The following is a 57277-nucleotide window of genomic DNA, read 5'->3' as shown; positions in this document are numbered from 1 at the left end:
AGACGTTCCTGGTGCAGGCCTTCGTCATCCCGTCCGGCTCGATGGAACAGACGATCCGCATCCAGGACCGGGTCCTGGTCGACAAGCTCACGCCGTGGTTCGGCTCGAAGCCGCAGCGCGGCGATGTCGTCGTCTTCAAGGACCCGGGCGGCTGGCTGCCGCCGGACGAGAAGCCGAAGGCCGACGACCCGGTCGTGATCAAGCAGGTCAAGCAGGGCCTGACGTTCATCGGGCTGCTGCCCTCGGACGACGAACGCGACCTGATCAAGCGGGTCGTGGCGGTCGGCGGGGACACCGTGAAGTGCTGCGACGCGAACGGCCGCGTCACCGTCAACGGCGTACCGCTGAACGAGCCCTATCTGCACCCCGGAAACGTTCCGTCGACCATGAAGTTCGACGTGAAGGTGCCCGACGGACGGCTGTTCGTGATGGGTGACCACCGCTCCAACTCCGCCGACTCCCGCTTCCACCTCGACGAGGAGGGCCGGGGCACCGTGGGCGAGGACCAGGTCGTCGGACGCGCCGTCGTCATCGCCTGGCCGCTGGACCACTGGCGCAGACTGGAGGAGCCGGAGACCTACGCGTCCGTTCCGAACGCGCGCGCCGGGTCGACCGCGGCACCGCCGCTGTCGAATAGTGTGTCCTCCCAGGACCTGAACGGAATGGTCCTGCTCCCGAGCCCTGCGGAACTCCCGCTCGTTATGGGAGTGGTGGGCCTGCTCCTTGTACGGGGCAGGCGGTTCGCGCGGAGTGAGGAGTGGATGTGGGGGACGTGGCGGTCGGCGCACGGTCCGGACACGACGATCCCGAGGACAGGCAGCCGGGGCGACCCCCCGAGCAGCCCTCGGACGTGACGGACGGGGAAGTGCCGACGACCGGGGACGACGACGCGTCGGACGGCAACGGTACGGGACAGAAGAAGCAGCGATCCTTCTGGAAGGAACTGCCGCTCCTGATCGGTATCGCGCTGCTCCTCGCGCTCCTGATCAAGACCTTCCTGGTGCAGGCGTTCTCCATCCCGTCGGACTCGATGATGAACACCCTGCAGCGCGGTGACCGGGTGCTCGTCGACAAGCTCACGCCGTGGTTCGGGTCGGAGCCCGAGCGCGGCGAGGTCGTCGTGTTCCACGACCCGGGCGGCTGGCTGGAGGGCGAGCCCACGCCGGAGCCGAACGCGCTGCAGGAGGTCCTCAGCTTCATCGGGCTCATGCCGTCCGCCGAGGAGAAGGACCTCATCAAGCGGACGATCGCGGTCGCCGGTGACACCGTGGAGTGCAAGAAGGACGGTCCGCTCAAGGTCAACGGCAAGCCGCTGGACGAGCCGTACATCTACCCGGGCAGCACCCCGTGCGACGAGCAGTCCTCGTTCGGGCCGCTGACCGTGCCGAAGGACCGGATCTGGGTGATGGGCGACAACCGCCAGAACTCGCAGGACTCCCGGTACCACATGGAGGACGTCAACGGCGGCTTCGTCCCCGTCGACAAGGTCGTGGGACGCGCGGTCGTCGTGGCCTGGCCGCTGAACCGCTGGTCCACGCTCCCCGTGCCCGACACCTTCGAGCAGCCGGGAGTGGCCGCCGCCCTTTCCGCCTCGCCCGCGGCCCTGGGTCTGGCCGGTGCGGTGCCGATCGTGCTGTGGCGCAGGAGGAGGCTGACCGGCGGGCGTACCGCCGGGTAGTGTGCGGTCCCGGGCAGCAGATCCCGGGACCGGCGTCCGGGGACAGGATCTCCGAGGCGGGAGTGCTGGGATGAGCGGTGCACGACGTGAGGGCGACGGTCAGGCCCGGCTCGGGGCTGCCCTGTCGGGCATAGCCGTGGCCGTCGGCTGTGTGCTCTTCCTCGGAGGATTCGTCTGGGGCGCGCTCGTCTACCAGCCGTACACGGTCCCGACCGACTCGATGTCGCCGACCGTGCAGGCGGGCGACCGGGTGCTCGCCGAGCGCATATCGGGTAACGATGTCCGGCGCGGTGACGTGGTCGTCTTCCGCGACACGGCATGGGGCGACATGCCGATGGTCAAGCGCGTGGTCGGGGTCGGGGGCGACGAGGTCGCGTGCTGCGACGGCGACGGCCGCCTGACGGTCAACGGCAAGGCCGTCGACGAACCGTATCTGCACAGCTCGGGACCGGCCGCCGAGCAGTTCACGGCGGAGGTGCCCGAGGGGCAGCTGTTCCTGCTCGGTGACGAACGCAGGGGCTCGCTGGACTCCCGGTCCCACCTTCAGGAGGCAGGCCAGGGTTCGGTGCCCCGCTCGGCCGTGGAAGCGCGCGTGGACGCCGTGGCCTGGCCCCTGAGCGGCGGCGCCGTGGAGCGCCCTCAGGGGTTCGCCGCACTGCCTGGCGGGGTGTCCCAGCCGGGCCCTGTGGGGCTCATGGTGGCGGCCGTTGTCGCCGGAGCCGTGCTCATCGTGGCCGGTGCGGCGTACGGGCCGGTGGCCGGCCGGATCGGCCGGGCACGGCGCGGGAAGGCGGTGACCGCGGGTGCTGCATGAGGCATCGGGTGCGCCGACCGGACTGCGGAAGGTCGCCCGGGTCGTGCTGCTCGACCCCGAGGACCGGATCCTGCTGCTGCACGGCTTCGAGCCGGACGATCCCGCGGACGACTGGTGGTTCACCCCCGGCGGCGGGCTGGAGGGTGACGAGAGCCGTGAGCAGGCGGCGCTGCGCGAGCTGGCCGAGGAGACCGGGATCACCGAGGTGGACCTCGGCCCCGTGCTGTGGCAGCGGCACTGCTCGTTCCCGTTCGCCGGGCGGCGCTGGGACCAGGACGAGTGGTACTTCCTGGCGCGTACCACCTGCACGGACGCGGTCCCGCATGCCCTTACGGACCTGGAGCGCCGGAGCGTCGCGGGCCTGAGGTGGTGGACCTCCGCCGAACTGTCGGCGGCCCGTGAGACGGTGTACCCGACCAGGCTCGCCGAGCTGCTGCGTACGCTGCTCGACGAAGGACCTCCGCGTGTGCCGGTGGTGCTGGCCCCGGAAATCGTCTAGGGCCCGGCGCGCTGACGCACAATAGGGGGACGCAAGGCTGAAGGGGAACATGCCATGAGCGCCGAGGACCTCGAGAAGTACGAGACCGAGATGGAGCTGAAGCTCTACCGGGAGTACCGAGATGTCGTCGGGCTGTTCAAATACGTGATCGAGACCGAGCGTCGCTTCTATCTCACCAACGACTACGAGATGCAGGTGCACTCGGTGCAGGGCGAGGTCTTCTTCGAGGTCTCGATGGCGGACGCCTGGGTCTGGGACATGTACCGCCCGGCCCGCTTCGTCAAGCAGGTGCGAGTGCTCACGTTCAAGGACGTGAACATCGAGGAGCTCAACAAGAGCGACCTGGAGCTGCCCGGCAGCTGACGGCTGTCCCGTCGGGCCATGTCGTCGGACGGCTGTCCCGTTCGACCTTTCGTCGGGCCGGTCCCGTCGGAACTTTCCCGTCCGGGTGATGGAGTTTTCCACAATCGGGCGGTTGTCCACGGTTTTCCACCAAGATCCAAAAGTCCGGGGCCGACGTATGAGAGTCGGTGCCGGAGGTGGTGCCGAAATGAACGCGACGGGGGCACTGGGACGGTACGGAGAGGACCTGGCGGCGCGGCTGCTGATCGGGTCCGGAATGCGTCTGCTGGCGAGGAACTGGCGCTGCGGACGCGCCGGTGAGATCGACATCGTCGCCCGCGACGGCGACACGGTGGTCGTCTGCGAGGTCAAGACCCGCAGATCCGGCTGCTACGAGCATCCGATGGCAGCCATCACACCGACCAAGGCCGGACGGCTCCGGCGCCTTGCCGACTGCTGGCTGGAGCGGCACGGCGGCCCCCCGCCGGGCGGGGTGCGCATCGACCTGGTGGGCGTGACACTCCCCCGGCGCGGGGCGGCCGTCGTCGAGCATGCCCGGGGGGTGGCCTAGATGGGCTTCGCCCGTGCGTGTTCCGTCGCGCTCGTGGGGGTCGAGGGCGTGGTCGTCGAGGTCCAGGCGGACCTGGAGCCCGGGGTCGCCGCGTTCACCCTGGTCGGGCTGCCGGACAAGAGCCTGGTGGAGAGCCGGGACCGGGTGCGTGCGGCCGTGGTCAACTCCGGCGGCGAATGGCCGCAGAAGAAGCTCACCGTGGGGCTGAGCCCGGCCTCCGTGCCCAAGGGCGGCAGCGGCTTCGATCTCGCTGTGGCCTGTGCGGTCCTCGGCGCCGCCGAGCGCATCGACCCACGGCAGATCGCCGACCTCGTGCTGATCGGGGAGCTCGGGCTCGACGGGCGGGTACGGCCGGTGCGCGGGGTGCTTCCCGCGGTGCTCGCCGCGGCCGAGGCGGGGTACGAGCACGTGGTCGTCCCGGAGCAGACCGCCGGGGAGGCCGCGCTCGTGCCGGGGATCTCGGTGCTCGGGGTGCGCACCCTGCGCCAGCTCATCGCCGTCCTCGCCGACGAGCCGGTCCCGGACGAGGAGCCCGTGGAGCCGGGCCGCCCCGACGCCATGCTCGCGGGCCTCCTGGTCCCGGGCGCGGGGGTCGGCACCGGACTCGCCGCCGACCGGCCTGGGAGCGACGGCCCGGACCTGGCCGATGTGGCGGGCCAGCACTCGGCGCGTAGGGGGCTGGAGGTCGCGGCAGCGGGCGGGCATCACCTCCTGCTCTCGGGGCCGCCCGGAGCGGGCAAGACGATGCTGGCCGAGCGTCTGCCCGCTGTCCTGCCGCCGCTGACCAGGCGGGAGTCCCTGGAGGTCACGGCGGTCCACTCGGTGGCCGGCATCCTGCCGCCGGGCGAGCCGCTCGTGAGGACCGCGCCGTACTGCGCGCCGCACCACTCGGCGACCATGCAGTCCCTGGTGGGCGGCGGCAACGGGCTGCCGAAGCCGGGCGCGGTCTCGCTGGCGCACCGAGGGGTGCTCTTTCTCGACGAGGCACCCGAGTTCTCGGGAAAGGCCCTGGACGCGCTGCGCCAGCCCCTGGAGTCGGGCCACGTCGTGGTTGCCAGGAGCGGGGGAGTGGTACGGCTGCCCGCCCGCTTCCTCATGGTGCTCGCGGCGAACCCCTGCCCGTGCGGAAGGCACACGCTGCACGGTGCCGGCTGCGAATGCCCCGCGTCCGTGATCAGGCGGTACCAGGCCCGGCTGTCCGGGCCGCTGCTCGACCGCGTCGACCTGCGGATCGAGGTCGAGCCGGTGAGCCGCTCCGACCTGCTGGGCCACGGCGGGCGCGGCGAGTCCACGGCCACGGTCGCCGCCCGTGTCCTGGCGGCCAGACACCGGGCCGCCACCCGTCTCGAGGGCACTCCGTGGACGGTCAACAGCGAAGTCCCCGGCCACGAACTGCGAACCCGGTGGACGGTCGCGCCCGGGGCCCTGGGCGCGGCCGAGCGGGACGTCGAGCGCGGGCTGCTCACGGCCCGCGGCCTCGATCGGGTGCTGCGCGTCGCATGGACGATCGCCGACCTCGCGGGACGTGACCGGCCCGAGGCGCAGGACGTCGCCCTCGCCCTCGAACTGCGCACCGGGATCTCCCGAGGCGTCCCGGCCGTGGCAGGGGCGGCGCGGTGACGGGGGCGGTGCACCGGAGCGGCACCAGGGGCATGACGGGCGACGACTCCTCGTGGAGCGGGCCGGGGCCGGAGGAGGAAGCGGAGCGGGCGGCGCGTTCGGCGCTGACACAGATCCTGGAGCCGGGCGACGAGAAGGGCGGCCGCTGGCTGAGGGAGGTCGGCGCCCGGGGACTGCTGGGGCTGCTGATGTCCGACGCATGCGAGAAGGGGGCGCTCCCGGGGCTGACCGAGCGCCGGGCGGCCGGGCTGCGGGCCCGTGCCGCCGGAGTCCTGCCGGGGCAGCGGCTGGAGGCGATCCGCGCGCTCGGAGGCAGGTTCGTCGTCCCGGGGGACACGGAGTGGCCGACCCAGCTCGACGATCTCGGGGACGCGCGCCCCATCGGCCTGTGGGTGCGGGGCCGGCCCGACCTGCGCGCCTGGGCCCTGCGTTCGGTGGCCGTGGTCGGGGCCCGGGCCTGCACGCCGTACGGGGCGCACATATCGGCCTCGCTCGCCTCCGGGCTGGCGGAGCGGGGGTGGGTCGTGGTGTCCGGAGCGGCCTTCGGCGTGGACGCCGCAGCGCACCGGGGCGCGCTCGCCGCCGGTGGCGCCACGGTTGCCGTCCTGGCCTGCGGGGTCGATGTCGCCTATCCGCCCGCCCATCAGGAGTTGATCAAGCGCATGGTGCAACAGGGGCTCGTCATCGGCGAGTTGCCGCCCGGCGCCCATCCCACGCAGAGCCGGTTCGTCCTGCGGAACAGGGTGATCGCCGCGCTCACCCGCGGGACCGTCGTCGTCGAGGCCGAGTACCGCAGCGGCTCCCTGGTCACCGCCCGCCGGGCCCAGCAGCTCGGACGCTTCACGATGGGCGTGCCCGGCCCCGTGACCAGCGGCCTCTCGGCGGGTGTGCACGAACTTCTGCGGGGCGGTGCGGTGCTCGTCACCGACGCCGCCGAAGTGGTCGAACAGGTGGGTGACATGGGCGAACTCGCGCCCGAGCGCACCGGGCCCGTCCTGCCCAGGGACCTGCTGGGCCCCGGCACCAGACGGGTACTTGAGGCGTTGCCCGCGGGGCGTCCGGTGACCTGCCGCGAGAGCGCGCGGCTCGCCGGCACGACGGACGACGAGGCGCTCGGCAGGCTGTACGAACTGCACTCGCTCGGCTTTGTCGAACGGTGCCCAGAGGGATGGAGGTTGACGCACAGCGCCATCCGCGGTTCGAACGCGCGGCGAGGCGATGCTTGACCTGGAGCATTCGGGTGAAAAGGTGAAGGTGATGACCTTCGGAGTCCCGTGTGTGACGCCTGAGGGGCCGGTGCGCAGGGCATCGGCCCCGAATCGAAGGTGTGGACGAGCGCGAATACCCGGGCAGGTTCCTTCCGCTTCCCTCGCCCACCGCGACGGCGTAGTCACGCTACGCTCACCGGATTCCGGCCTCGGCCGCCCTTCCCCGCCCCCTCACAGCAGAACGGCTCAAGGCAACGCATGCCCCAGCACACGTCCGGGTCTGACCGCGCGGCAGTGCCACCCGCTGCCCGTGGCACCGTGCGGCCCTCGGCTCCCTCGTCGGTCGAGGAGCTGTGGCGGTCGTACAAGGCCACGGGTGACGAGCGGCTGCGGGAGCAGTTGATCCTGCACTACTCGCCGCTGGTCAAGTACGTGGCGGGCCGGGTCAGCGTGGGGCTGCCGTCCAACGTCGAGCAGGCCGATTTCGTCTCCTCCGGCGTCTTCGGACTCATCGACGCGATCGAGAAGTTCGACGTGGACCGGTCGATCAAGTTCGAGACGTACGCGATCACCCGCATCCGGGGCGCGATGATCGACGAACTGCGGGCGCTTGACTGGATCCCGCGCTCGGTGCGGCAGAAGGCCCGTGCCGTCGAACGTGCGTACGCGACGCTCGAGGCCCAGTTGCGGCGCACGCCGTCGGAGGCCGAGGTGGCCGCCGAGATGGGCGTCACCATCGAGGAACTGCACGCGGTTTTCAGTCAGTTGTCCCTGGCCAACGTCGTGGCACTGGAAGAGCTGCTGCACGTGGGCGGCGAGGGCGGCGACCGGCTCAGCCTCATGGACACGCTGGAGGACACGGCCGCGGACAACCCGGTCGAGGTCGCCGAGGACCGGGAACTGCGCCGGCTGCTCGCCCGGGCCATCAACACCCTCCCCGAGCGGGAGAAGACCGTCGTCACGCTCTACTACTACGAAGGGCTCACACTGGCCGAGATCGGCCACGTCCTCGGAGTCACCGAGAGCCGCGTCAGCCAGATCCACACGAAGTCGGTTCTGCAACTGCGGGCGAAGCTGGCCGACGTAGGACGTTGACGCCCAGTCGTCCGCGGCGCATCCGTACAGTGGAGGCGTGCCCAGGATTCGAGCGGCCTCTGTGGCCGAGCACCGGACGATGCAGCGAGGCGCCCTGCTGGACGCCGCGCGCTCCCTCCTGTCCGAAGGCGGTACGGAGGCGCTGACCTTCCCCGCCCTCGCCGAGCGCACGGGTCTCGCGAGGTCCTCCGTATACGAGTACTTCCGCTCGCGTGCCGCGGTCGTCGAAGAGCTCTGCGCTGTGGACTTCCCCGTGTGGGCGGCGGAGGTCGAGGCCGCGATGGACCGCGCGGAAACTCCCGAGGGCAAGGTCGAGGCGTATGTACGCCGGCAGCTCGACTTGGTCGGCGACAGGCGCCACCGGGCCGTGGTCGCCATCTCCGCGAGCGAGCTGGACGCCGGCGCGCGCGAGAAGATCCGCGCCGCCCACGGCGGGCTGATCGCGATGATCGTCGAGGCGCTCGGGGAACTGGGCCAGGAGCAACCCCGGCTCGGGGCGATGCTGCTGCAGGGCGTCGTGGACGCCGCGGTCCGCCGCATCGAGCTCGGCGCGGCCGAGGACCCGGCCACCGTCGCCGACGCGGCGGTCGCGATGGCGCTGCGCGGCGTCCGGGGCTGACGCGGGCGCCGTCCCTGGGGCGGCCCCGCACTAGGGAAGCGGTACGCCGAAGACCGGGAGCAGCCTGGACGGCGGGCGGCGGAGTATCCGCGGCGGCAGCAGGGACAGCGGATTCAGGTACCGCGTCCCCCGCAGCAGGCCCCAGTGCAGGCACCCCGCGGCGCAGTGTGACGGCCCCGTGTCGACCGTTGCCACGACCTGGCCCGCGGTGACCTCCGCGCCCTTGTCCACCAGCGGGCGAACCGGTTCGTACGTGGTCCGCAGTGGCGGGTCACCCGTATCGGTGAGGCTGATGACGAGCACGCCGCGGCCCGCGACCCGGCCGGCGAAGGTGACCCGGCCGGCCGCCGCGGCACGGACGGGGGTGCCGGGCGGGGCGGCGAGGTCGACGCCGCGATGGCCGGGGCCGTAGGGGGAAGCGGGCGGCGCCCAGCCCCTGACGACGAGGGGCCGGGGCGCGCCGACCGGCCAGCTCCGCGCCCCGCCGCGCCCGCCGGGCCTGTCCGCCGGGCCGCCGCCCCCACCAGGCACCCGAGGGACCGCCTCCCCGACGCGGGCCCACCTGAGCCTGCGAGCCTCCGGCACCGTGGAGCCCGGCGCCCCGGACGGCGCTGCCTCCAGTGCCGCCCCCGCTTCCGGCGCCGTAGAGCCCGGCGGCCCCGCAGGCCCGGCCCGGGGCGGCCGCGGGCCTGGACCGACCGGGCCCCACGCGGCCGTCGCCACCGACCGGTGCCCGACCGGGGCCGGTGGAACCCCGGCCGCCCCCGCCCCCGCCCTCGACGCCGCGGATCCGGGCCCCGCCCCGGCCGCTCCCGCACCCGACGTCCCCGCCCAAGCCGCTCCCGCACCCACGGCCCCCGCCTCCCTCGGCATCGCCGGCATCAGCAGTGTCGGCAGTGTCGAGAGCGTCAGCAGTGTCAGCAGCAATGCAGGCAGTGCGCGGCGCAGTCGGCCGGCCGAATGTGTGCAGTTCATGAGGCACACCGTGCCGCCTGCCGCGCCCGCCCCGCTGATCTTGGTCCGGATCTGTGGACAACCGGGTGGTTGTGGACAGCGCCGTCACCCGGCACGTCACCGGTCCCGTACACTTCTTCTGGCGATCCGGGTCACCGGGTCGACTTCGCACGCCCCGCCACCGGACCCTCAGCGGTCGGTGGCCGCGCTCCTCGGTCCCTTGTGGCACGGCGCGTCGGGGCGTCAGGACATAACCGAGAAAAACAAGGAGATACGGCCATGGCCGTCGTCACGATGCGGGAGCTGCTGGAGAGCGGCGTCCACTTCGGTCACCAGACCCGTCGCTGGAACCCGAAGATGAAGCGCTTCATCTTCACCGAGCGCAACGGCATCTACATCATCGACCTGCTCCAGTCGCTGTCGTACATCGACCGCGCCTACGAGTTCGTCAAGGAGACCGTCGCCCACGGCGGCTCCATCATGTTCGTCGGTACGAAGAAGCAGGCCCAGGAGGCCATCGCCGAGCAGGCGACGCGCGTCGGCATGCCGTACGTCAACCAGCGCTGGCTGGGTGGCATGCTCACCAACTTCTCCACCGTCTACAAGCGTCTCCAGCGCCTCAAGGAGCTCGAGCAGATCGACTTCGAGGACGTGGCCGCCTCCGGCCTCACCAAGAAGGAGCTCCTGGTCCTCTCCCGCGAGAAGGCCAAGCTGGAGAAGACCCTTGGTGGTATCCGGGAGATGCAGAAGGTGCCGAGCGCCGTCTGGATCGTCGACACCAAGAAGGAGCACATCGCCGTCGGTGAGGCGCGCAAGCTCCACATCCCGGTCGTCGCGATCCTCGACACCAACTGCGACCCCGACGAGGTCGACTACAAGATCCCGGGCAACGACGACGCGATCCGCTCCGTCACCCTGCTCACCCGCGTGATCGCCGACGCCGTCGCCGAGGGCCTCATCGCCCGCTCCGGCGCCGCGACCGGCGACCAGAAGCCGGGCGACAAGGCCGCCGGCGAGCCGCTGGCCGAGTGGGAGCGCGACCTGCTCGAGGGCGAGAAGAAGGCTGACACCGACGAGGCCGCCAAGGCTGACGAGGCCAAGCCGGCCGAGGCCGCTGCTGAGGCTCCGGCTGCCGCCGAGGCTCCTGTTGAGGCTCCGGCCGCTGCCGAGGCCCCGGCCGCCGAGGCCGAGCAGGCCTGACCTACGGCCTGACCTTCACAGGTTCGGTTGACGACGGCGGGGGCGCGCTTGCCCCCGCCGTCCACCCGTAGATCTTCCCGATCTTCGTAGATCTTTCAGACTTCGAGAGAGAAACTCAGACTCATGGCGAACTACACCGCCGCTGACGTCAAGAAGCTCCGCGAGCTCACCGGCGCCGGCATGATGGACTGCAAGAAGGCGCTGGACGAGTCCGACGGCAACGTCGACAAGGCCGTCGAGGCCCTGCGCATCAAGGGCCAGAAGGGCGTCGCCAAGCGCGAGGGCCGCTCCGCCGAGAACGGTGCCGTCGTCTCCCTGATCGCCGACGACAACACCTCCGGTGTCATCGTCGAGCTGAAGTGCGAGACGGACTTCGTCGCCAAGGGCGACAAGTTCCAGGCCGTGGCGAACGCGCTCGCCGCCCACGTCGCCGCCACCTCCCCGGCGGACATCGAGGCGCTGCTCGCCTCCGAGATCGAGCCGGGCAAGACCGTCCAGGCGTACGTCGACGAGGCCAACGCCAACCTCGGCGAGAAGATCGTCCTGGACCGCTTCGCGCAGTTCTCCGGTGGCTACGTCTCGGCGTACATGCACCGCACCATGCCCGACCTGCCCCCGCAGATCGGTGTTCTCGTCGAGCTCGACAAGGAGAACGCCGAGATCGCCAAGGGCGTCGCGCAGCACATCGCCGCCTTCGCCCCGAAGTACCTCTCCCGCGAGGACGTCCCGGCCGAGGTCGTCGAGGCCGAGCGCCGTGTCGCGGAGGAGACCACGCGTGCCGAGGGCAAGCCCGAGGCCGCTCTCCCGAAGATCGTCGAAGGTCGCGTCAACGGCTTCTTCAAGGAGGCCACCCTCCTCGGCCAGCCGTACGCGCTCGACAACAAGAAGTCGGTCCAGCAGATCCTGGACGAGGCCGGTGTCACCCTGAAGCGCTTCAGCCGCATCAAGGTCGGCATCTGAGTCCGTACGCCACGGACCCCGGACCCCGGTAGGGTCTGAAGCAGTCGTCCTCGTTCGCGCCGGACGACCGCAGATCTGACGAGGAGGCCATTGCCGGCAGGGACAGCACGACCCCAACGGCAATGGCCTTCTTCGTATGTGCACGAGGAGATCTCCATGAATCAGAGCGCCGCACAAGGCGACGACAACCACGGCAAAAAGGCCGGCCGCTTCATGCTGAAGCTGTCGGGAGAGGCTTTCTCCGGCGGCACCGGTCTCGGCGTCGACCCCGACGTCGTCCATGCCATCGCGCGCGAGATCGCAGCGGTCGTCCGTGACGGCGCTGAGATCGCCGTCGTGATCGGCGGCGGAAACTTCTTCCGCGGAGCCGAGCTCCAGCAGCGCGGCATGGACCGGGCACGCTCCGACTACATGGGCATGCTCGGCACCGTGATGAACTGCCTCGCTCTCCAGGACTTCCTGGAGAAGGAGGGCATCGACTCCCGCGTGCAGACCGCCATCACGATGGGACAGGTGGCGGAGCCGTACATCCCGCTGCGCGCCGTACGGCACCTGGAGAAGGGCCGCGTCGTCATCTTCGGCGCCGGTATGGGCATGCCCTACTTCTCCACCGACACCACCGCCGCCCAGCGGGCCCTGGAGATCGACGCCGAAGCACTGCTGATGGGCAAGAACGGTGTCGACGGCGTCTACGACTCCGACCCCAAGTCCAACCCGGACGCGGTGAAGTTCGACGCGCTGGAGTACGGCGAAGTGCTGTCCCGCAACCTCAAGGTCGCCGATGCCACCGCCATCACCCTCTGCCGCGACAACGCCCTTCCGATCCTTGTCTTCGAACTCCTCGCCGAGGGCAATATCGCTCGGGCCGTCAAGGGTGAGAAGATCGGCACGCTCGTGAGCGACCGGGACACCCGGGCCTGACCCGAGGGCCTCGGGGGACGCCCTCGGGGGATGGACAAAGCCCTGCCGGTCGGACACCGTGCAGGGAACACGCGACGCAGGTTCCGCCGGCCCAGTCCGATGCCGGGCCCAACTCAAGACACGCAGGAGCAAGTGGTGATCGAAGAGACCCTCCTCGAGGCCGAGGAGAAGATGGAGAAGGCCGTCCTGGTCGCCAAGGATGACTTCGCCGCGATCCGCACCGGACGTGCGCACCCGGCGATGTTCAACAAGATCGTGGCGGACTACTACGGTGCCCTGACCCCGATCAACCAGCTGGCGTCGTTCTCGGTCCCGGAGCCGCGGATGGCCGTTGTGACGCCGTTCGACAAGACCGCTCTGCGCAACATCGAGCAGGCGATCCGCGACTCGGACCTCGGTGTCAACCCGAGCAACGACGGCAACATCATCCGCGTGGTCTTCCCGGAGCTCACGCAGGACCGCCGCAAGGAGTTCATCAAGGTCGCCAAGTCGAAGGCCGAGGACTCCAAGATCTCGATCCGCTCCGTGCGCCGCAAGGCGAAGGAGACCATCGACAAGTTCATCAAGGACGGCGAGGTCGGCGAGGACGAGGGCCGGCGTGCGGAGAAGGAGCTCGACGACACCACCGCGAAGTACGTCGCGCAGGTGGACGAGCTGCTCAAGCACAAGGAAGCCGAGCTGCTCGAGGTCTGATGAACGACTCTTCCTGGGGGGCCTCGCACGGCGCCGGATACGCCGGTGCATGGCCACCGCCCGACCAGGGGCCCCTCCCGGCGGGTCCTGCCTACGATGGGCACGACGCACGGTATACATCAGAGACGCAGCCCATGCCCATCGTGCCGGACTTTCCCGACGCAGGTAGAGACGCCGAATCCCCTGAGGGGCCCGGCGGCCGGGCAGGCCGCGAGGACCGTGGCCGGGGGGCCGCACCGCTCGGTGGCCCCCTGTTCCGCGACGAGAACACGCAGGAGCCCATGCACAGCCCGCCGCCGGCCGCGCCTCAGCAGCCGCAGCCGCCGCAGAAGAAGCGGGCCGGCCGCGACCTGCGGGCGGCCATAGGGGTCGGCGTGGGTCTCGGCGCGGTGATCGTCGCGTCGCTCTTCATCGTCAAGGCCGTGTTCGTCGGCGTGATCGCGGTCGCCGTCGTCGTCGGCCTGTGGGAGCTGACCGCACGCCTCCAGGAGCGCAAGCAGATCAAGGCGCCGCTGGTACCGCTCGCGGTCGGCGGCGCTGCCATGGTCGCGGCCGGTTACGTACGCGGGGCCGAAGGCGCCTGGGTGGCCATGGCGCTGACGGCGCTCGCGATTCTCGTGTGGCGCATGACCGAGCCGCCCGAGGGCTACCTCAGGGATGTCACGGCCGGTGTCTTCGCGGCCTTCTACGTGCCGTTCCTCGCCACGTTCGTCGCGCTGATGCTCAGCGCGGACGACGGGCCGGAACGGGTGATCACCTTCCTGGTGCTCACGGTCGTCAGCGACACGGGGGCGTACGCGGTCGGCTGGCGCTTCGGGAAGCACAAGCTGGCGCCGCGCATCAGCCCCGGCAAGACCCGTGAGGGGCTGCTGGGTGCGGTCACTTTCGCGATGGGCGCGGGCGCGCTGTGCATGCAGTTCCTCGTCGAGGACGGCACCTGGTGGCAGGGGCTGCTGCTCGGCCTCGCGGTCGCGGCCAGCGCGACGCTGGGCGACCTCGGGGAGTCGATGATCAAGCGGGATCTCGGCATCAAGGACATGGGCACCCTGCTCCCGGGGCACGGCGGCATCATGGACCGTCTGGATTCGCTGCTGCCGACCGCACCGGTGGTGTGGCTGCTGCTGGTGGTGTTCGTCGGCTCCGGCTGACCTGCGGGTTTCCGCGTGAGGGCTCGTTGTCGTCCCCCATGGCCCCCTCGGTGCATGGGGGTACCCCCTGGGCGGCGAGCCCTCCGTCGTATCTCTGCGACACTGGTAGCACCATGCCCAAGCCCGGAGAACTCACTTTCGTCGCGCCCCGCGGAGCCAAGAAGCCCCCGCGGCATCTCGCCGACCTCTCGCCCGCCGAGCGCAAGGACGCCGTCGCCGCGATCGGCGAGAAGCCGTTCCGCGCCAAGCAGCTGTCCCAGCACTACTTCGCGCGGTACGCGCACGACCCCGCGCAGTGGACCGACATCCCCGCGTCCGCGCGGGAGAGGCTCGCCACGGAGCTGCTGCCCGACCTGATGTCGGTCGTGCGGCACATCTCCTGCGACAGCGACACCACCCGCAAGACCCTGTGGCGCCTCCACGACGGCACGCTCGTCGAGTCCGTCCTGATGCGCTACCCGGACCGGGTCACGATGTGCATCTCCTCCCAGGCGGGCTGCGGGATGAACTGCCCGTTCTGCGCCACCGGACAGGCCGGCCTCGACCGCAATCTGTCCACCGCCGAGATCGTGCACCAGATCGTCGACGGCATGCGCGCGCTGCGGGACGGCGAGGTGCCCGGAGGCCCCGCCCGCCTGTCGAACATCGTGTTCATGGGCATGGGGGAGCCGCTCGCCAACTACAAGCGGGTCGTCGGCGCCATCCGCCGGCTGACCGACCCCGAGCCGGACGGCCTCGGTCTCTCGCAGCGCGGCATCACCGTCTCCACGGTCGGTCTGGTCCCCGCGATGCTGCGTTTCGCCGACGAGGGCTTCAAGTGCCGTCTCGCCGTCTCCCTGCACGCGCCGGACGACGAGCTGCGCGACACGCTGGTGCCGGTCAACACCCGCTGGAAGGTCCGCGAGGTCCTCGACGCCGCCTGGGAGTACGCGGAGAAGTCCGGCCGCCGGATCTCCATCGAGTACGCGCTGATCCGCGACATCAACGACCAGGCGTGGCGCGGCGATCTGCTCGGCCGTCTCCTCAAGGGCAAGCGGGTCCATGTGAACCTGATCCCGCTGAACCCGACGCCCGGGTCCAAGTGGACGGCGTCGCGGCCGGAGGACGAGAAGGCCTTCGTGGAGGCCATCGCCGCCCATGGAGTGCCGGTCACCGTCCGGGACACCCGTGGCCAGGAGATCGACGGGGCGTGCGGGCAGCTGGCGGCACAGGAGCGGTGACGGAGAGGTCGCCGGGCTTGGCTGGTACTGTGCCTGTGCATTCGCACAAATGAACAACGAAACATTCCGACAGGGGAGCGCAGCAGAGCGCTGAGAGTGCGGCACGGCCGCAGACCCTCGGACCTGATCCGGGTCATACCGGCGTAGGGAGTCAGCACCATCATGAACAGCCAGCTTCGGCGTGCCACCGGCACCGCGCTCGCCGCCGCCCTCGGCGTCACCGCCCTCGCGGCCTGCGGCGGCGAGTCCAAGGACTCCGGCTCCGGCACCGGCGGCGGGTCCAAGACCGTCACGCTCGTCAGCCACGACTCCTTCGCGGCGTCCGACGCCGTCCTGAAGGAGTTCACCCGGCAGACCGGGTACACCGTCAAGGTCCTCAAGAGCGGTGACGCCGGTGCCGCGCTCAACAAGGAGATCCTCACCAAGGGCTCCCCGCAGGGCGACGTCTTCTTCGGCGTCGACAACACCCTGCTCTCGCGCGCCCTCGACAACGACCTGTTCACGCCGTACGAGGCCAAGGGGCTCGACCAGGTCGCGGACGAGGTGCGGCTGGACGCGGACAAGCACCGCGTCACGCCCGTCGACACCGGCGACATCTGCGTGAACTACGACAAGAAGTTCTTCGCCGACAAGAAGCTCGCGCCTCCGAAGACCTTCGCCGACCTCGCGAAGCCCGCGTACAAGAACCTGCTCGTCGTCGAGAACCCGGCGACGTCCTCGCCCGGCCTCGGCTTCCTGCTCGGCAGCGTCGGCGCGTTCGGCGAGTCCGGCTGGCAGGACTACTGGAAGAAGCTCAAGGCCAACGGCGTCAAGGCCGTCGACGGCTGGGAGCAGGCGTACAACGAGGAGTTCTCCGGCTCGGCGGGCGGCAAGAAGGCGGGGGCCGACCGTCCGCTCGTCGTCTCGTACGCCTCCAGCCCGCCGGTCGAGGTCCTCTACGCCGACCCCCAGCCCGCCGAGGCGCCGACCGGTGTCGCAACCGGCACCTGCTTCCGCCAGATCGAGTTCGCCGGACTCCTCAAGGGCGCGAAGAACGAGGCGGGCGGCAAGGCGCTGCTGGACTTCCTGATCACCAAGAAGTTCCAGGAGGACATGCCGCTGAACATGTTCGTCAACCCCGTGGTCGAGGGCGCGAAGGTGCCCGAGCTGTTCACCGAGCACGGTGTGGTCGTCGACAATCCCGAGACCGTCGCTCCCGGCACGATCGCCGAGAACCGTGAGCAGTGGGTCCGGTCGTGGTCCTCGCTCGTCCTGAAGTAGGGCAGTCCCTGCGGGGGAACGCGGCGCGGCTCGCCCTGATGGCCGGCCCCGTCGCGTTCTTCGCCGTCTTCTTCGCCTACCCGGTCGCCGCCATCGTCGGCCGGGGCCTGCGCGTCGAGGGCACCTGGCAGTTCGGACGGTTCGGCGAGGTCCTCGGACGCCCGGACATCCTGCACGTCCTGTGGTTCACCACGTGGCAGGCGCTCGCCTCCACCGCGCTCACCCTGCTCCTCGCCCTGCCCGGCGCCTACGTGTTCGCCCGGCTCGAATTCCCCGGCAAGCGCCTCCTGCGCGCCGTTGTCACGGTGCCGTTCGTGCTGCCGACAGTCGTCGTCGGGACGGCGTTCCTCGCCCTGCTCGGCCGTGGCGGGCTGCTCGACGACCTGTGGGGCGTACGCCTGGACACCACGGTCTGGGCGATCCTGCTCGCGCACGTCTTCTTCAACTACGCCGTGGTCGTCCGCACCGTCGGCGGCCTGTGGTCGCAGCTCGACCCGCGCCAGGAGGAGGCGGCCCGCGTGCTCGGCGCCGGGCGGCTCACGGCCTGGCGACGGGTGACGCTTCCCGCGCTCGCGCCCTCCGTCGCCGCAGCGGCGCTGATGGTCTTCCTGTTCACCTTCAGCTCGTTCGGTGTCGTGCAGATCCTCGGCGGACCGACGTTTTCCACCCTCGAGGTGGAGATCTACCGGCAGACGGCCGAGATGCTCGACCTGCCGACCGCGGCCGTGCTCACGATGCTGCAGTTCGCGGCCGTCGGTGTCGTCCTCGCCGTGCACGCCCGGACCGTACGCCGCCGGGAGAGCGCGCTGCGGCTCGTCGACCCGGCCCGCACCGCGCGCCGCCCGCGCGGAGCCGCTCAGTGGGCGGTGCTCTGCGGGGTCCTCGTCACCGCCGCCGTGCTCCTGATCGCGCCGCTCGGCGTGCTGGTCGAGCGGTCCTTCGACACCCCCGTGGGCTACGGACTCGACTACTACCGAGCGCTCACCGTCCTCGACGATAGCGGCGGCGCCTTCCTCGTCCCGCCGATCGACGCCGTGGCCAACTCCCTGGAGTACGCGCTCGTCGCCACCGCCGTCTCGGTGCTGGTCGGCGGGCTCGCGGCGGCCGCCCTCACCCGCAGGGCCGGCCGGCTCGTCCGCGGATTCGACGCGCTGCTGATGCTGCCCCTCGGGGTCTCCGCCGTGACCGTCGGCTTCGGTTTCCTGATCACAGTCGACGAGCCGCCGCTCGACCTGCGCGGCTCGTGGATGCTGGTGCCACTCGCCCAGGCCCTGGTCGGCGTGCCCTTCGTCGTGCGGACGATGGTGCCCGTCCTGCGCGCCGTGGACGTCCGGCTGCGCGAGGCGGCGGCCGTGCTCGGCGCGTCGCCGCTGCGCGCCTGGCGCGAGGTCGACCTGCCGCTGGTGAGCCGGGCGCTGCTGGTGGCGGCGGGGTTCGCGTTCGCCGTCTCGCTCGGCGAGTTCGGGGCGACCGTCTTCATCGCCCGGCCCGACCAGCCGACGCTGCCCGTCGCGGTCGCCCGGCTGCTGGGCAGGCCCGGCGAGCTCAACTACGGGCAGGCGATGGCGCTCGGCACCATCCTGATGGTGGTGTGCGCCACCGCGCTGCTCCTCCTCGAACGCATCCGCCCCCGTACCACCTCCGAGGAGTTCTGATGGCCCTGCTGGAACTGGAGGGCGTCACCGTACGGTTCGGGTCGCGGACCGCCCTCGACGCGATGGACCTGGAGGTCGCCGAGCACGAGATCGTGTGCGTGCTGGGGCCGAGCGGCAGCGGGAAGTCCACGCTGCTCAGGGTGGTCGCCGGACTCCAGCGCGCCGACGCGGGCCGGGTCCTGCTCGCGGGCGCCGACCAGGCCGGGGTGCCGGTCCACCGCCGGGGCGTGGGCCTGATGTTCCAGGACCATCAGCTCTTCCCGCAGCGCGACGTGGCGGGCAACGTCGCGTTCGGGCTGCGCATGCGTCCGCGCGACCGCGGCGACGCCCTCGGCGCACGCCGCGATGAACAGGCCCGCCGCGTGGACGAGTTGCTTGAGCTCGTCGGGCTGCCGGGCGCGCAGCGGCGACCCGTGGCCGCGCTGTCGGGCGGTGAGCAGCAGCGGGTGGCGCTGGCCAGGGCGCTGGCGCCGGAGCCCACGCTGCTGATGCTCGACGAGCCGCTCGGCCAGCTGGACCGCGGGCTGCGGGAGCGGCTCGTCGTCGAACTGCGCGGCCTGTTCGGCCGGTTGGGCACCACGGTCCTCGCCGTCACCCACGACCAGGGGGAGGCCTTCGCGCTCGCCGATCGGGTCGTGGTCATGCGGGACGGGCACATCGCCCAGGCGGGTACGCCGCTGGAGGTGTGGCAGCGCCCGGCTTCGGAGTTCGTCGCCCGCTTCCTCGGCTTCGACAACGTCGTGCCCGCCACGGTCAGCGGCGCGGTCGCCGGCACCGTCTGGGGCAAGGTCCCCGTCCCGGACGGCTCGCCGCAGGGCGAACGCACCCTGCTCGTGCGGCCGTCCGGCGTCCACGTCGTGGAGCCGGGCCAGGGCCTGGCCGCCACGGTCGTCTCGCGCACCTTCCGCGGCAGCCATGTCGCCTTGCGCCTGCGGCCCGCCGAAGGGCCCCTGCTGGAAGCCGAGTGCTCGCTGCGGGACGCGCCCGAGGAAGGGGCGGGGGTCGGTGTCGTCTTCGCCGCGGACGACGTGGTGGTCCTGGAGTCCGGCGCCTGACCCGCGTGCTCCGGTGGCCTGCTCGGACGTCTCCGCGTCCCGTGTCGGCCTGCCCGGACGCCGGCGCCTGATCCGCCTGTCCCGCCGGCCTTCCTAGACGCCCGCCCCCAGGCGCAGCAGCGCCTGCGGCGCCTCCTCGACCGAGTCCACCAGGGCGATCCGCGACTCCATGGACCGGCCCCGGGCGAGCGACCGCAGGAGCGGCCAGGTGGGCAGGTGGTCGGTCCAGTGGGTGCGGTCGACCAGCACCATGGGGGTGGGCTCGCCGCGCGACCCGTAGTAGTTGGGGGTCGTGTTGTCGAAGATCTCCTGCACCGTTCCGGCCGCGCCCGGCAGGAAGACCACACCCGCGTCGCAACGGGCCAGCAGGCCGTCCTCGCGTGTGGCGTTGGCGAAATACTTGGCGATGTGACCCGCGAACGCGTTCGGCGGCTCGTGCCCGTAGAACCAGGTGGGGATGCCGACCGAGTCGCCACCGCGCGGCCAGCGGCCACGCACCTCGAAGGCGGCCTGCGCCCAGTCGGTCACCGAGGGCATGAAGGAAGGTGCCTTGGCCAGCAGCTGGAGGGCGTCCGCCAGCATCTCCTCGGAGTGCGGAGCGGCGTACGCGCCGAGGTTGGCGGCCTCCATCGCACCCGGCCCGCCCCCGGTCGCCACCGTGAACCCGGCTCGGGTGAGGGCCCGGCCGAGCCGTGCCGCGCCCGCGTACGCCTCGGTGCCCCGGCCCATCGCGTGTCCGCCCATCACCCCCACCACCCGGGCGCCGGTCAGGAGTTCGTCGAGGGCGTCCGAGATGGCGTCGTCGTGGATCGAACGGAGCATCGAGGCGAAGATGTCGCCGTCGGCCTTGGTGCGCTGGAACCAGTCGTAGGCGAGGGCGTCCGGGGTGGCCGCGTACCCGTCGTCGAGCCCGGCGAAGAGGTCGCCTGCGGTGTAGAGGCGGTTGCGGTACGGGTCGAACGGCAGATCCGGTACGGGCGGGAAGACGAGCGCCCCGTCGGCACGGACCTTCGCCGCGGCCGCGGGCTCCATCGGGCAGCCGAGGAACACCGCCTGGCCGGTGTCCGTGGCGAACAGCACGGACGTGCGCCGCGTGAGATCGACGGACTGGACGCGGAATCCGGCCAGAGAGCCGTGGGAGACCGCCCGGTCGAACTCGTCGAGCGACTCGATCTCGCGGTGCGCCGCCTGCGGCTCGGGGTGCGTCATGGGCCCACGATAGGCCGGGCGGCCCCGTACGACGCCGCGGCGAGGCGCGCAGGGATCGGGAAGAGGGCCTAACCCTTCAGCGGCGCGGCCGCGAGTGTGGCGACCGTCCAGGTCAGCGGCGCGAACAGCACGAGCAGGGCTCCCGCGCGCAGCCATGCGGCCTGGCGCAGCGCCGCCGGGTGCGCGCCCAGCTGCACCAGGGCCTCGGTGGTGGCGGCGCGCGACTGCCGGGCCTCCAGCGCGGCCGTGAGCAGCGTGGCCGTCGTGCAGGCGACGACGAGCGTCGTGCCCAGGCCGGTCATCGGGCCCCAGGGGCGCGCCGCGTCCCCGTGGAGCGCGGTCACCGCGAGCGCCCCGGAGGCCACCGCGCACACCACGCCGAGGGGGCGGCCGATACGGCGGGCCTCCTCCATGAGGACGCGGCCCGCGAGCAGCCGGATCGCGCCGGGACGTACGGCCTGGAGGAGACGCCCGCACACATGCGTGAGGGCAGGACCCGCGAGCCACAGGCCGGCCGCGGCCAGCACCCAGCCCGCGAGCACCCCGGCCGGGTGGCCGGCGAACTGGCCGGAAAGGGCGAGCGTCTGCCCGGCGGGCCGTCCGCTCGCGTACGTCTCGACCGCGAGGCCGCCGGCGATCATGGCGACCCCCCACGGCAGTCCCGCGGGCACCGATGCGGGCGCGCCCTCCTGGGAGGAGGGCCGGGTGCGCAGCGCGATCGCCGTGGCCACCGGGGCGGCCGCCGGGACGATCGCCAGCAGCAGCAGCGTGGCGCCCAGCGGCAACGAGCGGTCGGCCGCGAGCAGGTCGGCGGCCGCCCCGTCGAACGGCAGCCCGCTCAGGTCGCCGCGCAGGTGCAGGAAGAACAGCAGGGCGGCCACGCTCCCGAGCGTCGTCGCCACGGCGGTGGTCGCCGCGGCGACCACCGCGAGCCTGGCCGGCCCGAGGCCGATGGCCGACAGGCCGGGCCGGGCCCGGGTGCCCGGGTCGGTGCGGGCGACGGCGACGGCCAAGTACACGGTCGCCGCGAGCGGGATCAGACACCACAGCAGCCGCTGCGTGGCGGCCCGGGCGTCGGCGGGGTGGGACAGCGCGTACGTCAGGGTGCACAGCATCAGGAAACCGACGCCCGCGGACGCCGCGGCGACCAGGAGCCGCCGCAGCTGTACGAGGGCGTGGCCGCCGCGGGCTAGACGGAGAGCGAGCACGCTGCCCGGCCTTCCGCCTCGGCGGCCTGGGGCGAGCCGGCCCGGCGGCCGTCGGCGAGCATGATCGCGCGGTCGGCGAGGGCGGCGACGTCGGCGTCGTGTGTGGCGAGGACCATGGTGATGCGGTGCGACCTGGCGGCTGCCGCGACCGTACGCAGCAGATGGGCGCGGTCGGCGCTGTGCAGCGTCGCGGTCGGCTCGTCGGCGAAGAGCACGGACGGTGCGGTGATCAGAGCGCGGGCGACGGCGACGCGCTGCTGTTCGGCTCTGACGAGGGCGTACGGCCGCTTGCCCGCCGCGGGCCCGACGTCCAGGCGGTCCATCCACTCCAGGGCGGTCTTCTTGGCCGCGCGGCGGGAGACGCCGCGCAGGAGCAGCGGCAGGGCGGCGTTCTCCCACGCCTTGAGCTCGGGGACGAGGCTCGGTTCGGGGCCGATCCAGCCGAAGCGGTCGCGGCGCAGCCGTTCGCGCTGGAGCGGGGACATGGTGTGCACGGGCGTGCTGTTGAACCACACCTCGCCCTGCTGCGGGACCAGTTGGCCGGAAAGGCACTGCAGGAGTGTGGTCTTTCCACTGCCGCGCGCTCCGTACACGGCGAGGATCTCGCCCTCCCGTACGCCGAGCGACACCCCGACGAGCGCCGGTGAGCCGCGGTGGGAGTGGTGCAGGGAACGTGCCCAGATCACGTCGTTGTCCGGCGGGGCCACCATCGCGTACACCTCGGTTCTGATCAGATTTCCGGCCCCCCGTACGGGGGAACGAAGACAGGGCCGATCGGTCACTGGGCACGCTAAGGAGTCACTGCCGGGCTCCGGGGAAGCACGCGGCCCGGGCACCGCCCATCTCACTCGGATGGGGGTACCCGGGCCGTTCGTACGGGGGCCTGAGGCCCGGGGAGGCTAGAGCTTGGTCCAGGCCTCGGTGAGGACCGAGCGCAGGATCTGCTCGATCTCGTCGAAGGTCTCCTGGGTGGAGACCAGCGGCGGCGCCAGCTGGACGACCGGGTCGCCGCGGTCGTCGGCCCGGCAGTAGAGGCCGGCGTCGAACAGCGCCTTGGAGAGGAAGCCGTACAGGACGCGCTCGGTCTCCTCCTCGTTGAAGGACTCCTTGGTGGCCTTGTCCTTCACCAGCTCGATGCCGTAGAAGAAGCCGTTGCCGCGGACGTCGCCGACGATCGGCAGGTCGTGCAGCTTCTGCAGCGTCGACAGGAAGTTGCCCTCGTTGTCGAGCACGTGCTGGTTGATCTTCTCGTTCTCGAAGATGTCGAGGTTGGCGATTCCCACGGCCGCGGAGACCGGGTGGCCGCCGAAGGTGTAGCCGTGCAGGAAGGTGTTGTCGCCCTTGTAGAACGGCTCGGCGATGCGGTCCGAGACGATGCAGGCACCGATCGGGGAGTAGCCCGAGGTCATGCCCTTGGCGCAGGTGATCATGTCCGGCACGTAGCCGAACTTGTCACAGGCGAACATCGTGCCGAGCCGGCCGAAGGCGCAGATGACCTCGTCGGAGACGAGCAGCACGTCGTACTGGTCGCAGATCTCGCGGACCCGCTGGAAGTACCCGGGCGGCGGCGGGAAGCAGCCGCCCGCGTTCTGCACCGGCTCCAGGAAGACCGCGGCGACGGTCTCGGGGCCCTCGAAGAGGATCTGCTGCTCGATCTGGTCGGCGGCCCAGCGGCCGAAGGCCTCGGGGTCGTCGCCGTGGATCGGGGCGCGGTAGATGTTGGTGTTCGGCACCTTGTGCGCACCGGGGACCAGCGGCTCGAAGGGGGCCTTGAGCGCCGGCAGGCCGGTGATGGACAGGGCGCCCTGCGGGGTGCCGTGGTAGGCGACCGCACGCGAGATGACCTTGTACTTGGTCGGCTTGCCCTGGAGCTTGAAGTACTGCTTGGCGAGCTTCCAGGCGGTCTCGACGGCCTCGCCGCCGCCCGTGGTGAAGAAGACCTTGTTCAGGTCGCCCGGGGCGTGGTGCGCGAGGCGCTCGGCGAGCTCGACGGCCTTCGGGTGGGCGTAGGACCACACCGGGAAGAACGCCAGCTCCTTCGCCTGCTTGGCGGCGGTCTCGGCGAGCTCGTGCCTGCCGTGACCGGCCTGGACCACGAAGAGGCCGGCGAGGCCGTCCAGGTAGCGCTTGCCCTTGTCGTCGAAGATGTAGGTGCCCTCACCACGCACGATGGTGGGCACGGGTGCGTTCTCGTACGACGACATGCGGGTGAAGTGCATCCACAGGTGGTCGTAGGCGGTCTTGGAGAGGTCCTTGCTCACGGCTATCGGGTTCCCCACATATAGGTCTGCTTCTTGAGCTTGAGGTAGACGAAGCTCTCGGTGGAGCGCACGCCGGGGAGCGCACGGATCCGCTTGTTGATCACTTCGAGCAGGTGGTCGTCGTCCTCGCAGACGATCTCCACCATCAGGTCGAAGGAGCCCGCGGTCATCACCACGTACTCGCATTCGGCCATGGCCGTCAGCGCATCCGCCACGGGGTCGAGGTCGCCCTCGACCTTGATGCCGACCATCGCCTGGCGCCTCAGGCCCACGGTGAGCGGGTCCGTGACGGCGACGATCTGCATCACGCCTTGGTCGAGCAGCTTCTGGACGCGCTGTCGCACGGCCGCCTCGGAAAGGCCCACGGCCTTGCCGATCGCGGCGTACGGGCGGCGCCCGTCCTGCTGGAGCTGTTCGATGATCGCGAGGGAGACAGCGTCGATCGTCGGGGACGACGAACCGCTGCCGACCTGGTTCCTGGAGTCTGCGCTACGACTGGCCACGACCTCACTCTGCACCGGTACCCGTCGATCTGGCAAGCCCTGAGTGATGAAATCCGTTGTTTGTGAGATCAAATCTCACTGAATCCGAAGTTGGGGGGCGTCGGGCCTGTTGAAAACGTCGCCGGAGACATTAGGGTGGGTTGTCTCACCCATCGGGACATCTGACAGGAGGGGTGGCAACAGTGACCACCGAGCTGCGTCGTCTGCGCAACTACATCAACGGGGAGTTCAGGGACGCCGCCGACGGCCGGACCATCGACGTCGTCAACCCCGTCACCGGCGAGGTGTACGCCACGTCGCCGCTCTCCGGAGAGGCCGACGTCGACGCCGCCATGGAGGCCGCCGCGGCTGCCTTCCCCGCCTGGCGTGACACCACGCCCGCCGAGCGCCAGAAGGTGCTCCTGAAGATCGCCGACGCCTTCGAGGAGCGGGCCGAGGACCTGATCGCGGCCGAGTCGGAGAACACGGGTAAGCCGCTCGGGCTGACCCGCACCGAAGAGGTCCCGCCGATGGTGGACCAGATCCGCTTCTTCGCGGGCGCGGCGCGCATGCTCGAAGGCCGCTCCGCCGGCGAGTACATGGAGGGCATGACCTCCATCATCCGCCGCGAGCCGGTTGGCGTCTGCGCCCAGGTCGCGCCGTGGAACTACCCGATGATGATGGCCGTATGGAAGTTCGCCCCGGCGCTCGCCGCGGGCAACACGGTCGTGCTCAAGCCGTCCGACACCACCCCGGCGTCGACCGTGCTGATCGCCGAGATCATCGGCTCCATCGTCCCCAAGGGCGTCTTCAACGTCATCTGCGGCGACCGCGAGACCGGCCGCGCGATGGTCGAGCACGCGACGCCCGCGATGGCCTCCATCACCGGCTCCGTGCGCGCCGGCATGCAGGTCGCCGCGTCCGCCGCCAAGGACGTCAAGCGCGTCCACCTCGAGCTCGGCGGCAAGGCGCCGGTCGTGGTCTTCGAGGACACCGACATCGCCAAGGCCGTCGAGGACATCTCGGTCGCGGGCTTCTTCAACGCCGGCCAGGACTGTACGGCGGCCACGCGCGTCCTCGTGCAGGAGTCGATCCACGACGAGTTCGTCGCGGCTCTGGCCAAGGCGGCGGCGGAGACCAAGACGGGCGCGCCGGACGACGACGACGTGCTCTTCGGCCCGCTCAACAACGCCAACCAGCTGGCGCAGGTCTCCGGCTTCATCGACCGCCTGCCGGCGCACGCCAAGGTCGAGGCGGGCGGCCACCGCGTGGGCGACAAGGGTTACTTCTACGCCCCGACCGTCGTCTCCGGTCTCAAGCAGGACGACGAGATCATCCAGAACGAGGTCTTCGGCCCGGTGATCACCGTCCAGTCCTTCTCGGACGAGGCGCAGGCGCTGGAGTGGGCGAACGGCGTGGAGTACGCGCTGGCGTCGTCGGTGTGGACCAAGGACCACGCGCGCGCGATGCGCATGTCCAAGGCGCTGGACTTCGGCTGCGTGTGGATCAACACGCACATCCCGCTGGTGGCGGAGATGCCGCACGGCGGCTTCAAGAAGTCGGGCTACGGCAAGGACCTGTCGGCGTACGGGTTCGACGACTACACGCGGATCAAGCACGTGATGACGTCGCTGGACGGCTGACGTTCGCGAACGCCCGGGGCGGGCGGGGGACTTCCCCCGCCCGCCCCTTCCGTCTGTCCGGACGGACACGGCGCCGACCGGGCGGATTCCGTGTGGGGCAGACTGGCAATCGTGACCGACGACCGCCCGAACCCCCTTGTGGCCTATGGCCTGTTGGCTGCCTGGGCCCTCCATGACGCCGAGGAGCTGGCCACCGGACCGCGCTGGATGCGGGAGAACGTGCCCGTGCTGCGCAAGCGGTTCCCGCAGGTGCCGGACCGCGTGTGGCGCGCCCTGGAGGCCGTCGACGAGCGCGAGTTCGCCGCCGCCGTGGGCGTGATGGCCGCGATCGTCGGCTCCGCCGCCGTCGCCGGTCACCGCTCGGGCGGCCGGTCGGCCTTCTACCAGGGCGCGTTGGGCGGCTTCGGGCTGCACGGTCTGGTCCATCTCGCCCAGGCCGCCGCTGTCCGCGGCTACACGCCCGGCTCGGTGACCTCGCCGCTGGTCGTGGTGCCGTTCACCCTCTGGGCGCGCGGCCGGCTGCGGCGCGCCGGGGTGCTTCGGCCCGCACGCGCGCGGGACGTGGCGCTCGGTCTCGCCCTGGCCGCGGGCGCGACCGCCGTCTCGCACCTGATCGCCAGGAGAGTCACCGCGCAAAACCATTTTTGAACACGTTCACTTCTCGCGTAGGGTGACGCCATGAGTGAGCGGCAAGCCCTCCTGCGGGGGATACGTGTGTGGCTGGTCTTCTTCATCGTGTGCCTGGTGCTCAGCGGCGCGACCGCCTTCCCGCTGGTCACCGAACTCCGCTGGCTGGAGGGGCTGCTGAACTCCGCCGCCTCGCCCGTCCCCGAGCACCTGCCCGGCCTGACGGAGTGGATCGGGCGGGTGCGGGAGGGGCTCGACGCCACCGACGCGGCCTATCCCTTCGTGCTCTACGGCACCGACTGGCTGGCCTTCGCGCACCTGGTGATCGCGGTCGCCTTCTACGGGCCCTACCGCGATCCGGTGCGCAACATCTGGGTGATCGAATTCGGCATGATCGCGTGCGCCGCGATCATCCCGCTCGCGCTGATCTGCGGACCCGTCCGCGGGATCCCCTTCTGGTGGACCGTCATCGACATGTCCTTCGGCGTCTTCGGCGTCATCCCGCTCCACGCCGTGCGCCGCAGGATCAAGCGGCTGGAGGCGCTGGACGCCGCGGGGCCGGCGACCGCACCGGCCCCGGCGGGCGCCTGACGCCCCGCTCGTGCGCGCGTACGGCTCGGGGCGTGCCCTACGGCTTGCGGCCCACCGCGCCGAACTGCGCGACCTCCGCCTCGCCGTCGTCCGCGCCCCAGCGCGCGCACGAGACGATGCCCGGCTCCAGGATCTCCAGGCCGTCCAGGAAGGACGCGAACTCCGCGCGCGTGCGTGCCGTGATCGGCGGGGTGGCGTTCTCGTTCCAGAACGCCATCGCCTCGGCGTTCCCCTCGCCGCCCAGCTCCAGCGTCGGATGCGTCAGGACGAGGTGGCTGCCGGACGGTACGGCGTCCATCAGCGTCCGTACGACCGACCTCGCGCGGTCGGTTCCAGGACGAAGTTGAGAATGCCGAGCATCATCACGGCGACCGGCTGCTTCGGATCCAGGGTCGCCGACACCGCCCGGAGGATCTCCTCGGGCCGGTGCGCGTCCGCGTCGATGTACTCGGTGGCGCCCTGCTGGGACCCGGTGAGCAGCGCGCGGGCGTGTGCCGGCACGACCGGGTCGTTGTCCACGTACACGACGCGCGCGTCCGGCGCGATGCGCTGCGCCACCCCATGGGTGTTGTCCGCCGTCGGCAGGCCCGTGCCGATGTCCAGGAAGTGCCGCATGCCCGCCTCAGGGGCCGGCCACGACACCGCCCGGCGGAGGAACGCCCGGTCAGCGCGGGCGACTTCGCCGATGCTCGGGTACATGCCGGTGACCTGGTCGCCGACCGCGCGGTCCACCGGACAGGCCTAGGGGGTGTCTCGCCGATCTTGCCGGGCTCGCGACGCCTGGCACCGCGCCTCTCCCCCGTAGCCCTTCGGGCACGGGAGGTGCCCCCAGCGTTGTCGTCGGTCGCCGACGCTCCGCGTCGCCTCCCTCCTCCGCCTTGCGATCCACGGCACCAGACCCTCCCCCTACGCCCTGCGGGCGTGGGGGGACCCCCACTCCCTCATCCGGCCTGATCGACAAGACACCCCCTAGTAGTTCCAGACCCGGGCGTTGTGCGCGATGTCGGTGCGAAGTCCTGCCGTCACGTACGGGCTTCCTTCGTCAGGCGCGCCTCGTCCAGTACCGCGCCGAGCGCGTCCACACGGTTGGTGGTGATCGAGTCCACACCGCAGGCGACCAGGCGGCGCATCGTGCGCCGGGTGTCCGCGGTCCATGCCGACACCAGCATGCGCTGCCGGTGGACCCGGTCGGTCAACTCGGGCCCGATCAGCCCGAACCGGTAGTTCAGCCAGCGCGGCGCCACCGCGTCCAGCAGCACGGGGCGCGGCGGGGCGAGCGTCGTCCACGTCATCGCGATCTCGGCCGAGGGGTCGGCGGACCGGACGGCGAGCATGGTCGCCGGGCCCGCGCAGTAGTACACCCGCTCACCGGCGCCGTACTCGCGGACGACACCGACCACGGTGCGCACCGACTCCGCCGTGGCACCCGGCAGGTCGATCATCAGCCGGTGCCGGCCCGCCCCGGCCAGTGCCTGGGCGAGCGTCGGCACACCGCCGCCGGTCAGGGACTCGACCTCGGCGTGCGTCAGCCGCGCGAGCGGCACGTCGTGCCCCCACAGGCGCCGCAGCGAGGCGTCGTGCAGCAGCACGGGCACCCCGTCGCGGGTCAGCCGGACGTCGATCTCGACCGCGTCCGCACCGTGCTCGATCGCCGACCGCAGCGACGGAAGGGTGTTCTCCCGGGCCCGGTAGGGGTCGCCGCGGTGGGCGACGACCGTGACGGGGCGCGGGTCCCCGGCGCCCACCGGTGGCCCCTCGCCGCTCAGGGGGCGAGCCACGCGGCGGTGTACTCGTCGATCTCGGCGGCGATACGGGACTTGCCCGCCGGGTCCAGGAACGACGCCTCGACGGCGTTCTTCGCCAGGTCGGCCACTCCGCGCTCGTCCAGATCGAGCAGGCGGGCCGCGACCGCGTACTCGGTGTTGAGGTCGGTGCCGAACATCGGCGGGTCGTCGCTGTTGATCGTCACCAGCACACCGGCCGCCACCATCTCCTTGATCGGGTGCTCGTCGAGGTCGGCGACCGCCCGGGTGGCGATGTTGGAGGTGGGGCAGACCTCCAGCGGGATGCGCCGCTCGGCGAGGTGGGCCAGCAGCCGCGGGTCCTGGACCGAACTGGTGCCGTGGCCGATCCGCTCGGCCCGCAGGTCGTTCAGCGCGTCCCAGACCGTCTGCGGTCCGGTTGTCTCGCCCGCGTGCGGAACGGAGTGCAGGCCCGCGGCGATCGCGCGGTCGAAGTACGGCTTGAACTGCGGCCGCGGCACACCGATCTCGGGGCCCCCGAGCCCGAACGACACGAGTCCTTCCGGTCGCAGGTCCACCGCGAGCCGCGCGGTCTCCTCGGCCGCCTCCAGGCCCGCCTCGCCGGGAATGTCGAAGCACCAGCGCAGCACGACCCCGAGCTCGCTCTCGGCCGCCTTGCGGGCGTCCTCGATCGCCGCCATGAACGCCTTCTCCTCGATGCCGCGGCGGGTCGAGGAGAACGGCGTGATCGTCAGCTCCGCGTACCGGATGTTCTGCCGGGCCATGTCGCGGGCCACCTCGAACGTGAGCAGCCGTACGTCTTCCGGGGTGCGGATCAGGTCCACGACCGAGAGGTAGACCTCGACGAAGTGCGCGAAGTCGGTGAAGGTGAAGTAGTCGGCCAGCGCCTCGGGATCGGTCGGCACCTTGGAGTCGGGGTGGTTCGCGGCCAGTTCGGCGACGATACGGGGGGAGGCCGATCCGACGTGGTGCACATGCAGTTCGGCCTTGGGCAGCCCCGCGATGAAGGGGTGCAGATCGGTCATCGGGTACCTCCGTGTGCGAAGCGCCGCTCCTGGTCAGGGGATCATCGTAGGCGGCCGGTCGGGGGGCGGTACCGAGGTCGTAGCATGACCGGACCACCTATGGGGGAGATCCATGTCTGACAACCAGGGCAACCAGGGCGGGCCGGCGGGCGCGCCCCAGCCGAACGACCCGTGGGCCCCGCCGGCCGGCGGGACTCCACAGGACAAGGTGCCGCTGGACAAGCCGCAGTCCGCGCCCGTGCAGCCGAGCGTGCACGACCAGCCGACGGTCATCGGCATGCCCGGCGACGTGCCGCCGCCTCCGGTCGCGCCCGGAGGCCCCGCGCCCGCCTACGGCTACCCGGCCGCCCCGAGCCTGCCCCAACCCCCCGCCTCCGGCACCTCGGGCGGCTTCGGCGCCCCCTCGGAGGGCTTCGGCGCGCCCTCCGATCCGTACGGCGCCGCCTACCCGGGCTACGCCCCCTACGCCGGACCGAACCCGGGCTGGACGCAGACCCCGGCGAACGGCATGGGCATCACCGCGATGGTGCTCGGCATCCTGTCCGTCTGCCTGTTCTGCCTGTACGGGATCGTCGGCATCATCCTCGGCGTCCTCGCGCTGATCTTCGGCATCCTCGGGCGCAAGCGTGCCCAGCGGGGTGAGGCCACCAACGGCGGCATGGCGCTGTCCGGCATCATCCTCGGCTCCATCGGCATCGCGCTCGGTCTGATCTTCATCGCTCTCATCGCCTGGGGCATCACCACGGCGATCAACGAGGAGAAGAAGAACGACAACTACGACTACGACTACGACAGCTACTCGAACCACCTGGTCGTCGACGCCACCCGCTGACGTCACCGGCTGACGTCACCCGCCCGTGACGCGGGGGCTGTCCGGTCCCGATCCGCCGGAACGGCCCCCGGCCGCCCGGGGGCCGCCCAGCCCCTACCCCCGGCCCCGCAGCTCCTCGCGCGCCTCCATCAGCGCGAATCCGAGCAGATTGAGCCCGCGCCAGCGCGCCGGGTCCAGGGCCCGCTCGTCGTCCGCGGCCAGCCCGATGCCCCAAATACGGTCGACCGGGCTGGCCTCCACGAGCACCCGGTCGCCGGTGCCCAGCAGGAAGTCGCGCAACGCGGCGTCCTGACCGAACTTGTGCACACTGCCGGCGTGTACGACCGAGAAGCGCTCACGCTTCCATATCGCCTCGTCGAAGCCGCGCACCAGCCGCCCCGCCCTCTTCGCCTGGGCGGGGCTCTTCGCGTCGAGCGCCTTCCGCTCCGCCTCCGCGTCCCCGAAGAGCCTGGCCTTGGCCGCCATCATCCAGTGCTCCGCGGTCGCGTACCGCACGCCGTCGACCTCGAACGGCGCCGGCCACCACTGGCTGAGGCAGCTTGCTCCGATGCGGCCGTCGCGGCGCGGCGCATGCCCCCAGAAGTGCAGGTACTTGATTCGGTGTCCCTTGGCGGCCAGCTTGATCAGTTCGTCCGTCCCCATGCGCGCGAGTCTGTCAGCTGCCACCGACAGTCCGTCTCTGTAGGGGCGCTCCGGCGCGACACATGGTCGACCGATTCCGTCGCGTAATCAAAAGGCAACAACGGAATCCCTTGTTGCGTAGGTCACCCTCTGCCAGGATCGGCACTCAATTCGAGCTGGAGCAACGGAGAGCATCATGGGCAACGGCCACCGGATGCGGGACCGCTTCGCGGCCGGCACGCAATACATCGGCGGACGGCTTCGATCCGGTACCTCGGGCCGTACGCAGGACGTGGTGAACCCGGCGACGGGGGAGACCGTCCACACCTACGAGCTCGCGTCGGCAGCGGACGTCGATGCCGCCGTCGCCGCCGCACGGGACGCACTGCCCGGCTGGGCGGGTGCCACCCCGGGCGAACGGTCGGACGCCCTGCACCGGTTCGCCGGTGTGCTCGCCGAGAGGGCGGAGGACCTGGCGCACACGGAGAGCGTCCAGTGCGGCAAGCCGATCAAGCTCACCACCGAGTTCGACGTCCCCGGAACCGTGGACAACACCGCCTTCTTCGCCGGGGCCGCCCGCCACCTCCAGGGGCAGTCCGCCGGCGAGTACAGCGGCGACCACACCTCCTACGTACGGCGGGAGCCCATCGGCGCGGTCGGCTCGATCGCCCCCTGGAACTACCCGCTCCAGATGGCGGCCTGGAAGATCCTCCCGGCGATCGCGGCGGGGAACACCATCGTCCTCAAGCCCGCCGAGATCACCCCGCTCACCTCGCTGATGTTCGCCGAGGCCGCCGTCGAGGCGGGCGTTCCCGACGGCGTCGTCAACGTCGTGAGCGGCGCGGGCAGGGACGCGGGCGAGCACCTGGTCGGCCACCCGGACATCGCCATGACCTCGTTCACCGGGTCCACCGCGGTCGGCAGGCGCGTGGCGGAGATCGCGACCGCGAGCGTCAAGCGGCTCCACCTCGAACTCGGCGGCAAGGCCCCCTTCGTGGTCTTCGACGACGCCGATGTCGAGGCCGCCGCCCACGGCGCGGTCGCGGGCGCACTCATCAACTCCGGCCAGGACTGCACGGCGGCCACCCGCGCCTATGTCCAGCGGCCGCTGTACGACGCCTTCGTCGCGGCCGTCGCCGACCTGATGGGCACGGTCCGCCTCGGGGACCCCCTCGACCCGGCGACCGACCTCGGCCCGCTCGTCTCGCACCTCCAGCGCGACCGCGTCGCCGGTTTCGTCGACCGGGCGCGCGCCTACGCGACTGTCGTCACCGGCGGTGAAGCACCCCAGGGGGACCTCAAGCGGGGCGCGTACTACCGGCCTACGCTGATCACAGGGGCCGCCCAGGACAGCGAGATCGTCCAGTCCGAGATCTTCGGCCCGGTCCTGGTCGTGCTCCCCTTCGACACCGACGACGAGGGCATCGCCCTCGCCAACGACACCCCGTACGGACTCGCCGCCTCCGCCTGGAGCCGCGACGTCTACCGGGCCGGCCGGGCCACCCGCGAGATCAAGGCGGGCTGCGTCTGGGTCAACGACCACATTCCGATCATCAGCGAGATGCCGCACGGCGGATACAAGGCATCCGGCTTCGGCAAGGACATGTCGGCCTACTCCTTCGAGGAGTACACGCAGGTCAAGCACGTCATGTACGACAACACCGCGGTCGCCAGGAAGGACTGGCACCGCACGATCTTCGGGGACCGTCCGTAACGACATGCGGCTACCGCCGCGTGGTGTCAGGCCGCGCCGACCAGCGGCCGAACCCACCCGAAAGGGCAGAGCGTCATGGAGCAGTACGAGTCCGAGCGCCTCTCGGCGGCGCAGATCGCCGCGATGCGGCGCAGCCTCACCAACGGGCGGGGTGCCCTCTCCCGCCGTTCGCTGCTGCGCGCGTCCGGCATCGGCGCACTCACGGCCGGCGGCGCCGGCCTGCTGAGCGCCTGCGGCATCCCGCCCGCGAAACGCGAGGGCGGGTCCGAGGGGACGACCGACCACTCGGACAAGGAGAAGCGGCTCACCTTCTCCAACTGGACCGAGTACATGGACATCAGCGAGGACGAGAAGCGCCGTCCGACACTGGAGGAGTTCACCCGGCGGACCGGGATCACGGTCAAGTACACCGAGGACATCAACGACAACGTCGAGTTCTTCGGCAAGATCCAGCCGCAGCTCGCGGCCGGGCAGGACACCGGCCGCGACCTGATCAACGTCACCGACTGGCTGGCCGCGCGGATCATCCGGCTCGGCTGGGCGCAGAAGCTCGATCCCTCGCTGCTGCCGAACGCCTACGCCAACCTCTCCCCGCAGTTCCGCAGCCCCGACTGGGACCCGGGCCGCGCCCACAGCTACCCGTGGACCGGCATCCCCACCGTCATCGCCTACAACATCAAGGCCACCGGCGGCCGCAAGGTGGACTCCGTCACCCAGCTGCTGGACGACCCGAAGCTGGGGGGCCGGGTCAGCTTCCTCACCGAGATGCGCGACACGGTCGGCATGACGCTTCTCGACATGGGCAAGGACCCGGTCAAGGTCACCGAGGCCGACTACGACGCCGCCCTCGGCAGGCTCCAGAAGGCCGTCGACAGGAAGCAGATCCGCCGCTTCACCGGCAACGACTACACCTCGGACCTCGACAAGGGCGACATCGCCGCCTGCATCGCCTGGGCCGGCGACCTCATCCAGCTCCAGGTCGACAACCCCGACATCCGCTACGCGATCCCGGCCGCCGGCTACATGACGGCGACCGACAACCTCCTGGTGCCGGCCCAGGCGCGGCACCGGAAGAACGCGACGCGGCTGATCGACTACTACTACGAACTCCCCGTCGCCGCGAAGCTCGCCGCGTACATCAACTACGTGACGCCGGTCGCCGGAGTCGCTCCCGAACTGGCGAAGATCGACCCCGCCCTGGCCAAGAACCCGCTGATCATCCCGGACGAGGCCATGGCGGCCAAGTCCCACTCCTTCCGTTCGCTCAGCAGCGCGGAGGAGACGGCGTACGAAGAGAAGTTCGCCAAGCTCATCGGTGCCTGAGCTGCCATGTCCTGACGACCCGACACATTTGGGACCGCGACACATGACTGAGAAGACAGAGGGCGGCGACGTCCGCCTCTCCGGGATCAGCAAGACCTACGGCTCCTTCACGGCCGTCCACCCGCTCGACCTGACCGTCCCGCAGGGTTCCTTCTTCGCCCTGCTCGGCGCGTCCGGCTGCGGCAAGACCACCACCCTGCGCATGATCGCCGGCCTGGAGGAGCCCTCCACCGGCACCGTCTCGCTCGGGGCGCGCGACGTCACCGGCCTGCCGCCCCACAAGCGTCCGGTCAACACGGTCTTCCAGAGCTATGCGCTCTTCCCGCACCTGAACATCTACGAGAACATCGCCTTCGGACTGCGCCGCCGCGGCGTGAAATCCGTGAAGCAGCAGGTCGGTGACATGCTCGACCTCGTCCAGCTCGGCGACTTCGCCCAGCGCAAACCGCACCAGCTGTCCGGCGGCCAGCAGCAGCGCGTCGCCGTCGCCCGCGCGCTGATCAACCACCCCCAGGTCCTCCTCCTCGACGAGCCGCTCGGCGCGCTCGACCTCAAGCTGCGCCGCCAGATGCAGCTGGAGCTCAAGCGCATCCAGACCGAGGTCGGCATCACGTTCGTCCATGTCACCCACGACCAGGAGGAGGCCATGACCATGGCCGACACGGTCGCGGTCATGAACGCCGGCCGGGTCGAGCAGCTCGGCGCTCCGGCCGAGCTGTACGAGAACCCGCGCACCACCTTCGTCGCCAACTTCCTCGGCACCTCCAACCTCATCGAGGCGGAGGTCGTCGACACACGCGGCGACGAGGTCGTCGTCACCGCGGGCGGCGGCAAGCTGCGGCTGCCGGCCGGGCGCTGTCCCGAGGGGGTGCGCACCGGCGGCAGACTGCTGGTGGGCGTCCGCCCCGAGAAGATCTCGCTCACCGCCACCGACGAGGCCGCATCCGCCGCGGCCGGCCGGAACGCCGTCACCGGCCGGATCGTGGACTCCTCGTTCATCGGTGTCTCCACGCAGTACGTGGTGGAGAGCCCGGCGGGCAAGGCGCTCGAGGTCTACGCACAGAACGTGGAGCACCGCGCGGGCCTCGTGCCGGGCGCCGAGGTCGTCCTGCACTGGAACCCGGAGCACAGCTTCGGGCTCGACGCCGCCCAGGACATCTCCGCGGGTGTCGAGAGGGTGGAGGAGACCCCATGACCGTCACCGAGGCGCCCGCCGCCCCGGCGCCCGCCGGACCACCGGTCCACAAGACGTCCGTGCGCCGGCGGCTCGTCCCGTACTGGCTGCTGCTGCCGGGCATCCTGTGGCTGCTCGTCTTCTTCGCGCTGCCGCTCGTCTACCAGGCGTCGACCTCGGTGCAGACCGGCTCCCTGGAGAAGGGCTTCGAGGTCACCTGGCACTTCGCGACCTACTGGGACGCGCTGACCGAGTACTACCCGCAGTTCCTGCGGTCCCTGCTGTACGCGGGCATCGCCACGGTCCTGTGCCTGCTGCTCGGCTACCCGCTCGCCTACCTGATCGCCTTCCGCGCGGGCCGCTGGCGCAATCTGCTGCTGGTGCTGGTGATCGCGCCGTTCTTCACCAGCTTCCTGATCCGTACGCTCGCCTGGAAGACGATCCTCGCGGACGGCGGACCGGTGGTGGAGGTCCTGAACACCGTCGGGTTCCTCGACGTCACCAGCTGGCTCGGGATGACCGAGGGCAACCGCGTCCTCGCCACCCCGCTCGCCGTCGTCACCGGTCTGACGTACAACTTCCTGCCGTTCATGATCCTGCCGCTGTACACGTCGCTGGAGCGGATCGACCCGCGCCTGCACGAGGCGGCCGGGGACCTGTACGCGACGCCCGCCACGGTCTTCCGCAAGGTGACGTTCCCGCTGTCCATGCCCGGCGTCGTCTCGGGAACGCTGCTCACGTTCATCCCGGCGAGCGGCGACTACGTCAACGCCGAACTGCTGGGCTCGACCGACACGCGCATGATCGGCAACGTCATCCAGTCGCAGTTCCTGCGGGTGCTCGACTACCCGACGGCGGCCGCGCTGTCGTTCATCCTGATGGCGATCGTGCTGATCATGGTCACCGTCTACATCCGCCGGGCCGGAACGGAGGACCTGGTCTGATGCGTTGGATACGGCGCAACCTCGTGGTGGTCGCGGGCCTGCTCACGCTCGTGTACCTGATCGTGCCGAACATCGTCGTGATGGTGTTCTCGTTCAACAAGCCCGCCGGGCGGTTCAACTACTCCTGGCAGGAGTTCTCCACCGACGCCTGGAAGGACCCGTGCGGTGTCGCCGACATGTGCGGCTCCCTCACGCTGTCCCTGCAGATCGCGCTGTGGGCGACCGTCGGGGCGACCGTCCTCGGCGCGATGATCGCGTTCGCGCTCGTGCGCTACCGATTCCGCGCGCGCGGCACGATCAACTCGCTGATCTTCCTGCCGATGGCGATGCCCGAGGTGGTCATGGCCGCCTCGCTGCTCACGCTCTTCCTCAACCTGGGTGCGGAGCTGGGCTTCTGGACCATCCTCATCGCCCACACCATGTTCTGCCTCAGCTTCGTGGTGGTCGCCGTCAAGGCACGCGTGATGTCGATGGACCCGCGTCTGGAGGAGGCGGCCCGCGACCTGTACGCGGGACCCGTGCAGACGTTCCTGCGGGTCACCCTGCCGATCGCCGCCCCCGGAATCGCGGCCGGCGCGATGCTCGCCTTCGCACTGTCCTTCGACGACTTCATCATCACCAACTTCAACTCCGGAAACACCGTCACCTTCCCCATGTTCGTGTGGGGTTCGGCCCAGCGCGGCACGCCGGTGCAGATCAACGTCATCGGTACGGCCATGTTCGCCGTCGCCGTGCTGATCGTGGTCACCGGCCAGGTCGTCGGCAACCGGCGCAGGAAAGCCGCGCTGCCCCAGTAGGGCCCACGGGCCCCCTAAGGAGTGGAAACCATGGCCCCGGCCGCCATGACCTTCGCCTCGTCGCTCGCCGACGCCCAGCCCGTCTCCTTCTGGCTGGACGATCCCGGCAGGCCCGGCGCGCTGCCCGCCCTCACCGGTACCGAACGCTGCGACCTGCTGGTCGTCGGCGGCGGGTACAGCGGCCTGTGGACCGCGCTCCTCGCCAAGGAGCGCGATCCCGGGCGGGACGTCGTCCTGATCGAGGGCCGGGAGGCGGGCTGGGCCGCCTCCGGCCGCAACGGCGGCTTCTGCGCCGCCTCCCTCACCCACGGCCTCGGCAACGGGCTCGCGCGCTGGCCGCAGGAGATGACGAAGCTGGAGGAGCTCGGGGCACGGAACCTGGACGCGATCGAGGACGCCGTCGCCCGCTACGGGATCGACTGCGACTTCGAGCGCACCGGCGAGATCGACGTGGCCACCGAGCCGCACCAGCTCGCCGAACTGCACGAGCTGCACGAGGAGGCGACCCGGCTCGGCTTCGACGGACTCCAGCTGCTCGACCGCGACGCCGTACGCGCCGAGGTCGACTCACCGACCTTCCTCGGAGGTCTGTGGGACCGCGACGGTGTCGCCATGCTGCACCCGGCCAAGCTCGCCTGGGGGCTCAAGCGGGCATGCCTCGACCTCGGCGTCCGCATCTACGAGAACACCCGCGGGCTCGAACTCGCCGCATCGGGGCCGGGCATGGCCGTCCGCACCCCGTACGGCCGTGTCCTCGCCCGGCGCGTCGCGCTCGGCACCAATGTGTTCCCGTCGCTGGTCAAGCGCGTGCGCCCGTACACCGTCCCGGTCTACGACTACGCCCTGATGACCGAGCCGCTCAGCGGCGAGCAGCTCGCGTCCGTGGGCTGGAAGCGCCGGCAGGGCCTCGGTGACAGCGCCAACCAGTTCCACTACTTCCGCATCACGGCCGACCACCGCATCCTGTGGGGCGGTTACGACGCGGTCTATCCGTTCGGCGGCCGGCTCAGCGCCGAGATGGACCACCGGCCCGAGACGTACCTGCGGCTCGCCGGGCACTTCTTCCACTGCTTCCCGCAGCTGGAGGGGCTCCGGTTCAGCCACGCCTGGGGCGGCGCCATCGACACGTGCTCGCGGTTCGCCGCGTTCTTCGGCACCGCGCACGGCGGAAAGGTCGCCTACGCCGCCGGGTTCACCGGGCTCGGTGTCGGCGCGACCCGGTTCGGCGCCGATGTGATGCTCGATCTCCTGGGCGGCGAGCGCACCGAGCGCACCGCGCTGAAGATGGTGCGCAGCAAGCCGCTGCCGTTCCCGCCCGAGCCCGTGGCCTGGGCCGGTATCGGGCTCACCAAGTGGTCGCTGGCCAGGGCGGACGCCAACGGCGGCCGGCGCAATGTCTGGCTGCGGACACTGGACCGGCTCGGGCTCGGGTTCGACAGCTGACATTGCCCGACTTCGCGTTCGTGCGACGAAGTCGCGTAACGGATCCGCCCCTTCGCACTCTCTCCGTGTGGAAGCACCGTCTTCGCACTCGGAATGGACGCCACGATGGGTGGCTCGGGGGACACGACCGCGGTGGAGTGGCCGGCAGCGGTGGCGCCGGACCCGGACGCCTGCCGGTGGGAGTGGGAGCGCAATCCGCGCGGGATCACGCTGCGCATGGGCTTCTTCGTGCCGCCGGGCACGGCCGGGCGCTGGCTCGGCACCGGCATCCGTACCGCGGGGCAGGGCACCTGGATCGTCGTGCCCTGTCCGGGCCGCACGGCGGGCGGGGTGCGCTGGCTGATCGTGGCGGACGGCTCGGGAACCCTCAACGACCCCCCGCTGCTGGAGCTCGCCATGCACGAGGCGTCGGCGGGCATCGCGCGTGCCGACAAGGACCAGGGCGGACGGGGCCGTTGAGGGCAGGGGAGCGCCAGAGGTCTTGACAACCGCATTGGTCTGGACCATGTTGTGCGCGCCGCCCCACTCCGAATCCCCCATGCCCGGAGGCAGTTGTGGACCGCACCGCACTCAAGGCTGCCCTCGTGGCAGTCGCGCTCGCCGCATCAGGACTCCTCGCCACGGTCCACCCCGCTTCGGCCGTCGACGCCGAACTCGCCCGCAACGGCGGCTTCGAGGCCGGTCTGACCGGCTGGAGCTGCACCGCCGCGAGTGGTGCGGCGGTCACCTCGCCCACCCACGGCGGTACGTCCGCGCTCAAGGCCACCCCGGCCGGCAACGACAACGCCAGGTGCTCGCAGACCGTCACCGTCAAGCCGAACTCCGCCTATACGCTCAGCGGTTGGGTGCAGGGCAGCTACGTCTACCTCGGCGCGTCCGGCACCGGCACCACCGACGTCTCCACCTGGACCGGATCGGCGCCGAGCTGGCAGAAGCTGACGACCTCGTTCCGCACCGGTGTCTCGACCACCTCGGTGACGATCTACACCCACGGCTGGTACGGCACCCCCGCCTACCACGCCGACGACATCTCGCTCCTCGGCCCCGGCGGCGATCCCGTCACCGCCCCCGCGGCGCCCACCGGCCTGCGCGCGGGAACGTCCGGCTCGTCGTCCGTGCCGCTGACCTGGACCGCGTCGCCGGGCGCCACCGGCTACCACGTCCACCGCGACGGCACCCGGGTCGCCACCGTCACCGGCACCTCTGCCACGGTCACCGGCCTGACCGCGTCCACCACGTACAGCTTCCAGGTCTCCGCGGTCAACGAGGCCGGTGAGTCGCCGAAGTCGGCCGCCGTCAGCGCCACGACGGCCCCGGGCGGTGGCGGCAACGGCGGCGACCTCCCGGCCCACGCCCTCGTCGGCTACCTCCACGCGAGCTTCGCCAATGGCTCCGGCTACACCCGCATGGCCGACGTGCCCGACTCGTGGGACGTCATCAACCTCGCCTTCGGCGAGCCGACATCCGCCACATCCGGCGACATCCGATTCGGCCTCTGCCCCGTGAGCGAATGCCCGAACGTCGAGTCCGCCGCCGAGTTCAAGGACGCCATCAAGGCCAAGCAGGCCGCGGGCAAGAAGGTCCTCATCTCCATCGGCGGCGCCAACGGCCAGGTCCAGCTGTCCACCACCGCCGCGCGCGACGCCTTCGTCACCTCCGTCTCGAAGATCATCGACGAGTACGGACTCGACGGCCTCGACATCGACTTCGAGGGCCACTCGCTGTCGCTGAACACCGGTGACACCGACTTCCGCAGCCCCACCACGCCGGTCGTCGTCAACCTCATCGCGGCGATCAAGACCCTCAAGGCCAAGTACGGCTCCGACTTCGTCCTGACCATGGCCCCCGAGACCTTCTTCGTCCAGCTCGGCTACCAGTACTACGGCTCCGGCCCCTGGGGCGGCCAGGACCCGCGCGCCGGCGCCTACCTGCCCGTCATCCACGCCCTGCGCGACGACCTCACGCTGCTGCACGTCCAGGACTACAACTCGGGCCCGATCATGGGACTCGACAACCAGTACCACTCCATGGGCGGCGCCGACTTCCACATCGCCATGACCGACATGCTGCTCACCGGCTTCCCGGTCGCGGGCGACCGGACCAGGGTCTTCCCCGCGCTGCGCCCCGATCAGGTCGCGATCGGCCTGCCGGCCTCCACCCAGGCGGGCAACGGCCACACGTCCCCGGCCGAGGTCACCAAGGCGCTGAACTGCCTTACGAGGAAGACCGACTGCGGCTCGTACGCCACCCACGGCACCTGGCCCGCGCTGCGCGGCCTGATGACCTGGTCGATCAACTGGGACCGCTTCAGTCAGTGGGAGTTCATGAGGAGCTTCGACGCCTACCGGTGGAGCTGAGCAGCAGGAGCACCGCGCCGAACAGGCACCAGCTGCCCGCCACGTCCAGTGGCCAGTGGTAGCCGCGCAGGACCAGTCCGATGCCCGTCGCCACCGTGAGCACCACGGCGACGGGCATCGCCCATCGCCGGCGCAGATACGGGGTGATCAGCAGCGCGGCACCGCAGTAGGCGACCATCGCGGTCGCGGTGTGCCCCGACGGATACCAGCCCGTGCCCGGCACCAGTGGTCCCGGCCGGGCGATCCACGCCTTGAGCGGGATCACCAGCGCGGGCACCGCCGCCATGGCGAGCGCGGTGGCCAGCACAGGACGCCACCGCCTGCCGCGCCACAGCGTCCACACGAGCGCGGCGGCGAGCACGGGCGCGGCGACGGCCACGCTGCCGAGATCGGCGAGCGGCTGCGTCAGCGCGTCGGGCACGTCACGGAAGACCGCGCGCCCCAGGCGCTCGTCCGCCCTCCGCAGCGGTCCGTGCGCGGCGACCTGCCAGGTGATCAGCGCAAAGAGTGTGCAGCACAGCGCGAACACGGCGGCCCGGGAACGCCGAGAGGCCGGCCGCATCGGAACAGGGGGGGTGGTTCCGGTGCGGCCGGCCGGACCGGTTTGCCGCGCGCCCCGGGGGGTTTGGGGCGGGCGACCATCCGATCGGTGAGGAGTTGCGGAGCGTGAGGCTCCAGCGGTGTGCGCGGTGGCACGACCAGGTCGGGGCTGGGGAGGCTCCGACCCGGCGTCGCCCGCGGTCTCCCGCGAGCTGGGTGTTTCTCTCATCTGCAGAAACCGTACGGCAGAGACCGGGGGGACCGACAGACGGATTCCCATCCCACCATCGGCCCCCCACAGCTTCTTCACAGAGCGGTTCCGTCGTCCCCGGTCAGACGCCTGCGAACGCCTGCTCGATGATGTCCAGGCCCTCGTTCAGGAGGTCCTCGCCGATCACCAGCGGGGGCAGGAAGCGCAGCACGTTGCCGTACGTGCCACAGGTGAGGACGACCAGGCCCTCGGCGTGGCAGGCCTTGGCGAGCGCGCCGGCGGCCTCAGGGTTCGGCTCCTTGGTGGCCGGGTCCTTCACCAGCTCGATGGCGATCATGGCGCCGCGGCCGCGGATGTCGCCGATGATCTCGTACTTCTCCTGCATCGCCGTGAGGCGGCCCTTCATGACCTCCTCGATGCGCTTCGCCTTGCCGTTGAGGTCGAGCTCCTTCATCGTCTCGATGGAGCCCAGCGCACCGGCGCAGGCCACCGGGTTGCCGCCGTAGGTGCCGCCGAGGCCGCCCGCGTGCGGGGCGTCCATGATCTCGGCGCGGCCGGTGACGGCGGCGAGCGGCAGACCGCCCGCGATGCCCTTGGCGGTGGTGATCAGGTCCGGGACGATGCCCTCGTCCTCGCAGGCGAACCACTGGCCGGTGCGGCAGAAGCCGGACTGGATCTCGTCGGCGACGAAGACGATGCCGTTGTCGTTGGCGAACTTCACGATGGCCGGCAGGAAGCCCTTGGCCGGCTCGATGAAGCCGCCCTCGCCGAGGACCGGCTCGATGATGATCGCGGCGACGTTCTCGGCGCCGACCTGCTTGGTGATCTGGTCGATGGCCTGGGCGGCGGCCTCGGGGCCGCAGTTCTCCTCGCCGGTGGGCCAGCGGTAGCCGTAGGCGACCGGGACGCGGTAGACCTCGGGCGCGAACGGGCCGAAGCCGTGCTTGTACGGCATGTTCTTGGCGGTGAGCGCCATCGTCAGGTTGGTCCGGCCGTGGTAGCCGTGGTCGAAGACGACGACGGCCTGGCGCTTGGTGTACGCACGGGCGATCTTGACCGCGTTCTCGACGGCCTCGGCGCCCGAGTTGAACAGCGCGGACTTCTTGGCGTGGTCGCCCGGGGTCAGCTCGGCGAGAGCCTCGCAGACCTCCACGTAGCCCTCGTAGGGGGTGACCATGAAACAGGTGTGGGTGAAGTCCTGCAGCTGGGCGCTCGCCCGGCGCACGACGGCCTCGGCGGAGGCGCCGACCGAGGTCACGGCGATGCCGGAGCCGAAGTCGATCAGTCGGTTGCCGTCGATGTCCTCGATGATCCCGCCGCCCGCACGGGCCGTGAAGACGGGCAGTACGGACCCCACACCGCCGGCGACCGTGGCCGTACGGCGGGCCTGAAGCTCCTGCGACTTCGGGCCGGGGATGGCGGTGACGACGCGGCGCTCCTGCGGGATTGCGGTCATGAGGGGCTCCTGGGGGTGTATCCGGACGCTTCTTGTTCTTTCTCCGCAGGCTAGGTGCGTGGATGGGCTGCGGGCATGCGCCGTTCGGGAGTGTTGGGGGTGTGTCGTTGTCCTCGGCGGCCATACGCGCGTGAGCGCGCGGCTGATCGCGGCTGGTCAGGGGCCGAGCCGCCGGGGCGGGCCGCCTCCCGGCGGGCGGGGCGGTGGTGCGGCCGCTCGGACCACGGGCGGGCCCGGGGTGTGCGGCCGGGTCCGTGGTGCGGCCCTGCGGGCCCACGGGCGCGAGGCGATGGGGCGGGCCGCCATGCCGGGCCACGGTCACCGCCCCCGGAAGGCTCCCGCGGCCACCACACCGGTGCGAGTCGCTGAACTCCCCGCGCAGGGGCACTAGATTGACCGTGCACAGAGCGGGCCTGGCTGGTCAGGGGGCAGCGGTTCATGGAATCCGAAGGCACATTCGACGCACGCGGCACACGCGCCAATCCCGTGCCCCGTCCGGCCGGACCGCCGTCCGAGGGCCCGGCCACGTCGGACCGGCCCGCCCCCGGCGCCCCGTCGCAGTCCGTCCCGTCGCTGCCGCCGGGGACGCCCGCCCTGCCGGGCCACGCCCCCACCACCCGCCCTGCCGTACTGGAGTGGCTGCGCACCCCGCGGCCCCCGGCGGAGCCCGGGGTCTGGCGGCTCGGGCACCGCCCGCGCCCCGAGGAGGAGCCCGAACTCGTCCCCGCGAGGCGGCTGTTCTCCGGCGCCGTCATCTCGCTGCTCAGCGGCTGGCTGCTGTGGTCCCTGCTGTGGAACGGCTACCTCGGCCGCTACTGGCTGTGGCCCCTCCTCGTGCTCACCCCCGACTCCTGGCGCGCCGACGCCACCACCTGGGCCAACGCCAGCTACGTGTACTACGCCGTGGTCGGCGGCGGCATGCTGGTGTTCTTCGCCCGCATCGGCCATGTGCCCGAGATCTGGCAGCGCTACGTCGTCCGCCGCAAGAGGCCCGTCCGCCCCGCCCCGCCCGCGCCCGGCGCCGACCCCGCCGACTGGCCCGAGCTGCGCGGCGCCGGGCTCCCCGACGCCGCCGCACGCCTCGGCGAGGCCGCACGCTCGGGGACGCTCGGCGACGTCGACTACGCCCGCATCCGGCGCGCCTGGCAGGGCGTCCACGCCCGGCCCGAGCGCCTCGCCGCCTTCGCCGACACGGTGCGCAGGCACGGACCCGCCGCCTGCGCCCACCCCTCGGGCCTGCGCGACCTGCCCGTACGCACCGCCACCCACGACCTGGTCACCGGCCAGGTCAGGATCGGCACCGTCGTCGACGACGCCCGCAACCCCTACGCCCGGCGCACCACCGGCGTGGCCCTGGAGCCCGCGCTGCTGGGGACCTCGCTGCTCGCGGTCGGCCCCTCGGGGTCCGGCAAGAGCGTGCGGCTCGTCCGGCCCGTCGTGGAGTCGCTGTGCCTGCTCGCCCTCGCCAACCGGGCCGCCGTCGTCGCCGTCACCGCCCACGGCACCGCCGTCGCCCCGGACGGCGACTTCGACCTGGTCGTGTCCGTCGGTCGGGCCGGATCCACGCACGACCTCGACCTGTACGGCGGCGCCGAGGACCCCGACGAGGCCGCCCGCATGCTCGCCGAGGCGCTCGTCGGCGACCTCGCAGCCGGTCTGCCCGGCGGCGACAGCCGCCGCGCCGCCACGGCGCTCGCCCAGCTCATCGGCCCCTACCGGTGTGTCCACGGCCACTTCCCGGCCGTCCCCGAGCTGCGCGAACTCCTCGGCGGCGCGCCCGCGGCGCTGGACGGCCTGCGCGCGGCGCTGGAGGCCGCGGGCGAGGCCTCACAGCTGCGCGAACTCGACGCGCGCGCACGGCAGTCGGCGCGCGGCGACGACATCGGCGTCCTGCTGGCCGAGCGGATCGCGTTCCTGGACCGGCCCGCCTTCGCGGACTTCTTCCGCACCGACGGCGACGGCCGGCAGTTCTCGCTGCGCTCCATCGAGCACCCGCTGCGGGTCCGTATCGACCTTCCGGAGCGCGGTCACGCCGAGGCGTCCCGGATCATCGCGCGGCTCGTGCTGGCCCAGTTCACCGAGGCCGCGCTGACCCGCGCCGACCGTTCGCTGTTCGCCTGCCTGGTCCTCGACGACGCCTCGTACACGGTCACGGGCGACTCGGTGCGCGCGGTGCAGCGGCTGCGGAGCGCCAACGCGGGCGTCGTGTTCGCGCTGCGGACGCTGGAGGACGTGCCGGAGCCGCTGCGGGGCCCGCTGCTCGGCGCGGTGGGCTGCCGCATGGCGTTCGCCGGGCTCGCTCCCTGGGACGGCGGGCATTTCGCCGAGACCTGGGGCACCGAGTGGGTCCAGACCCGGGACGTCACCAACCGGCAGATCGTCACGGACGAACCGTTCACCAAGGCGCTGCACATGATGCGCCGTCTGGCCACCGGCAAGGCGGCGACGGCGGAGGCGGTCACCGTGCGCGAGGTCGAACGGGCCCGCTGGTCGGCGTCCGACCTCGCGCACGCGCTGCCCGCCGGGCACGCGGTACTGTCGCTGACCAGCGTCGGGGGAGAGCACGCGCCGCCCCTCCTGGTCGATCTGCGGACCTGAGCCGGTCGGTCTGCGGGGCCGGGGCCTGGTCGGTCCCGGCACCGTGGCCGGTCTGCGGGCCGGGGCCGGTCGATCTGCGGCCTGAGCGGATTCTCGGACTGCTACGCCCTGGCAGAATCGAGGTAGGCCGTTCATACGGGACGGCGAAAACCATGCACCTCTGCTCGAAGGGCCCCAGGTCCCATGCCGCCCACCCTCGCCTCGCTCGTCCAGCACTCGGCGCTCAAGCTCACCGTGCGCGCCGGTGAGGACCGCCTCGAGACGCCCGTGCGCTGGGCCCACGTCAGCGAGCTCGCCGACCCCGTGCCGTACCTGGAGGGCGGCGAGCTGCTGCTCGTCACCGCCATGACCCTGGACGCCGAGGACCACGAGGCGATGCGGCGCTACGTGCGCAGGCTCGTAGCGGCGGGCGTGGTCGGCCTCGGCTTCGCGGTCGGCGTCAACTACGAGGACGTGCCCGACGCGCTGGTCGAAGCGGCGAAGGAGGCGCGGCTGCCGCTGCTCGCCGTGCCGCGCCGCACACCGTTCATCGCCATCTCCAAGGCCGTCTCCGCCGCGATCGCCGCCGACCAGTACCGGGCCGTGACCGCCGGTTTCGAGGCGCAGCGCGAGATGACCCGCGCGGCGCTCGCCGAGGGCCCGGCCGCGGTGGTGGCCCGGCTCGCCGCGCACGTCGACGGCTGGGCCGCCCTGTACGACGCGTCCGGCGCGGTCGTGGCCGCCGCCCCCGAATGGGCGGCCCGCCGCGCCTCCCGCTTCACGGGCGACGTGGAACGGCTGCGGGAGCGGCCCGCGCCCGCGAGCGCGGTCGTCGGCGGCGCGGAGGACGACGACCGGGTCGAGCTGCAGTCCCTCGGCTCCGGCCGCCGGGTGCGCGGCGCGCTCGCCGTCGGCACCGGGGCGCCCCTCGGGACGGCCGAGCGCTACGCGGTCCATTCGGCCGTCGCCCTGCTCACGCTCGCCACGGAACGGTCCCGCCCGCTCCAGGCCGCGGAACAGCGCCTCGGCGCAGCCGTGCTGCGCATGCTGCTGTCCGGTCAGCCGGACCACGCGCGGGCGGTGGCGGGCGATCTGTACGGCGGGCTGTTCGACGCGCCCTTCCGGATCCTGATCGCGGAGCTGTCCGGCGAATCGGACGGCGACACGGGGGGCGACCCGCTCGCCGCGTTCGCCGAATCGCTGGAGTCGGCGGCGGCCAGGGCCGGCGAGGCGGTACTGGTCGTCCCGGAGAGCGACAGCCGCCTGGTGGTGCTGGCCGCGGACGGCGGCGCGGTGGTCGCGTCCTGCACGGCGGCGTACGCGGACAAGCAGGCGGAGGACGCGGAGACCGTCGTCGGACTCTCGGCGCCGACGGGGCCGATAGCGGCCGCGGGGGCGTACAAGCAGGCCGAGCAGGCGCTGTCCGTGGCCCGGCGGCGCGGCCGCGCGCTGGTCGAGCACGAGGAACTGGCGGCGGGCTCGATCCTGCCGCTGCTGGCGGACGACGCCGTGCGCGCCTTCGCCGACGGGATGCTGCGCGCCCTCCACGAACACGACGCCACCGGCCGCGGCGACCTCGTCGCGTCGCTGCGCGCGTGGCTGTCCCGCCACGGCCAGTGGGACGCGGCGGCGGCGGACCTCGGCGTGCACCGCCACACGCTGCGCTACCGGATGCGCCGCGTCGAGGAGATCCTGGGCCGTTCCCTGGACGACCCGGACGTCCGGATGGAGCTGTGGCTCTCCCTGAAGACCACCTCCACACCGCCGGCGACCTGACCGCCGGCCGAACCCCTCACTGCGGAAAACCGTGCCCTCCACCCCTGATTTCCTGCCTTCCTGCCCGATCTCGGGCAAAATCTTTGCAGTTCGGGCGGTGACTTCCTATCTTCCTGGCGTGGGATGACGTGCCCCGGCCAATCGGCCGGGGCCGCGTCCGGAAGAGACGAGGAGTACCGATGACCGCACGCGTGACCGGCAAGGACGTGACCGTCGACGGCGCCGTGCCCGGCGTGTCCCAAGGGCGGCGGATCAGCGGTGCCGTCTGGGCCGCCCTCGGCATCGTGTACGTCGTCTGGGGGTCCACCTACCTCGGCATCCGCGTCGCCGTCGAGACCATGCCGCCCTTCCTGTCGGCCGCCGCCCGGTTCGTCGTCGCCGGCGTCGTCCTCGGTGCGCTCGTCGCCTGGCGGTACGGTCCCTCGGCGCTCAAGGTCACCCGGGCCCAGCTCGGCTCGGCCGCTCTCATCGGCCTGCTGCTCCTCCTCGGCGGAAACGGCCTCGTCGTCCTCGCCGAGACCTCCGTCCCCTCCGGCCTCACCGCCCTGCTGATCGCCGTCGTCCCCGCCTGGGTGGTCGTCCTGCGCAGGTCCTTCGGTGAACGCCCCGGCCCCGGGGCCTACCTCGGCGTCCTGCTGGGTCTCGCCGGACTCGCCGTTCTGACCCTGCCCGGTCTCAGCGGCGACGTGCGGATCGGCGGCGTGCTCACCGTGATCGTGGCGACCGTCCTCTGGGCGGTGGGCTCCTTCTCCTCCTCGCGCGTCCCGATGCCGGCCAACCCGTTCGCGGCCAGCGCGTACGAGATGGTCGCGGGCGGCCTCGGCTGCGCCGCCGTCGCCCTCTCCCGCGGCGAGCAGCACGGGTTCCGCATCGAGGACGTGTCCGCCCGGTCCTGGACCGCCCTCGCCTACCTCGTCGTCTTCGGCTCGCTGCTCGCGTTCACCGCGTACGCCTGGCTGCTGCACTCCGCCCCGCTGTCCCTCGTCGCGACGTACGCCTACGTGAACCCGGTCGTCGCCGTGCTGCTCGGCGCGCTCGTCCTCGACGAGCGGTTGTCCTGGCCGATCGCCGTGGGCGGCGCGGTCGTCGTCGCGGGCGTCTGCCTCATCGTCAGCACAGAAAGGCGCCGCTGACCGGCCCGCCCACCACGCCGTCTCGCCAAAGCGTCGCAGACCGCCCGGCGACCACTACATGCCGGACAAACACATCCGCGGGCGGCCGGTCCTACGGTGGGCACAGACCAACCCCATCTACCTCGGAAGGGCCGGGACCCGCACATGACTTCCACCCACGCCTTCTGGCTCGCCGGCCGCCAGGCCACCGGCGAGGCAGCCTTCGACGTCACCTCCCCGTGGGACGGCCGGGTCGTCGGCCGGGTCTCCGTGCCCACCGAGGCGCAGGTCGAGGAGGCCGTCGCCGCGGCGCACGCCGTGATCGACGAGTTCGCCGCGACCCCGGCCCACGTACGCGCCGCCGCCCTGGACCACGTCTCGAAGCGCCTCGTCGAGCGCACCGAGGAGATCGCCCAGCTGATCTCCGCCGAGAACGGCAAGCCGATCAAGTGGGCGCGCGGCGAGGTCGGCCGTGCCGTCTCCGTCTTCCGCTTCGCCGCCGAGGAGGCCCGCCGGTTCAACGGCGGCGACGCCCAGCGCCTGGACACCGACGCCGGCGGCCAGGGCCGCCTCGCGCTGACCCGCCGCTTCCCCAAGGGCGTCGTCCTCGGCATCGCGCCGTTCAACTTCCCGCTCAACCTGTGCGCGCACAAGATCGCCCCGGCGATCGCGGTCGGCGCCCCGATCATCCTCAAGCCCGCCCCGGCGACGCCGCTGTCCGGGCTGATCCTCGGTGAGCTGCTCGCCGAGACCGACCTGCCCGCCGGCTCCTGGTCCGTGCTGACCGTCCCGAACGAGCAGATGCCCGCCCTCGTGAAGGACGAGCGCCTGCCGGTCATCTCCTTCACGGGCTCCGACAAGGTCGGTTACGCGATCATGGACTCGGTCCCGCGCAAGCACTGCACCCTGGAGCTGGGCGGCAACGGCGCGGCGGTCGTCCTCGCCGACTTCGCGAGCGAGCAGGACCTGGACTGGGCGGCGACGCGCATCGCCACGTTCTCCAACTACCAGGGCGGCCAGTCCTGCATCTCCGTGCAGCGCGTGATCGCCGACGCGTCCGTCTACGACCGGCTGCTGCCGAAGATCGTCGCGGCCGTCGAGGCGCAGGTCACCGGCGACCCGTCCGACTCCGCGACCGACGTCGGCCCGCTCGTCAGCGAGGACGCCGCCCAGCGCGTGGAGTCCTGGGTCGACGAGGCCGTCCAGGGCGGCGCGAAGCTGCTCACCGGCGGCAAGCGCGACGGCGCCACCTACGCGCCCACCGTCCTCACCGACGTCCCCGCCGATGTCACGCTCGCCTGCGAGGAGGTCTTCGGCCCGGTCCTGACCGTGACGAAGGTCGACGGCGAGGACGAGGCGTTCGCGGCCGTCAACGACTCCAAGTACGGCCTCCAGGCAGGCGTGTTCACGCACGACCTGCAGACCGCCTTCCGCGCGCATCGCGCCCTGGAGGTCGGCGGCGTGATCGTCGGCGACGTCCCGTCCTACCGCGCCGACCAGATGCCGTACGGCGGCGCGAAGCAGTCCGGCGTCGGCCGCGAGGGCGTGGCCTTCGCGATGGACGACTACACGTACGAGCGAGTGCTGGTCCTCACGGGCCTGGCCCTCTAGTACGTCACCTGAACCGACGGCCGGAGCCCACTGTGCGGGGGCTCCGGCCGTTGTCCTTTTTTCGCCGATCTGGGCTCGGTTTGCCTCCGGGGTGCTTTCAGCGTGTGTCGACGGTCGATCGTGCTCGACTGCTCTCCCCCAGCTACCGCTGGGAGGTGCCCCCACTCGCAGCCTCCGCGCGTTCTCCCTTTCGACACCCGCGCCCCTTCGGCTCACTCGCCCCGGCGAGGCTCCCCGGACTGCGTACCGGGTTCCAGTACACGCGACAGCCGGGCCCGGGCCGGGTCCCCGCCTGCGGCACCGGCCCGGTGACTCCCTCGCGGGCCGAGCGCGCCGCGGGCCTGTATAAGCGCCAAGGGTGGTCCGCCCGGTGCGCGAGGGCTGGTGAGAGTCGGCCGGATCGGGTAGAGACTCACAAGTAGCACCGACCGGTAGTTCCCCACGGATTCGAATGATTCCACCACGGACTCCACCACACCGCGGCGAGGTGACTCCCTTCATGTCCGCACCGACCAAGCCCAAAGTCTCCGAGCGTGAAGCCCGCCAGGTCGCCGAGGCGGCGCGCGAGCAGGACTGGCGGAAGCCCAGCTTCGCCAAGGAGCTGTTCCTCGGCCGCTTCCGGCTGGACCTCATCCACCCCCATCCCCTGCCGTCCACGGACGACGCGGAGCGCGGCGAGGAATTCCTCGCCAAGCTCCGCGACTTCTGCGAGACGAAGGTCGACGGCGCGCAGATCGAGCGCGACGCGAGGATCCCCGACGCGGTGATCGACGGCCTCAAGGAGCTCGGCGCCCTCGGGATGAAGATCGACACCAAGTACGGCGGCCTCGGACTCACTCAGGTGTACTACAACAAGGCCCTGGCCCTGGCAGGCTCGGCGAACCCGGCGATCGGCGCGCTGCTCTCCGCCCATCAGTCGATCGGCGTACCGCAGCCGCTGAAACTGTTCGGCACCCAGGAGCAGAAGGACACCTTCCTGCCGCGTCTGGCCCGCACCGACATCTCCGCGTTCCTGCTCACCGAGCCGGACGTCGGATCCGACCCGGCGCGCCTGGCCACCACGGCCGTCCCCGACGGGGACGACTACATCCTCGACGGGGTCAAGCTCTGGACGACGAACGGCGTCGTCGCAGACCTCCTCGTCGTCATGGCACGCGTCCCGAAGAGCGAGGGGCACAAGGGCGGCATCACCGCCTTCGTCGTCGAGGCGAGCTCCCCCGGCATCACGGTCGAGAACCGCAACGCCTTCATGGGCCTGCGCGGCCTCGAGAACGGCGTCACCCGCTTCCACCAGGTCCGCGTCCCCGCGGCGAACCGCATCGGCCCCGAGGGCTCCGGCCTCAAGATCGCCCTGACCACCCTCAACACCGGCCGGCTCTCCCTGCCCGCCATGTGCGCGGGCGCCGGCAAGTGGTGCCTGAAGATCGCCCGAGAGTGGTCCTCCGTCCGTGAGCAGTGGGGCAAGCCGGTCGCCCGCCACGAGGCCGTCGGCGCGAAGATCTCCTTCATCGCCGCCACCACCTTCGCCCTCGAAGCCGTCCTCGACCTGTCCAGCCAGATGGCGGACGAGAACCGCAACGACATCCGCATCGAGGCCGCCCTCGCCAAGCTGTACGGCTCCGAGATGGCCTGGCTCATGGCGGACGAGCTGGTCCAGATCCGCGGCGGCCGCGGTTTCGAGACCGCCGACTCCCTCGCCGCCCGCGGCGAACGGGCCGTCCCCGCCGAGCAGTTGCTGCGCGACCTGCGCATCAACCGCATCTTCGAGGGATCGACGGAGATCATGCACCTGCTGATCGCCCGCGAGGCGGTCGACGCCCACCTCGCGGTCGCCGGCGACATCATCGATCCCGAGGCATCGCTCGGGGACAAGGCGAAGGCAGGCGTCCAGGCAGGCGCCTTCTATGCCCGCTGGCTGCCGAAGCTCGTCGCCGGACCGGGCCAGCTGCCGCGTTCGTACAGCGAGTTCCACCCCCGCGGGCACGCGGACCTGTCGGCCCATCTGCGCTATGTCGAACGGGCCGCGCGCAAGCTCGCCCGGTCCACGTTCTACGCCATGTCCCGGTGGCAGGGCCGGATGGAGACCAAGCAGGGCTTCCTCGGCCGCATCGTCGACATCGGCGCCGAACTGTTCGCGATGAGCGCCGCCTGTGTGCGGGCCGAGCTGCTGCGGACCACCGGGGAGCACGGCCGTGAGGCCTACCAGCTCGCCGACGCCTTCTGCCGGCAGTCCCGCATCCGCGTCGAGGAGCTCTTCGGCCGGCTCTGGAACAACACCGACGACCTGGACCGCGCGGTGGTCAAGGGCGTCCTGGCCGGCACGTACACCTGGCTGGAGGAGGGCGTGATCGACCCGAGCGGCGACGGCCCCTGGATCGCCGACGCCACGCCCGGCCCCTCCCAGCGGGAGAACGTGCACCGGCCGATCCGCTGAGCGGCACCGGGGTGCGGCCGGACGTCCCGGCGGCACCCCGGTACCGTCGGCACCGGGCGCGAGGAGGTGGCGCGCGACGGCCCCGGGACCCCACAATCGACCGTCGGTCACGGTCAACAGGGGAACGGGGCAGGGATGTTCGGGGCGGCAGCACACGTCGACAGCGGTAACCGGCACACTCGCAGGCTGCCGCGCGTCCGCGGCCTCGCGCTGGCCGCACTCATGGCCACCACGGCCGCGTGCGGCAGCGGCGGGGGCGACGGCGGTACGGGCAGCGAGGACAAGAACGGTGCCGACCGGTCCGCGTCCCCGTCCGGCTCCGCCCCGGCGTCCGGCACCGGTGCGCTCACCGAGGCCGCCCTGAAGGCCGTCGCCTTCACGGACGGCGAGCGGATCGGCCCCTACACAGCGAACGAGACCGACGGCGCTCCCCTCGGCGAGAACTACACCGCCGAACCGGCCCGCTGTCAGCCCCTGGTCAGCCTCGCCGCGGGTGCGACGGCGCACGACCCGGCCGCCGAGGTCCACCGCGAGGCCGGCATCGCCGACGAGGTGGCCGGCATCGGCGTCCTCGTGCAACTGCGCTCCTACGCGGGGGACGGGGCCGCCGCCGTCATGAAGGACCTCGCCGCGGCGGGCGACGCCTGCGCCGGCGGCTACACGGAGGTGCGGACCATCGCGCGGGCCAAGGTGCTGAAGGTCGAGCCCGCCGAAGCACCCGCCATCGGCGACGAGGCCGTGGCGTTCCGCTTCACCGTCCTCGACGTGAAGGGCGAGCTGAAGCTCTACGAGTACCTGACCGTCGTCCGCTCCGGCACCACCACGCTCTCCTTCCGCGCCGACTTCCTCGGCACGAAGGACATCGGGGCGGTGCCCCGGGAGATCATCGACGCCCAGTGGAAGAAGTTCTCCTCGGCCCGGGGGACCGGCACCTAGGGGCTGTCCGGCGGATCTTGGCCGGGGCCACGACGCTCCCCCAGGGCTTCGCCTGGGGGCACCCCCAGGCGACGGCACCTCGCTGCGTTGCCGAAATGCCCGAATAGCTCCGCTATCAGGGCACTCCGGCGCCTTGCGATGTACCGCACCAGACGCCGCGTCCTATCCGACCCTGATCCGCCGGACAGCCCCTAGCCGCACCGGGTGGGGGACGCACGGGGACACCCTGTCGGGGCGCACCGTCCGAACGGCCACAATGGAGGGATGAGCGACAGCCCATCACCCCTCGCCGACCCGCATCTGACCTTCGACGCCTCCGAAGGACGCCGGGACATCGTCGTCCTCGGCTCGACCGGGTCCATCGGCACGCAGGCCATCGACCTGGTCCTGCGCAACCCCGACCGCTTCCGCGTCACCGCGCTGTCCGCCGCCGGCGGACGGGTCGGCCTGCTCGCCGAGCAGGCGCACCGGCTGCGCGTCGAGACCGTCGCCGTGGCCCGCGAGGACGTCGTTCCCGCGCTGCGCGAGGCGCTGGCGGCCCAGTACGGCACGGAGCCCCTGCCCACGATCCTGGCCGGACCCGACGCGGCCACCGAAGTCGCCGCATCGCCCTGCCACACGGTGCTCAACGGCATCACCGGCTCCATCGGCCTCGCGCCCACCCTCGCCGCGCTGGAGGCCGGCCGCACGCTCGCGCTGGCCAACAAGGAATCGCTCATCGTCGGCGGGCCCCTGGTCAAGGCGGTCGCCAAGCCCGGCCAGATCATCCCGGTCGACTCCGAGCACGCCGCGCTGTTCCAGGCACTGGCCTGCGGCACCCGAGCCGATGTGCGCAAGCTCGTGGTCACGGCGTCCGGCGGCCCCTTCCGGGGCCGTACCAAGGCGGAGCTGGCGGACGTCCGGCCCGAGGACGCCCTCGCGCACCCCACCTGGGCCATGGGCCCGGTGATCACCGTCAACAGCGCGACCCTCGTCAACAAGGGCCTCGAGGTCATCGAGGCGCACCTGCTGTACGACATCCCGTTCGACCGCATCGAGGTCGTCGTCCACCCCCAGTCGTACGTCCACTCGATGGTGGAGTTCACCGACGGCTCGACGCTCGCCCAGGCCACCCCGCCCGACATGCGCGGCCCGATCGCGATCGGCCTCGGCTGGCCCGAGCGGGTCCCGGACGCGGCCCCCGCGTTCGACTGGTCCACGGCGTCGACCTGGGAGTTCTTCCCCCTGGACAACGAGGCGTTCCCGTCCGTGGGACTCGCCCGGCACGTGGGGGAGCTGGGCGGCACGGCCCCGGCGGTGTTCAATGCGGCGAACGAGGAGTGCGTCGAGGCGTTCCTCGCCGGACGGCTGCCGTTCAACGCCATCATGGATACGGTCACCCAAGTGGTCGCCGAGCACGGGACCCCCGACCCGGGAACCTCGCTCACGGTGGCGGACGTCCTCGAAGCGGACGCCTGGGCCCGGGCCAGGGCCCGTGAGACGGCGGCGACCTGCACACACAGCGGCGAAGAACGGCCTGCGGAGGCTCGCGCATGACGATGGTGTTGACGGTTCTCGGCATAGTGCTGTTCGGCGTGGGGCTGCTCTTCTCCATCGCCTGGCACGAGCTGGGCCATCTGTCGACGGCGAAGCTGTTCGGCATCCGGGTGCCGCAGTACATGGTCGGTTTCGGACCGACCCTGTTCTCGCGGCACAAGGGCGAGACGGAGTACGGCATCAAGGCCATCCCGATGGGCGGCTACATCCGCATGATCGGGATGTTCCCGCCCGGCGACGACGGCCGGATCGAGGCCCGCTCGACCTCGCCCTGGCGCGGGATGATCGAGGACGCCCGCTCCGCCGCGTACGAGGAGCTGCAGCCCGGCGACGAGACGCGGCTGTTCTACACGCGCAAGCCGTGGAAGCGCGTCATCGTGATGTTCGCGGGGCCGTTCATGAACCTCGTGCTCGCGGTGGCGATCTTCGTCGGCGTGATGATGACCTTCGGGACGCCGACGCAGACCACCGAGGTGGCGGGGGTCCAGCAGTGCGTCATCGAGCAGAGCGAGAAGCGCGACACGTGCGCCAAGGGCGACCCCGAGTCGCCCGCCGCCCTCGCCGGCCTCAAGGAGGGCGACAAGATCGTCGCCTTCGACGGGGAGCGCATCGACGACTGGCCCACCCTCTCCGAGCGCATCCGCGAGACGATCGGCCCGGCGTCCATCACCGTCGAGCGCGCCGGCAAGGAGCAGGTCCTCCAGGCGACGCTCATCGAGAACATGGTGGTCAAGAAGGACGAGGACGGCGAGGTCGTCTCCGGCTACGAACCGGCCGGCTACCTCGGCTTCGCCGCCAGGACCGAGATCCTGCCCCTGTCGTTCGGCGATTCCGTCGACCGCATGGGCGGCATGATCGAGAACGGCGCCGAGTCGATCATCGCCCTCCCCTCCAAGGTCCCCGACCTGTGGGACGCGGCCTTCGGCGACGGCGAGCGCAAGGACGACTCCCCGGTCGGCGTCGTCGGCGCGGCCCGGCTCAGCGGCGAGGTGCTCAACCTCGACATGCCGACGACCAACATCGTCGCCACGTTCCTGATGCTGCTCGCCGGCTTCAACCTGTCGCTGTTCCTCTTCAACATGCTGCCGCTGCTGCCGCTGGACGGCGGGCACATCGCGGGCGCCCTGTGGGAGTCCGTGCGGCGGGGGATCGCCAAGCTGTTCCGGCGCCCGGACCCGGGCCCGTTCGACGTGGCGAAGCTGATGCCCGTCGCCTATGTGGTGGCCGGGATCTTCATCTGCTTCACCCTGCTCGTGCTGGTCGCGGACATCGTCAACCCGGTGAAGATCAGCTGACTGACGGATCAGGGATCATCCTCGAGGCGGCCGGACACCTTCGTGTCCGGCCGTCCCCTTTGGGTGGACTTCCGGTGGCGGATGTGCCCGGCCGAACGCCAGTGCCGTAATCTCGGGTGCTGGAGCCCGCCGATCTCGGGACCTCGATCCATACCTTGGGGTTGCACAGCAGATGACTGCAATTTCTCTCGGAATTCCGTCCGTTCCGACGAAGCTCGCCGACCGGAGGGTCAGCCGGAAGATCCAGGTGGGCTCCGTCGCGGTCGG

At 71.5% G+C, this 57277-nt stretch carries 49 protein-coding genes, 2 pseudogenes and 1 riboswitch (1 of these 52 cut by a window edge); of the genes and pseudogenes, 39 read left to right on the top strand and 12 right to left on the bottom strand.

What is annotated here, in order from left to right:
• The 10 genes and pseudogenes from lepB (ACF08N_RS30480) to ACF08N_RS30435 form a co-directional block, all read left to right on the top strand.
• A pseudogene (gene lepB, locus ACF08N_RS30480) lies at nt 1–858 on the top strand (signal peptidase I) (its annotated part extends 205 nt beyond the left edge of the window); the annotation flags it as partial.
• A complete protein-coding gene (gene lepB / locus ACF08N_RS30475; protein WP_392327943.1) occupies nt 773–1678 on the top strand; it encodes a signal peptidase I in 906 nt (301 codons plus the stop codon). The pseudogene lepB (ACF08N_RS30480) and the gene lepB (ACF08N_RS30475), both read left to right, overlap by 86 nt.
• 70 nt (nt 1679–1748) lie before the next feature.
• A complete protein-coding gene (gene lepB, locus ACF08N_RS30470; RefSeq protein WP_392327942.1) occupies nt 1749–2492 on the top strand; it encodes a signal peptidase I in 744 nt (247 codons plus the stop codon).
• Entirely contained in the window at nt 2482–2991 is a 510-nt protein-coding gene (locus tag ACF08N_RS30465; RefSeq protein WP_392327941.1) for an NUDIX hydrolase, read from the top strand. Before lepB (ACF08N_RS30470) ends, ACF08N_RS30465 begins: the two co-directional genes overlap by 11 nt.
• Nucleotides 2992–3045: 54 nt before the next feature.
• The gene (locus ACF08N_RS30460; RefSeq protein WP_005311352.1) at nt 3046–3354 is read left to right on the top strand and encodes a DUF2469 domain-containing protein; all 309 of its coding nucleotides are present in this window, start codon (nt 3046–3048) and stop codon (nt 3352–3354) included.
• Between the two features lie 187 nt (nt 3355–3541).
• Nucleotides 3542–3904, top strand: a complete 363-nt coding sequence (locus tag ACF08N_RS30455) for a YraN family protein (RefSeq protein WP_392327940.1) — start codon at nt 3542–3544, stop codon at nt 3902–3904.
• On the top strand, nt 3905–5524 hold the full coding sequence (locus ACF08N_RS30450) for a YifB family Mg chelatase-like AAA ATPase (RefSeq protein WP_392327939.1): 1620 nt from the start codon (nt 3905–3907) through the stop codon (nt 5522–5524).
• 32 nt (nt 5525–5556) lie between these two features.
• The gene (gene dprA / locus ACF08N_RS30445) at nt 5557–6750 is read left to right on the top strand and encodes a DNA-processing protein DprA (RefSeq protein ID WP_392328016.1); all 1194 of its coding nucleotides are present in this window, start codon (nt 5557–5559) and stop codon (nt 6748–6750) included.
• Between the two features lie 240 nt (nt 6751–6990).
• On the top strand, nt 6991–7827 hold the full coding sequence (whiG, locus tag ACF08N_RS30440; protein ID WP_392327938.1) for an RNA polymerase sigma factor WhiG: 837 nt from the start codon (nt 6991–6993) through the stop codon (nt 7825–7827).
• A gap of 61 nt (nt 7828–7888) precedes the next feature.
• Entirely contained in the window at nt 7889–8446 is a 558-nt protein-coding gene (locus ACF08N_RS30435; protein WP_392328015.1) for a TetR/AcrR family transcriptional regulator, read from the top strand.
• A gap of 30 nt (nt 8447–8476) precedes the next feature.
• On the opposite strand, the gene ACF08N_RS30430 is transcribed toward ACF08N_RS30435, so the two are convergent.
• A complete protein-coding gene (locus ACF08N_RS30430; RefSeq protein WP_392327937.1) occupies nt 8477–8977 on the bottom strand; it encodes a murein hydrolase activator EnvC family protein in 501 nt (166 codons plus the stop codon).
• 702 nt (nt 8978–9679) lie between these two features.
• On the opposite strand from ACF08N_RS30430, the gene rpsB reads away from it, so the two are divergent.
• The 9 genes from rpsB to ACF08N_RS30385 all read left to right on the top strand — a co-directional run bounded on the left by rpsB (nt 9680) and on the right by ACF08N_RS30385 (nt 19512).
• Nucleotides 9680–10600 carry a 30S ribosomal protein S2 gene (gene rpsB / locus ACF08N_RS30425; protein WP_392327936.1) on the top strand — a complete coding sequence of 307 codons (921 nt, stop codon included), beginning with the start codon at nt 9680–9682 and terminating at the stop codon, nt 10598–10600.
• A gap of 123 nt (nt 10601–10723) precedes the next feature.
• On the top strand, nt 10724–11560 hold the full coding sequence (gene tsf / locus ACF08N_RS30420) for a translation elongation factor Ts (protein ID WP_392327935.1): 837 nt from the start codon (nt 10724–10726) through the stop codon (nt 11558–11560).
• Nucleotides 11561–11716: 156 nt separating this feature from the next.
• Nucleotides 11717–12481 (top strand): UMP kinase, encoded by a 765-nt coding sequence (gene pyrH, locus ACF08N_RS30415; RefSeq protein ID WP_392327934.1) that lies wholly within the window; start codon nt 11717–11719, stop codon nt 12479–12481.
• Nucleotides 12482–12616: 135 nt separating this feature from the next.
• Nucleotides 12617–13174, top strand: coding sequence for a ribosome recycling factor (gene frr, locus ACF08N_RS30410; RefSeq protein ID WP_177151386.1), 558 nt, complete (start codon nt 12617–12619; stop codon nt 13172–13174).
• Entirely contained in the window at nt 13174–14322 is a 1149-nt protein-coding gene (locus ACF08N_RS30405; RefSeq protein ID WP_392327933.1) for a phosphatidate cytidylyltransferase, read from the top strand. The genes frr and ACF08N_RS30405 overlap by 1 nt, the downstream gene beginning before the upstream one ends.
• 113 nt (nt 14323–14435) lie before the next feature.
• Entirely contained in the window at nt 14436–15542 is a 1107-nt protein-coding gene (gene rlmN, locus ACF08N_RS30400; protein WP_392327932.1) for a 23S rRNA (adenine(2503)-C(2))-methyltransferase RlmN, read from the top strand.
• A 61-nt stretch (nt 15543–15603) separates the two neighbouring features.
• A riboswitch (TPP riboswitch) is annotated at nt 15604–15709 on the top strand.
• Nucleotides 15705–16802 (top strand): thiamine ABC transporter substrate binding subunit, encoded by a 1098-nt coding sequence (locus tag ACF08N_RS30395; protein WP_392327931.1) that lies wholly within the window; start codon nt 15705–15707, stop codon nt 16800–16802. (Overlaps the previous riboswitch by 5 nt.)
• Before the next feature lie 38 nt (nt 16803–16840).
• Nucleotides 16841–18457 (top strand): ABC transporter permease, encoded by a 1617-nt coding sequence (locus tag ACF08N_RS30390; RefSeq protein WP_392328014.1) that lies wholly within the window; start codon nt 16841–16843, stop codon nt 18455–18457.
• Nucleotides 18457–19512 carry an ABC transporter ATP-binding protein gene (locus ACF08N_RS30385; RefSeq protein ID WP_392327930.1) on the top strand — a complete coding sequence of 352 codons (1056 nt, stop codon included), beginning with the start codon at nt 18457–18459 and terminating at the stop codon, nt 19510–19512. Before ACF08N_RS30390 ends, ACF08N_RS30385 begins: the two co-directional genes overlap by 1 nt.
• A 93-nt stretch (nt 19513–19605) precedes the next feature.
• Here ACF08N_RS30385 and ACF08N_RS30380 read toward each other — a convergent pair whose 3' ends face one another.
• The 5 genes from ACF08N_RS30380 to ACF08N_RS30360 all read right to left on the bottom strand — a co-directional run bounded on the left by ACF08N_RS30380 (nt 19606) and on the right by ACF08N_RS30360 (nt 24708).
• Nucleotides 19606–20721 (bottom strand): LOG family protein, encoded by a 1116-nt coding sequence (locus ACF08N_RS30380; RefSeq protein WP_392327929.1) that lies wholly within the window; start codon nt 20719–20721, stop codon nt 19606–19608.
• Nucleotides 20722–20789: 68 nt separating this feature from the next.
• On the bottom strand, nt 20790–21929 hold the full coding sequence (locus tag ACF08N_RS30375; protein ID WP_392327928.1) for a hypothetical protein: 1140 nt from the start codon (nt 21927–21929) through the stop codon (nt 20790–20792).
• Nucleotides 21911–22639 (bottom strand): ABC transporter ATP-binding protein, encoded by a 729-nt coding sequence (locus ACF08N_RS30370; protein ID WP_392327927.1) that lies wholly within the window; start codon nt 22637–22639, stop codon nt 21911–21913. The genes ACF08N_RS30375 and ACF08N_RS30370 overlap by 19 nt, the downstream gene beginning before the upstream one ends.
• Before the next feature lie 189 nt (nt 22640–22828).
• The gene (locus ACF08N_RS30365; protein WP_392327926.1) at nt 22829–24208 is read right to left on the bottom strand and encodes an aspartate aminotransferase family protein; all 1380 of its coding nucleotides are present in this window, start codon (nt 24206–24208) and stop codon (nt 22829–22831) included.
• Nucleotides 24193–24708 carry an Lrp/AsnC family transcriptional regulator gene (locus ACF08N_RS30360; RefSeq protein WP_392328013.1) on the bottom strand — a complete coding sequence of 172 codons (516 nt, stop codon included), beginning with the start codon at nt 24706–24708 and terminating at the stop codon, nt 24193–24195. The genes ACF08N_RS30365 and ACF08N_RS30360 overlap by 16 nt, the downstream gene beginning before the upstream one ends.
• Nucleotides 24709–24875: 167 nt before the next feature.
• On the opposite strand from ACF08N_RS30360, the gene ACF08N_RS30355 reads away from it, so the two are divergent.
• The 3 genes from ACF08N_RS30355 (at nt 24876) to ACF08N_RS30345 (ending at nt 27533) form a co-directional block, all read left to right on the top strand.
• Nucleotides 24876–26315 carry a gamma-aminobutyraldehyde dehydrogenase gene (locus ACF08N_RS30355; protein ID WP_392328012.1) on the top strand — a complete coding sequence of 480 codons (1440 nt, stop codon included), beginning with the start codon at nt 24876–24878 and terminating at the stop codon, nt 26313–26315.
• A gap of 111 nt (nt 26316–26426) precedes the next feature.
• On the top strand, nt 26427–26963 hold the full coding sequence (locus ACF08N_RS30350; RefSeq protein WP_392327925.1) for an HXXEE domain-containing protein: 537 nt from the start codon (nt 26427–26429) through the stop codon (nt 26961–26963).
• Between the two features lie 30 nt (nt 26964–26993).
• A complete protein-coding gene (locus tag ACF08N_RS30345; protein WP_392327924.1) occupies nt 26994–27533 on the top strand; it encodes a hypothetical protein in 540 nt (179 codons plus the stop codon).
• Between the two features lie 37 nt (nt 27534–27570).
• Here the strand turns inward: ACF08N_RS30345 and ACF08N_RS30340 are convergent.
• The 3 genes and pseudogenes from ACF08N_RS30340 to ACF08N_RS30330 all read right to left on the bottom strand — a co-directional run.
• Nucleotides 27571–28268 (bottom strand): annotated as a pseudogene (locus ACF08N_RS30340) (SAM-dependent methyltransferase); the annotation flags it as partial.
• Between the two features lie 287 nt (nt 28269–28555).
• Entirely contained in the window at nt 28556–29311 is a 756-nt protein-coding gene (locus ACF08N_RS30335) for a glycerophosphodiester phosphodiesterase (protein WP_392327923.1), read from the bottom strand.
• The gene (locus ACF08N_RS30330; RefSeq protein WP_392327922.1) at nt 29296–30321 is read right to left on the bottom strand and encodes an adenosine deaminase; all 1026 of its coding nucleotides are present in this window, start codon (nt 30319–30321) and stop codon (nt 29296–29298) included. The genes ACF08N_RS30335 and ACF08N_RS30330 overlap by 16 nt, the downstream gene beginning before the upstream one ends.
• Nucleotides 30322–30433: 112 nt before the next feature.
• Here ACF08N_RS30330 and ACF08N_RS30325 point away from each other — a divergent pair, with 112 nt between their 5' ends.
• Nucleotides 30434–31153 (top strand): DUF4190 domain-containing protein, encoded by a 720-nt coding sequence (locus ACF08N_RS30325; protein ID WP_392327921.1) that lies wholly within the window; start codon nt 30434–30436, stop codon nt 31151–31153.
• A 93-nt stretch (nt 31154–31246) separates the two neighbouring features.
• On the opposite strand, the gene ACF08N_RS30320 is transcribed toward ACF08N_RS30325, so the two are convergent.
• Nucleotides 31247–31795, bottom strand: coding sequence for an NADAR family protein (locus ACF08N_RS30320; protein ID WP_392327920.1), 549 nt, complete (start codon nt 31793–31795; stop codon nt 31247–31249).
• A gap of 175 nt (nt 31796–31970) precedes the next feature.
• Between ACF08N_RS30320 and ACF08N_RS30315 the strand changes: the two genes are divergently transcribed.
• From ACF08N_RS30315 to ACF08N_RS30280, 8 genes are all read left to right on the top strand, one after another.
• The gene (locus ACF08N_RS30315; RefSeq protein WP_392327919.1) at nt 31971–33488 is read left to right on the top strand and encodes a gamma-aminobutyraldehyde dehydrogenase; all 1518 of its coding nucleotides are present in this window, start codon (nt 31971–31973) and stop codon (nt 33486–33488) included.
• A 75-nt stretch (nt 33489–33563) separates the two neighbouring features.
• On the top strand, nt 33564–34811 hold the full coding sequence (locus ACF08N_RS30310; protein ID WP_392327918.1) for a PotD/PotF family extracellular solute-binding protein: 1248 nt from the start codon (nt 33564–33566) through the stop codon (nt 34809–34811).
• 43 nt (nt 34812–34854) lie between these two features.
• On the top strand, nt 34855–36006 hold the full coding sequence (locus ACF08N_RS30305) for an ABC transporter ATP-binding protein (RefSeq protein ID WP_392327917.1): 1152 nt from the start codon (nt 34855–34857) through the stop codon (nt 36004–36006).
• The gene (locus ACF08N_RS30300; RefSeq protein ID WP_392327916.1) at nt 36003–36929 is read left to right on the top strand and encodes an ABC transporter permease; all 927 of its coding nucleotides are present in this window, start codon (nt 36003–36005) and stop codon (nt 36927–36929) included. Before ACF08N_RS30305 ends, ACF08N_RS30300 begins: the two co-directional genes overlap by 4 nt.
• The gene (locus ACF08N_RS30295; RefSeq protein ID WP_392327915.1) at nt 36929–37726 is read left to right on the top strand and encodes an ABC transporter permease; all 798 of its coding nucleotides are present in this window, start codon (nt 36929–36931) and stop codon (nt 37724–37726) included. Before ACF08N_RS30300 ends, ACF08N_RS30295 begins: the two co-directional genes overlap by 1 nt.
• A gap of 30 nt (nt 37727–37756) precedes the next feature.
• Nucleotides 37757–39169, top strand: coding sequence for an NAD(P)/FAD-dependent oxidoreductase (locus tag ACF08N_RS30290; protein WP_392327914.1), 1413 nt, complete (start codon nt 37757–37759; stop codon nt 39167–39169).
• Nucleotides 39170–39262: 93 nt separating this feature from the next.
• Nucleotides 39263–39628 carry a hypothetical protein gene (locus ACF08N_RS30285; RefSeq protein ID WP_392327913.1) on the top strand — a complete coding sequence of 122 codons (366 nt, stop codon included), beginning with the start codon at nt 39263–39265 and terminating at the stop codon, nt 39626–39628.
• A gap of 95 nt (nt 39629–39723) precedes the next feature.
• Nucleotides 39724–41526, top strand: coding sequence for a chitinase (locus ACF08N_RS30280; RefSeq protein WP_392327912.1), 1803 nt, complete (start codon nt 39724–39726; stop codon nt 41524–41526).
• On the opposite strand, the gene ACF08N_RS30275 is transcribed toward ACF08N_RS30280, so the two are convergent.
• Both ACF08N_RS30275 and gabT read right to left on the bottom strand, forming a co-directional pair.
• The gene (locus ACF08N_RS30275) at nt 41492–42295 is read right to left on the bottom strand and encodes a phosphatase PAP2 family protein (RefSeq protein ID WP_392327911.1); all 804 of its coding nucleotides are present in this window, start codon (nt 42293–42295) and stop codon (nt 41492–41494) included. The genes ACF08N_RS30280 and ACF08N_RS30275 overlap by 35 nt on opposite strands.
• A 103-nt stretch (nt 42296–42398) precedes the next feature.
• A complete protein-coding gene (gene gabT / locus ACF08N_RS30270) occupies nt 42399–43733 on the bottom strand; it encodes a 4-aminobutyrate--2-oxoglutarate transaminase (RefSeq protein WP_392327910.1) in 1335 nt (444 codons plus the stop codon).
• A gap of 438 nt (nt 43734–44171) precedes the next feature.
• Here gabT and ACF08N_RS30265 point away from each other — a divergent pair, with 438 nt between their 5' ends.
• From ACF08N_RS30265 to ACF08N_RS30230, 8 genes are all read left to right on the top strand, one after another.
• Nucleotides 44172–46331 carry an ATP-binding protein gene (locus tag ACF08N_RS30265; protein WP_392327909.1) on the top strand — a complete coding sequence of 720 codons (2160 nt, stop codon included), beginning with the start codon at nt 44172–44174 and terminating at the stop codon, nt 46329–46331.
• A gap of 183 nt (nt 46332–46514) precedes the next feature.
• Nucleotides 46515–48086, top strand: coding sequence for a PucR family transcriptional regulator (locus tag ACF08N_RS30260; RefSeq protein WP_392327908.1), 1572 nt, complete (start codon nt 46515–46517; stop codon nt 48084–48086).
• A gap of 179 nt (nt 48087–48265) precedes the next feature.
• Complete coding sequence (locus ACF08N_RS30255; RefSeq protein WP_392327907.1) at nt 48266–49219, top strand: EamA family transporter; 954 nt, start codon at nt 48266–48268, stop codon at nt 49217–49219.
• Between the two features lie 144 nt (nt 49220–49363).
• On the top strand, nt 49364–50809 hold the full coding sequence (locus ACF08N_RS30250; RefSeq protein WP_392327906.1) for an aldehyde dehydrogenase family protein: 1446 nt from the start codon (nt 49364–49366) through the stop codon (nt 50807–50809).
• 499 nt (nt 50810–51308) lie between these two features.
• Nucleotides 51309–53243: an acyl-CoA dehydrogenase family protein gene (locus ACF08N_RS30245; RefSeq protein ID WP_392327905.1), complete on the top strand. Its 1935-nt coding sequence runs from the start codon at nt 51309–51311 to the stop codon at nt 53241–53243.
• Nucleotides 53244–53378: 135 nt separating this feature from the next.
• Entirely contained in the window at nt 53379–54179 is an 801-nt protein-coding gene (locus tag ACF08N_RS30240) for a hypothetical protein (RefSeq protein WP_392327904.1), read from the top strand.
• A 264-nt stretch (nt 54180–54443) separates the two neighbouring features.
• Complete coding sequence (dxr, locus tag ACF08N_RS30235) at nt 54444–55715, top strand: 1-deoxy-D-xylulose-5-phosphate reductoisomerase (RefSeq protein ID WP_392327903.1); 1272 nt, start codon at nt 54444–54446, stop codon at nt 55713–55715.
• The gene (locus ACF08N_RS30230) at nt 55712–57010 is read left to right on the top strand and encodes a M50 family metallopeptidase (RefSeq protein ID WP_392327902.1); all 1299 of its coding nucleotides are present in this window, start codon (nt 55712–55714) and stop codon (nt 57008–57010) included. The genes dxr and ACF08N_RS30230 overlap by 4 nt, the downstream gene beginning before the upstream one ends.
• Nucleotides 57011–57277 lie beyond the last annotated feature (267 nt).

Origin of the sequence: Streptomyces sp. NPDC015127 (genome assembly GCF_043080095.1) — a bacterium.
In the GTDB taxonomy this organism is placed as follows: domain Bacteria; phylum Actinomycetota; class Actinomycetes; order Streptomycetales; family Streptomycetaceae; genus Streptomyces.
This window is presented reverse-complemented; position numbering and strand designations above follow the sequence as displayed.

Bases quoted from the DNA above. Each gene is read 5' to 3' on its own strand.
- tsf (WP_392327935.1), top strand. From the start codon at position 10,724: ATGGCGAACTACACCGCCGCTGACGTCAAGAAGCTCCGCGAGCTCACC.
- ACF08N_RS30450 (WP_392327939.1), top strand. From the start codon at position 3,905: ATGGGCTTCGCCCGTGCGTGTTCCGTCGCGCTCGTGGGGGTCGAGGGC.
- ACF08N_RS30370 (WP_392327927.1), bottom strand. From the start codon at position 22,639: ATGGTGGCCCCGCCGGACAACGACGTGATCTGGGCACGTTCCCTGCAC.
- ACF08N_RS30330 (WP_392327922.1), bottom strand. From the start codon at position 30,321: ATGACCGATCTGCACCCCTTCATCGCGGGGCTGCCCAAGGCCGAACTG.
- ACF08N_RS30380 (WP_392327929.1), bottom strand. From the start codon at position 20,721: ATGACGCACCCCGAGCCGCAGGCGGCGCACCGCGAGATCGAGTCGCTC.
- ACF08N_RS30275 (WP_392327911.1), bottom strand. From the start codon at position 42,295: ATGAGAGAAACACCCAGCTCGCGGGAGACCGCGGGCGACGCCGGGTCG.
- ACF08N_RS30285 (WP_392327913.1), top strand. From the start codon at position 39,263: ATGGACGCCACGATGGGTGGCTCGGGGGACACGACCGCGGTGGAGTGG.
- ACF08N_RS30455 (WP_392327940.1), top strand. From the start codon at position 3,542: ATGAACGCGACGGGGGCACTGGGACGGTACGGAGAGGACCTGGCGGCG.
- ACF08N_RS30255 (WP_392327907.1), top strand. From the start codon at position 48,266: ATGACCGCACGCGTGACCGGCAAGGACGTGACCGTCGACGGCGCCGTG.
- pyrH (WP_392327934.1), top strand. From the start codon at position 11,717: ATGAATCAGAGCGCCGCACAAGGCGACGACAACCACGGCAAAAAGGCC.
- ACF08N_RS30295 (WP_392327915.1), top strand. From the start codon at position 36,929: ATGCGTTGGATACGGCGCAACCTCGTGGTGGTCGCGGGCCTGCTCACG.
- ACF08N_RS30395 (WP_392327931.1), top strand. From the start codon at position 15,705: ATGAACAGCCAGCTTCGGCGTGCCACCGGCACCGCGCTCGCCGCCGCC.
- ACF08N_RS30300 (WP_392327916.1), top strand. From the start codon at position 36,003: ATGACCGTCACCGAGGCGCCCGCCGCCCCGGCGCCCGCCGGACCACCG.
- ACF08N_RS30250 (WP_392327906.1), top strand. From the start codon at position 49,364: ATGACTTCCACCCACGCCTTCTGGCTCGCCGGCCGCCAGGCCACCGGC.
- ACF08N_RS30290 (WP_392327914.1), top strand. From the start codon at position 37,757: ATGGCCCCGGCCGCCATGACCTTCGCCTCGTCGCTCGCCGACGCCCAG.
- lepB (WP_392327942.1), top strand. From the start codon at position 1,749: ATGAGCGGTGCACGACGTGAGGGCGACGGTCAGGCCCGGCTCGGGGCT.
- ACF08N_RS30245 (WP_392327905.1), top strand. From the start codon at position 51,309: ATGTCCGCACCGACCAAGCCCAAAGTCTCCGAGCGTGAAGCCCGCCAG.
- ACF08N_RS30260 (WP_392327908.1), top strand. From the start codon at position 46,515: ATGCCGCCCACCCTCGCCTCGCTCGTCCAGCACTCGGCGCTCAAGCTC.
- ACF08N_RS30405 (WP_392327933.1), top strand. From the start codon at position 13,174: ATGAACGACTCTTCCTGGGGGGCCTCGCACGGCGCCGGATACGCCGGT.
- ACF08N_RS30385 (WP_392327930.1), top strand. From the start codon at position 18,457: ATGGCCCTGCTGGAACTGGAGGGCGTCACCGTACGGTTCGGGTCGCGG.
- ACF08N_RS30320 (WP_392327920.1), bottom strand. From the start codon at position 31,795: ATGGGGACGGACGAACTGATCAAGCTGGCCGCCAAGGGACACCGAATC.
- rpsB (WP_392327936.1), top strand. From the start codon at position 9,680: ATGGCCGTCGTCACGATGCGGGAGCTGCTGGAGAGCGGCGTCCACTTC.
- ACF08N_RS30305 (WP_392327917.1), top strand. From the start codon at position 34,855: ATGACTGAGAAGACAGAGGGCGGCGACGTCCGCCTCTCCGGGATCAGC.
- dxr (WP_392327903.1), top strand. From the start codon at position 54,444: ATGAGCGACAGCCCATCACCCCTCGCCGACCCGCATCTGACCTTCGAC.
- ACF08N_RS30390 (WP_392328014.1), top strand. From the start codon at position 16,841: ATGGCCGGCCCCGTCGCGTTCTTCGCCGTCTTCTTCGCCTACCCGGTC.
- ACF08N_RS30315 (WP_392327919.1), top strand. From the start codon at position 31,971: ATGGGCAACGGCCACCGGATGCGGGACCGCTTCGCGGCCGGCACGCAA.
- ACF08N_RS30310 (WP_392327918.1), top strand. From the start codon at position 33,564: ATGGAGCAGTACGAGTCCGAGCGCCTCTCGGCGGCGCAGATCGCCGCG.
- ACF08N_RS30240 (WP_392327904.1), top strand. From the start codon at position 53,379: ATGTTCGGGGCGGCAGCACACGTCGACAGCGGTAACCGGCACACTCGC.
- ACF08N_RS30325 (WP_392327921.1), top strand. From the start codon at position 30,434: ATGTCTGACAACCAGGGCAACCAGGGCGGGCCGGCGGGCGCGCCCCAG.
- ACF08N_RS30230 (WP_392327902.1), top strand. From the start codon at position 55,712: ATGACGATGGTGTTGACGGTTCTCGGCATAGTGCTGTTCGGCGTGGGG.
- whiG (WP_392327938.1), top strand. From the start codon at position 6,991: ATGCCCCAGCACACGTCCGGGTCTGACCGCGCGGCAGTGCCACCCGCT.
- ACF08N_RS30265 (WP_392327909.1), top strand. From the start codon at position 44,172: ATGGAATCCGAAGGCACATTCGACGCACGCGGCACACGCGCCAATCCC.
- ACF08N_RS30345 (WP_392327924.1), top strand. From the start codon at position 26,994: ATGAGTGAGCGGCAAGCCCTCCTGCGGGGGATACGTGTGTGGCTGGTC.
- rlmN (WP_392327932.1), top strand. From the start codon at position 14,436: ATGCCCAAGCCCGGAGAACTCACTTTCGTCGCGCCCCGCGGAGCCAAG.
- gabT (WP_392327910.1), bottom strand. From the start codon at position 43,733: ATGACCGCAATCCCGCAGGAGCGCCGCGTCGTCACCGCCATCCCCGGC.
- ACF08N_RS30460 (WP_005311352.1), top strand. From the start codon at position 3,046: ATGAGCGCCGAGGACCTCGAGAAGTACGAGACCGAGATGGAGCTGAAG.
- dprA (WP_392328016.1), top strand. From the start codon at position 5,557: ATGACGGGCGACGACTCCTCGTGGAGCGGGCCGGGGCCGGAGGAGGAA.